This window comes from Undibacterium umbellatum, assembly GCF_014284125.1.
GTDB classification, from domain to species: domain Bacteria; phylum Pseudomonadota; class Gammaproteobacteria; order Burkholderiales; family Burkholderiaceae_D; genus Undibacterium; species Undibacterium umbellatum.
On record NZ_JACOFX010000012.1, the window covers coordinates 1 to 57,671 of the forward strand.

A 57,671-nucleotide genomic window follows, 5' to 3' on the forward strand; every position below is an offset into this window, starting at 1 on the left:
TTTATAACCGCCAGCGACGTCACTCGCGTCTTGGCAATATATCGCCAGCCTTGTTTGCTGAAAATTTTAATCGGCAGTCACAGGCAGCTTAGAACATGAGTGTCCGCTATTGACAGTACACCTCAAAGTGATGTAGAAAAGATCAAAATTGTTTAACCAAAAACTAAAAAAGCCCTTGAATAATCAAGAGCTTAATCAGTGTTTGGTGCCGAGAGCCGGAATCGAACCGGCACGCCTTGCGGCGCGGGATTTTGAGTCCCGTGCGTCTACCTATTCCGCCATCTCGGCAACGCAGAACAAAATTATGACAGAGCCGTCAGGATTTTGCAAGTGGCTTGCTGCTTTTGCCGTTTGCTGTGTTTATGGATTTCTGCCTGGCTGGTCAAAATTTACGTTCCTGCGCCACATGGCGGGGGTGGGGAAGCGTTTTTGGACGATGCGCAGGTAGTACCACAGGCTGAAGGCGACGATGGCGAGGCTGGCGCTGTTGGCCATCCAGAAGCCTGCTGCGCCGTGCAGGAAAGCCGGGCTGATGTTGTAGGGGTCCAGGCCCAGGATGACACCTCCACCGAGGCCGCAGCCCCATAGCGCAAAGGCGTACAGGATGGTGGGGACGATAGCGATTTTATAGGCGCGCAGGATGAAGGCGGTGGTGACTTGTATCGCATCAAAAATCTGGTACACCGAAATGAAAGTGAACAGCGGGAAGGCGGCTGCGATGATGACGGAGTTGGAGGTGTAGGCGTGCAAGATCAGGTCGCGGCTGAACCAGATGGTGACACCGATGGGCACAGCCAGCATGGCAGCCAGGATGATGCCTGCATTGCCAGTGACGCGGGCGGCCTGCATTTGTTTGGCGCCTATGGCTTGCGCGACCAGGGTGCCGGTGGCGCTGGCGATCGCCAGGGGAAGCATGTACAGGATGGTGCCAAAGTTGGCGGTGAGCTGGTGCCCGGATACTGCGACTTCACCCAGTCGCGCGATGAACAGGGCCATGAAGGCGAATGCGGTGACTTCAATCAGGTAGCTCAGGCCCATGGGGATGCCGAGATGCAGCAGGCTGCGCAGGGCTTTCCAGTTGGGTTTGACGAAGCCGCTGCCAAATAGTGCAAACAATTCATAATATTTGACATGCTTGAGCATGAGCCAGGCAGTGATGAGCATGAGCCAGGCGTTGACGGCAGTGGCGGCAGCGCAGCCGGGGCCGCCCATGGCGGGTATGCCAAGGCCGCCAAATATAAACAGGGTGTTGAGCGGGATTTTTATCGCCAGTGCGGCGAGCTGGATGGCCATGACCATCTTGGGGCGGCCAACTGCATTATTGAGTGCGCCGTAGATCCTGAAGCCCAGGGTGGCGGGCAGGGCGATGGCGAGTATTTGCAGATATTGCGCTGCCTTGTCATTCAAGGTCGGTGAAGCTTGCGCGATGGAGAGCAGACTATTTGGGAATAGCAGGATGAGGCAGCCTATACAGGCAAGGAAAGCGCCCAGCCATACGCCTTGCTTGATTTCTGCGCCTATCTTTTTAAATTTGCGCGCGCCGAACAATTGACCAACGACAGGGGAGATGGCTTGCAAGATGCCATTGAGGCCAACGAAGATGCTGACATAAATTGAGATGCCGATGGAGAGTGCTGCCAGGTCAGTCGCCGAGAAGCGCGAGGTCATGGCCGTGTCTATCACCCCATTGCCCACCACGGCCATCTGGCCCACCATCATGGGCCATGATAGTGAGGCGATGCGTTTGATGTTGCCGCGCAGTGTGCTGGGGTGTTCGGTCTTCATTGCTGCTTGCGCTGGTACAGGGTAAACAATTCGTCATTGTCGGCAGCGCGGTGGCCAGACCAGATGACTGACCAGTGCTCTGGTTTGTATTCTGGTGGCAGCACGCTCTCATGCGCGGATTTCTTGCTGTTTTGTACCAGTAACAGCTGGCAGTCATGGTCAGAGAATCCGGCAAAGTGCAGCTTGCCAAAATACGCAAATGAAGCGCGTTGTGATGGGCCAATGTGGGCTTGTATGCAGCCCATATTGGGTGGCACTTTTTGCGCGAGTTCTTTGGACAGTGGCGCATAGCTGACTTTTTGGTCCAGCCACTGCAAGCCCAGGCTTTGCACCAATAGCCAGCATAAGATAACGCCACCACTGGACAATACTACTGCGCGCCACAATACGGCAGGCTGTCTGGAGATGCGCCAGTAGACAAGGCGGAACCAGGCTACTGTTGCACTCAGAGCGATGATGAAGACAAAAATATTGAAGCTGGACTGGTAGCCTGGCACCAGGTTGCCAGCTCTTTTCGCCATGCCGGGTGGCCAGCCTGTCTGGTCAGCCAGCCAGTACAGCCAGATAAAGGCGGCGACGGCGGTGAAGACGATGACAGAGAACCAGTCAACGGCATTGATGGCGCTGCGCTTCATGGTTGGCAAGCCAAAGGCGGCGAGTATTGCCAGCGGTGGCAGTATCGGCAAGAGTATCGCTTCTTCTGACTGGTGATTGAGTATGGCCAGCACGCCGAAGCAAATTAAAAAGCTGACAGGTAGGGAGATGTGGAGGGCTTTCTCTTGCTTGCGCCAGGCAAAGATGGCCCAGGCTGCAAATGGCCATGCAGGCCAGCTATACCAGATGCCATAGCGCAACAGATAACTGATGCTTTCAAACCTGGGGAAGTTGAACTGACGATAATTCCACAGCATCCAGCCCTGATAAGGCGAGCTGTCATAGGGGTGTACCAGGCTGATAGTGAATAGCCAGAGACCTGCAACGGCGATGGCCAGCGGCAGGGTGATGTTGAGCAAATATTTCAGGGGTTGGCGTTGCTGGCGGTAGGTGCACACTGCCAGCAGGCTGATCCATAAACCCAGGGGCAATACCCAGCCACGGGTCAGTACCAGCAAGCCTAGTGTGCCGCCAATTTTGGCGGCGGTGCGCTTGCCTGGTTCATCCAGCAGGCGCACACATAAATACAGGGTGCAGGCGATCAGGGATATTTGCAGTGCTTCGGTGCTGGTTTCGTGGCTGCGCAATAGCAGGCCCAGGCAGCCAAGATAAATCAGCAATGCACCGTCAGCCAGGGTGCGGCCAAAGTCGCGTGCTTCTGGCTGGCCGCCAAAGGCCAGTTTCAGGGGTTGTGCTTCTGGCCTGCGTCCTAGCAGGTAGGTGGCATACCAGACCGAGAGTGAGCCGAGCAGGAAGAATATGCCGGTACTCAGGCGGGCGGCCATGGGTTCACCCACCAGCCAGCCAAATAATTTAATGCAGATGGCACCAAGCCAAAACGCCAGCGGGCCTTCTTCTGGCATGGGCAGGCCGACGATGTGCGGCCACAGCCAGTCAGACAGGTTGCCATGTGCCATGGTCCACATGATGCCGAAACCGGCGGCATCGTCACCCTTCCACGGATCGCGGCCTATCAGGCCGGGCAGGATATACAGGAGACAGAGGGCGATGATTCCCCAGCGCGGTAGCGCAACAGTTGCGGCGGCAGGAAGTCGGACTGGCTTCATATCTGGGTGGTGGAGGGAAAGGATGTTTATTGTAGGGTAAAGCTTTAGTAAAAAAGGCAGCCTGAGCTGCCTTTTTTACTAAAAATTCTTGGGAACCACAGACTGTCTTGCGTACTCCGCGATTTTGTATTAGCAAGGCTGGCCCTGCTAACGCATGAGACTGTGCTACTTGAGATTCGTCTGTGTTTCCCTGGCCAATTAGTTGGCGACAGAAGTCTTGGAACCGACTTTGCCGAATTTTTGGCGGAATTTTTCAACGCGACCGGCTGTATCCACGATTTTGTGTTTGCCAGTGTAGAAAGGATGAGATTCTGCAGAAACCTCGATCTTTACCAGTGGGTATTCTTTACCTTCAAACTCACCTTTGTCTTTGGTGTTGATAGTTGAACGTGTGATGAATTTGAAATCGCAAGAAACGTCGTGGAACAGAACTTCGCGATAATTTGGGTGGATGCCATCTCTCATGCTTGCCTCGAAAATAGTGTAGGTAGCCAATAAGCACTTCGTCGGTCGCCTTGCTTCTTGACCCGATTGCATTATCACTTGCCAAAGGTTTAAATAGTTGTCTGGATTCTGGACGCCCAAAATGCCAAGCCGATGATTATACAACGAAAATTGGGATTTTTGCGATGGGATGTGGTGGATGATAAGGGCTTGTTGCAGATAAATGCTGGTTGGATAATTCGGTTTTGAGAGAGATGGAGTTATTTAATACATATGTTTTCTGTTTTTTGTTGCGGCTTATTCCCGTTTTCTACGAACGGCGCTGGAGCGCCAGTCCGGTGGGTTCCTACCTACGCAGGAACGACGAATTTAAGGAGATGGCTTCTTCTGGTAGCCTTTTGTTTTTTTGCATTTCTCTTTGTCGTTCTCTGTGTCTCCGTGTCTCTGTGGTGAGAGGTTTTGAATTTCACACACACAAACTCTAGACCCAAAACCACCCCTAACTTGATAAACTCCCCATTTTTGCACCAAATCCTGAAGGAGAAACATGACGACGAGCTATCTGGGTATGAGTTCGATGTTGCATACCATTGAAGTCGCCGGGATACTGGCTTTTGCCAGTTCGGGATTTATTGAGGCGCGACGCAAGCGCATGGATGTAGTGGGGGTGTTTACAGTGGCCTTTATCACAGCCTTTGGCGGCGGCACCCTGCGTGACTTGCTGCTGGACCGGCGGCCTCTGTTTTGGGTGGAGAATCAGGAATACCCTATCATCATCTTTGTCATGTCTGTCGTCGCCATCCCGTTTTTACGGCATTTGCGTAATGCAGTGACGGAAAATGCCATCGTGCTGGCAGATGCGCTGGGACTGGGTTTGTTCAGTGTGACCGGGGCGTCGCTGGCGCAAGAGGCGCAGATGCCGATGTTTGTCTGTGTCATGATGGGGGTGATCACCGGCATTTTTGGTGGTGTCTTGCGCGATATTATCTGTAATGAAATACCGCTGGTGTTCCGGCGCAGCCATTTATATGCGACTTGCGCCTTTGCGGGTTGCTGGACTTATCTGATACTGAACCGGCTAGAGGTCAATGAAGGTGTTGCCCTGGCATTTGGGGTGGGTATATGTTTCGTACTGCGCATGATGGCAGTACGGTTTGACTGGAAGTTGCCAGTTTAGTTTTGCCCAGAAGCCTGGCGCATATTGCATCCCTGCTCAGCTGGCTTCGATTTTTTTAATGGCGGGCGGGCTACCAGGCCTGCCATGAATATGTCTACCATGTCTTCCGCATGTTGCATCAGACAATAGGCGGAAGAGTCTTCCAGCCATTCATGGACTATGCCTATGACATAGGCGTGGCTGGCTTGCATGGCGATCCAGGTGTCGGTGTCTGGATGTAATTGCCCCTGATCAACAGCTTGCTGGATCATGGCTTGTACTTTGGCCAGGCATTCATCCCGTTTTTCGCTTTCGGCACTGAAAAAAATCAGTTCGCTGTTTTTCTCACAGCGATGAAAAATGATGTCAAACACATTTTGCTGACGCGGGTTGCCTGTAACCAGGTTAAGAAAGTGGACATTTAACTCTTTGAGGCCAGCCAGCGGGTCTTTGAGCGGTGCAGAAACAATTTCATTAAGCAAGGCTTCCATGGGTAGAAAGGCGCGGTCGCACATGGCCTGAAAGAGGGCATTTTTATCCTTGAAGTGCCAGTAAATGGCGCCGCGTGTCATGCCTGCTGCCGTGGCAACATCATTGAGTGTGGTGCTGGTGACACCTCTTTCGGCGAATACTTTTTCTGCTGCGTCTAGCAGCGTATTATAAGTTTCCTGTGCTTCTTCTTTCGTCTTTCTGACCATGTTGTTTCCTTTGCGCACGCTGCGTTTTATTACTGCGTACAATTTTTTTGCTGTCTCTTCGTTATTGTAAGTAAGCACAGTAGGGCGAGTGCCTGTGAAAGTAAGAAGCTTTCTGCTATTCGCTCTACGTGAGTAAGGCATGTGTTTCGGTTTATACCGTTTTTATGTTTTTAAAGCCTGCACTGTTACGGATTGATACTGCTGCTTATTTTAAAAATCGCGCTGTGCCAGATCAAACTTGTTGCCTGGCAGCAGAAATTTATTGTCTGCTCTATACTTGTTTTCTTGTCTGACTTGCCAGTCTCTATCAACCCTTGGGATCGGGATGTCATGAGGCTTTCATCAGTCTGCTTTATAAAGCATTTAATTGCCGCGCTGGTCATTCATGCTGCTAATGACTGCAAACAATTCTTGTTAATTTGAAACCAACTCACGAAGAGTCTTGCAAACACGGCTTACAAAAAACCACCTCTGTTTCACTGTATTTCAACCATACAACGGTGGTTTTTCGTGGCAGGTAAGTATCCGGATATCACCAAAATTCCCTGTAATTAAGTAGGGCTGTTTAAAAACTTTATTTACAAACATTCGTGAATGTATATAATAGCACACCGCCTTTCCTTTTAGAAGAAAGAATCTCCTATGCGCTCCCCTGCAAAACCAATAACAAATGTATTTAAGCTATCTTCGATAACCAGTCATATGACTCAGGCTTTGCCTGCCTTGCGTATTGCTGCCATCAGCCTGCCTTTGCTGGTATTGGCTGCCTGTGGCGACAAAGGTGGGGCAAACGCTGCCGGACCTGGCAAGATGCCACCGCCGGAAGTGAATGTCGTGACCGTGCAGCCGCGCAACCTGGGCATGGACTTTGAATATGCGGCGCAAACCGCAGGTTCACGTGAGACAGAAGTGCGCGCCCGTGTTGCCGGTATTTTAGAAAATCGCCTGTATGAAGAAGGTTCGCGCGTTAAGGCTGGCACTGTTCTGTTCCAGATTGACCCGGGTGCTTACCGCACGCAACTGGCATCTGCAGAAGCGTCTGCTGGTGTGGCAGAAGCCAAGCTGAACCAGGCCAAGCGCGAATTTGCCCGCCTGACGCCACTGGCAGCAGAGAAAGCCATCAGCCAGAAAGAGTTTGACGATGCCAAGTCTGCGTTGGAAACAGCAGAAGCCAGCTACAAGCAGGTGCAGGCGCAGGTCAATGAAGCCAAACTCAATCTTGGTTATACCCGTGTCGTGGCGCCTATCGATGGTGTGACGGGAGTTGCCGCCAAATCCAACGGCAGCCTGGTGACAGCGGCGGACAGTTTGTTGACGACCATCGTGCAAACTGATCCCGTGTATGTCAACTTTAGCGTACCTGAAGCAGATTACCTGAAGCTGAGCAAGGATGTAGGCGCTGGCAAGATTGCCTTGCCTGGCAAGAAAACCAATAACGGCAGCCTGGCGTTTGATGTGCAGTTGAAGCTGGCTGACGGCAGCATGGCTCCTGTCACAGGCAAGATGAATTTTGTCAGTGAAAAGGTGAACCCGGCAACTGGCGGATTTGATGCCCGTGCCCAGGTGCCAAATCCTGAAGGCACTCTGCGCCCAGGCCAGTTTGTGCGCGTGATACTCAGCGGTGCTACCCGCAGTGCGGCTATTGCGATACCTCAGCGTGCAGTGATTGACAGCCCCATGGGCAAGATTGTGTTCACGGTGTCGCCTGATAACAAGCTGGTGCCAAAACCAGTTGAGCTGGATGGCTGGTCGCATGGTGAATGGATAGTGACCAAGGGTTTGCAAGGTGGCGACCGCGTGCTGGTGGATGGTTTCATCAAGGCACATGATCCTGGCATGACAGTGACACCAATCGCGATTACGGCCAAGGCGGCATCGACACCCGCTGCTCCAGCAGGTGCGCCAGCGGCCAAACCTGATGATAAACCTGCGGCAGCGCCAGCATCGGCCCCGGCTGCAAGTGCTGCGGCCAGTGCAGAGGCAAAACACTAAGCTTCTGACCAGCTGAAAATCCGCTGCATAACTTAGCTAAGGCTACAAGGAATAATTCATGTTCTCAAAATTTTTTATTAACCGGCCGATCTTCGCGACTGTCTTGTCGCTGATCATCGTGCTGGCCGGTCTGGCCGCCTTGCGCGTTCTGCCGATTTCGCGCTACCCGGAGATTTCTCCGCCGGTAGTGAACGTGACTGCTTTTTATCCCGGCGCTTCTGCCGAGGTGATAGAGCGCACAGTGGCAGCACCTATTGAAGAGCAAATCAATGGTGTTGAAAACATGCTGTATATGGATTCTGTCTCGTCCGCTGATGGCCGTGTGTCCATCAGCGTGACATTCGAAGTGGGTACCGATCTGGATATTGCCGCAGTTAACGTCAATAACCGGGTGCGCCAGGCAGATGCCAAGCTGCCACAGGAAGTACGTCGCCAGGGTGTGACGGTCTCGAAGAGCTCGTCTAATTTCCTGGTAGTGGCGGCGCTGTTCTCGCCAGATAATCGTTACGATGCCTTGTTCCTGTCCAACTATGCAACCCAGAATGTGCTGGACGCATTGAAGCGCGTGCCGGGTACCACCAATATCCAGATTTTCGGTGCCAAGGATTATGCGATGCGTATCTGGATGCGTCCTGACCGCATGGCACAGCTGGGCGTGACGGTAGGCGATATCTCGAATGCGATTACTGAGCAAAATGCACAGTATGCTGCTGGTAAGGTTGGTGCGCCACCAAACAACACTGAAGAATTGACGATGACAGTCACGGCCAAGGGCCGCTTGCTGGAACCATCTGAATTTGCCAATATCATCGTCAAATCAGCCAAGGGTGGTGCCGCTATCCGTGTCAGTGACGTGGCACGGGTTGAATTGGGTTCCAAGGATTACAATCTGTATGGTCGCGTCAATGGTCACCCATCAGCCAACATCGGTGTGTTCTTGCAAACCGGCGCAAATGCTCTGGAAACCCGCAAGGCGGTGGAAAAAACGCTGCAGGACCTGAAGGCGAAATTCCCTGAAGGCATGGAGTATGCCACTCCATATGACACCACGCCGTTTGTGACTGAGTCGATTGCTGAGGTGTTGAAAACCTTGGCCGAAGCGATGGTGCTGGTGTTCATCGTTGTCTATCTGTTCTTGCAAAGCTGGCGTGCCACCATCATCCCTACACTGGCAGTACCAGTATCGCTGATTGGTACCATGGCTGGTTTGCATTTGCTTGGCTATAGCATCAACACACTGACATTGTTCGGTATGGTGCTGGCGATTGGTATTGTGGTGGACGATGCGATTGTGGTGCTGGAAAACGTTGAACGCCTGATGAACGAAGAGGGGATGTCGCCGAAAGATGCGGCAATTGAAGCCATGCATGAAGTGACTGGCCCGGTGATCGCGATTGTGCTGGTACTGGTTGCCGCCTTTGGTCCTATCGCTTTCCTCGGTGGTCTGGCGGGTGAATTGTATCGTCAGTTCTCGGTCACGATTTCCATTGCTGTGGTCTTGTCCGGTATCGTTGCATTGACATTGACACCGGCACTGTGCGCGATCTTGCTCAAGCCTGGTTCTGAAAATCACAACCGTTTCTTTACGTGGTTCAATGCAGCTTTCTTGCGTTTGACCAAGCGTTACACTGATGGCGTTACCTTCTTCATGAAGCGTGCTGTGCTGGGTATCGCACTGGTGCTGGGTATGGTTGCCCTGACTGGTGTGTTGTGGAAAAATGTACCAGGTGGTCTGGTGCCGGATGAAGATCAGGGTTATTTCATCGGTGCTGCCATCATGCCTGAAGGTGCTTCGCTGGACCGTACTGATGCAATGGTGCGTGACGTTGAATCCATCATGAAAACCAACAAGAATATCGACACGACTTTTGCCCTGGTTGGTCTGGATTTCCTGGGCGGTGGCGGTTTGAAATCATCTGCTGCAACCATGTTCTTCCCCTTGAAGCCTTGGGAAGAGCGTACTCAATCCGCTCATCAGATGGTGGGTGAAAGCTATATGAAGACCGGCCGCATCAAGGAAGGTTTGCCGTTATTCTTTGCTCCGCCTGCCATCCAGGGCCTGGGTCAGACTGGTGGTTTTGAGTTCTACCTGCAAAACGCTGGTGAAGGTGGCGTCAAGCGTTTGGCTCAGATCTTGCCTTTGTTGATTGCGGAAGCCAACAAGCAGCCCGAGCTGGCTGGCGTGAAAACTCTGTGGCAAGCCAATTCGCCACAACTGTATGTTGATGTGGACAATGAAAAAGCTCGCTCCATGGGTGTGGCCCTGGCTGATGTGTATAACACTCTGGCTGCGACCATGGGTAGTTACTACGTCAATGACTTCAACAAGAACGGCCGTATCTACACCGTGCAGTTGCAGGCAGAAGGCCAGTACCGTGCCAAGCCGGATGATATAGGCAGTATGTACGTACGTTCCAATACCGGGCAGATGATACCGGTGCGCGCATTCACGACCATCAAGTTCATCACTGGTCCTGATTCTGTGCAACGTTTTAATGCCTTGCCGTCCATTAAATTGCTGGGTGATGCCAAGCCAGGTTTTAGTTCTGGCCAGGCGATTGCAGCGATGGAAAGAGCCGCGAAAAACGTCTTGCCAGCCGATGTTGTCTACGACTGGGGCGGCGCTTCCTTCCAGGAAAAACGCAGCAGCAATGCAGCCGGTCTGGCGTTGGGTGCTGGTGTCTTGATGATTTTCCTGATTTTGGCTGCACAGTATGAAAAATGGTCTCTGCCATTCTCGGTCTTGCTGGCTATGCCTTTTGGTATCTTTGGTGCCTTGCTGGCGGTGTACCTCCGTCACTTCAATAATGACGTGTACTTCCAGATCGGTCTGGTGACGTTATTAGGTTTGTCAGCGAAGAATGCGATTCTGATTGTGGAATTTGCGGTCATGAAAGTGAATGAGGGGTATGCACCTGTGGCTGCAGCGCTGGAGGCAGCACGCTTGCGCTTCCGTCCTATTCTGATGACTTCGCTGGCCTTTATTTTGGGTGTGGTGCCACTTGCTTTCTCAAGCGGTGCAGGCGCGGCTGCTCGTCAGTCCCTGGGTACTGGTGTCTTGGGCGGCATGCTGGCAGCAACTTTCCTGGCGATCTTCTTTGTGCCTTTGTTCTTCAAGCTGATCAATGACAGACGCTTGAAAACCACAGAGCAGGATTTTGAGCATCCTGTCCATATTTTGCACAATGCGCCTCAAGCAGATGTGAAGGAATAATGATGTCTGGTACAAAATTCATATTAACTACGCTGGTTGCCAGCATGGTGCTGGCAGGCTGTGCCTCGGTAGGGCCAAATTACCAGCGTCCGGCGCTGGAAACCCCGGCCAGCCTGGGTGTCGTGGCGACAAAAAACCAGCAAGCGGCGGTTGACTATGCCGCCTGGTGGAAAAGCTTTCAAGACCCGGTGCTGGATAGCTTGCTGGAAGAAGCCAGCAAAAATAACCAGGATCTGGCCCTGGCTGCTGCACGCATAGAAGAGGCTCGCGCTGTTGCGGTGGGTGCCAATTCGAACCGCTACCCCAGTGTAGACGGCAACCTTGGTGCCACACGTACCCGTACCAGTGAAAATGCCGGCAAGCTGGGGGCTGGTGCCAGTCCGTATGGCAAAGACTTTCAACTAAGCCTGACAGCTTCCTATGAAGTTGATTTTTGGGGCAAGCTGGCACGTGCAGATGAAGCAGCCCGTGCACGTTTGCTGGCGCAGGAAGCCAATCGTGGCCTGGTGCAAAGCAGTCTGTACGCGAATGTTGCGCAAAGCTATTTCGCCATGCGTGCCGCCGATGCCCAACTGGCCCTGGCTGATTCGACCTTGAAAACCCGTCAGGAAAACCTGCGTCTGCAAAAGCGTCGTTTTACAGCTGGCTCGACCAGTGAACTTGATTTGCATGTCGCAGAGTCTGAAGCTGCTGCATCTGAAATCAGTTATTCCCAGGCCAAACAGGCTTTGTCGAATATAGAGTCGACACTGGCGGTCTTGCTGGGGCGTTCTGCCAGCGCCATTGCACAACCTGTGATTGCACGAGGCAATGCGATTGATAGCTTGCATCAGCAATTGATCATGCCTGCGGACTTGCCATCTGATTTGCTGAACCGTCGTCCGGACATCCTGTCGGCAGAGCAGGCGCTGGTAGCTGCCAATGCAGATATCGGTCAGGCCAAGTCGCAATACTTTCCTAGTCTAAAGCTGACGACGACTGCTGGTTATGAATCCAAGGTGTTTGAGGATTTGATTAATCCTGCTTCGCTGCTGTGGAGCCTGGGTAGTAGCCTCGCGCAACCTATTTTCCGTGCAGGTGCAATTGGTGCGGTAGTGCAAGGTGCTGAAGCCCGCAAGAACCAGGCACTGGCGCAATATGTGCAGGCAGTGCAGGGCGCTTTCCGTGATGTGCATGACGCGCTCAACAATACGGCGGCCAATGAGCAGGTGAATGTGGCTTCCGAGCGCAGGGTGACTGCCTTGAAAGATTCATTGCGCCTGGCTGACCTGCGCTATAAGAATGGCTATAGCAGCTATCTGGAAGTCTTGAATGCACAACGTGATTTGTTCCAGGCACAAGCGAGCCTGATTGACAGCAAGCGTGCGCAATTGTCTGCCGTGGTCAGCATCTACAAAGCGGTGGGTGGTGGCTGGAGCAAGCCTGAGATTTTGGCTGGTAAATAAAGCTGTAGCAGGATGAAGTAGAAAACTGGGCTCCTGATCTTCTGATTGGAGCCCTTTTTTATGGGAAGAAAATTGAACTTGTTAATCCTGCTGTCTTTTCTTGCGAGGATAAACTTGTACTTTTCTGGTACTATTTTTTGCCACCAAATCTGCCAGCGTGACTGCATCAAGAACAGACAGGTATGCTGCTGTCGCATTACTCAACACTCCTTTTAAATTGCAAGAACTAGAGTAAGAGCAGGTATTGTTGTTGCTGTCAAAGCACTCGGCCATATCAAAGTCAGTTTCTGTATTGCGGACAATTTCTCCGATATTGATCTTTTCTGGCGGCAGATTCAGTTTCAAACCTCCGTGACGACCGCGTACGGTCTCCACTTTATTTGACATTCCCAGTTGATGGACAACCTTGGTCAGATGGCTCTTTGAAATACTGTGCAGCTCAGCAATTTCCTGGATGGTAACCAATTTATCTTCATGTTGTGCCAGATAAATCAGCGTGCGCAAAGTGTAGTCGGTGAATGCGGTTAATCTCATATTGGTTCCAAAAGCCTGTCTTTGCGAATGAGAGTGAGACTGCGTAGTCAAAGCATATCGCTGTTTCTCAATAGCCTATTAGATACATATAGTATAGATGTTTATAAGCATTACCTGATTATGTCAAAAAATTGATCTTTATCAAGGGATTTTCATTAAACATTCATTTGGTTTGTATCTTTAAATACATGCATATAAAATGAATCTTTAATGGGTCAAGCTTGTTTCGCAGACAAAATTCAGTCAGATGAAACACGCTCTTGAGTCCGCTAATTTTCTCAATTCACCAATAAGGAAACACGCCATGCATGCCACGCGTAAACTCTGGACTTGGCTCGCCGTCATCTGTGCCTTGTCTTTTGCCGTCTTGGGCTGGGTAGGCACAGAAATTTATCTGACTGCGCCGCCGATTCCCAAACAAGTCGTCAGTGACGAGGGTACAGTCGTATTTTCAGACGGGCAGGTACCGCTCGGTCAGGAAGCCTGGTTATCTGCTGGTGGACAGCAATTAGGCTCTGTGTGGGGGCATGGCAGTTACGTTGCACCAGACTGGTCTGCCGATTGGCTGCACCGTGAATCATTGGCGTTGCTGGATGTGTGGGCGCAAAAGGAAGGACAAACATCATTTGAACAGCTCAAGCCAGGGCATCAGGCAGAGTTGAAAGCGCGCCTGAAGCTGGAAATGCGACGCAATACTTACGAGGCATCTACGAATGTGATCACGCTCAGCGCAGACCGTGCCAAGGCAGTCCAGCAAGTTGCGCAACATTATATTGCCTTGTTTGGTAATGATCCTTCACTGGAAAAATTGCGTGAGCAATATGCGATGAACAGGGGTACTTTGCCAGAATTCAAGGATTTGCACGCACTGCCAGCTTTTTTCTTTTGGTCTGCATGGTCTGCGGCGACGGACAGGCCAGGTGCCGTTGACCTTAGCTATACCAGCAATTGGCCACATGAACCGATGGTGGACAATACGCCGACTGCCGGTGCTGGCATCTGGTCTGTCGCCAGTATCATACTGATGATTGCTGCCATTGCCGGTATGATTTTCTATCATTCCATCAGCAAGGAAGAGGGTGATCCTGTACCACCCAAAACAGATCCTTTGTTTGACCTGAAGCCCACGCCTTCGATGCGGGCAACCAGGAAGTATTTCTATGTCGTCATTGGATTGATACTGGCGCAAGTCGGCATGGGTGTAATTACAGCCCACTATGCTGTCGAAGGGCATAGTTTTTTTGGTTTTCCTTTGGCAGACATACTGCCATTCACTGTCAGCCGCACGATACACACACAATTTGCGGTCTTGTGGATAGCTACCGCATGGCTGGCGACAGGTCTGTATATAGCGCCAGCAATTTCTGGCCATGAACCTAAGTTTCAAAAACTTGGCGTGAATCTTTTGTTCTATGCCTTGCTTTGTATCGTGGTCGGTTCTACCGCATTTGGCTGGCTGGGTAGCCTGCAACACAAAGGCAATGAATTCAGTTTCTGGATAGGTAATCAAGGGCTGGAATTCACCAGCATGGGCCGGGTCTGGCAAATACTTTTATTTGTCGGTCTGCTGTTCTGGGTGACCTTGCTGGGACGTGGCTTATTGCCCGCACTGAAAAAACCATCAGAGAGCCGTGGCTTGATTGCGATGGTGTTCCTGGCCGCGATGTGTATCGGTGGTTTCTATGCCACCTCACTGACCTGGGGGCCGCACACGCATTACTCCATGATTGAATATTGGCGCTGGTGGCTGGTGCATCTGTGGGTAGAAGGCTTCTTTGAAGTGTTCGCCACCGCAGTCATCGCCTTGCTGTTCACCCGTCTGGGCTTGATACATGCAGCAACTGCCAATAGCGCAATTATTCTGGAAACCATCGTCTTCCTGTTTGGCGGCATCCTGGGTACTTTGCATCACCTGTATTTCACCGGGACACCGACTTTTGTCATCGCGATTGGTGCCATGTTCTCAGCCCTTGAAGTTGTACCACTGACACTGATAGGTGTTGAGGCTTTCCGCAACTACCAGCGCTCAAAAGCTGCGCCCTGGGTGCAGGCTTACAAGTGGTCGATATTGTGCTTTATTGCCGTTGGGTTCTGGAACACCGTTGGTGCTGGCTTGCTAGGATTTTCCATCAATACACCGATAGCGCTGTACTACATGCAAGGTTTGAACATGACTGCTGCACATGGTCATGCCGCATTGTTTGGTGTCTACGGCATGCTGGGCATAGGCTTGCTGTTGTTCTGCCTGCGAGGCTTGTCTGATCGTGCTCTCTGGTCCGATAAATTGTTGCAGGCGATGTTCTGGCTGCTCAATGCTGGACTGGCAATGATGGTGTTCATGTCACTTGTGCCAGCGGGTATTTATCAGGCCGTAGCCAGCATTACCAAAGGCATGTGGTTTGCACGTTCACCAGAGGTCATACACTCACAATTCATGGAAACCCTGGTTTGGCTACGGGTTCCTGGTGACATCGTGTTCTCGATGGGTGTTGTTTGCCTGGCTGTATTTGCCCTGCGTTTGCTCATTGGCAAAAAGCGTGTGCAAACCAGCGCGACTGATATGAGCTATGCCAAAGTTCCCAACAAGGCTTAGCCATTGCTTAGTTATTTATTTAAGGGAGAGCAGAAATGGCTCTCCCTGTGATTTTTGCTTATTTCATCTATATTAAAAGGAGTTTCATCATGGCTCACGATTGTTCCATTCCCGTATTGGCTGAAGGTGTGTATGAATTTGATGCACGTGGCGTTGCCAAGCGCTTTCGCCATGCAGCGATTTTTGGTGCCTTGTCGGCATTAGAACCAGGGGAAACCATGCGTTTTTGCAATGACCATAATCCCTTGCCATTGCTGGCACAAATCGCACAACACTTTGGCACTGGCGTGAAGGTGGCCTATGTTTCACAAGAACCAGGCGAAATCATTATTGATTTTCATGTGGCAACTTAATCCATCACTGCTCATGTTACCGTGCCTGATTGCAATACGAGGAGAATAAAATGGCCACACCACATTTACACTCAGGAGAAGTGAGCAACTTGCTGGTGCCTGAAGGGCAATTACTGGCTGTACCGGCGCACGCCTTGTTTAAAGACGAGCATCTTGAAGTCATACGCATGAACTTGGCACAGGGAAAGAGTCTGCCTTCGCATCACGTCCATGGCCCCCTCACCATACAGTGCCTGTCTGGTGAAGTGCAAGTCGAATTGCAGGCGGGGACAAAGACCATGCGTGCTGGTGACTTGTTGTATCTTGCCGCCGGTTTGCCGCACGCAGTTCTGGCGATCAGCAATACTTCTTTTCTGGTGACGATAGTTTTATTGAAAGCTGTAGCTTAGTAAGCCATTCTAGTAAGCCATTCAGCTCGAGTAGGCATAAAAAAAGCCGTCACAAACGTGACGGCTTTTTTAGCCTGAAAACAGGGCCGGAAACTTATCCGCCTCTGCGCATCATTTCAAAAAACTCTGCGTTGTTTTTCGTGGCTTTCATCTTGTCGAGGATGAACTCCATCGCTTCGATTTCGTCCATGCTATACAGCAATTTGCGCAAGATCCAGATCTTCTGCAACTGATCCGGCTTGATCAGTAATTCTTCACGACGGGTGCCGGATTTGTTGAGGTTGATAGCTGGGTAGACGCGTTTTTCAGCAAGGCGGCGTTCCAGATGAACTTCCATATTGCCTGTGCCCTTGAATTCTTCATAGATCACATCATCCATACGGCTGCCGGTTTCGATCAGGGCTGTCGCGATGATGGTCAGTGAGCCGCCTTCTTCTACATTACGTGCCGCACCGAAGAATCGTTTTGGACGTTGCAGCGCGTTTGCATCCACACCACCAGTCAATACCTTGCCAGAAGCAGGTATGACGGTATTGTAAGCGCGTGCCAGACGGGTGATGGAATCCAGCAGGATGACCACGTCTTTTTTCATTTCTACCAGGCGCTTGGCTTTTTCCAGCACCATTTCAGCAACTTGTACGTGACGGGTAGCTGGTTCATCGAAAGTCGATGCAACCACTTCACCGCGTACCGAACGCTGCATCTCGGTTACCTCTTCCGGACGTTCATCAATCAGCAACACGATGAGGGTAACGTCTGGGTGATTGGTGGTAATCGCGTGTGCTACGTGTTGCAGCATGACGGACTTACCGGATTTTGGTGACGCTACCAGCAAACCGCGCTGGCCACGGCCGATAGGGGCGATCATGTCGATGATACGGCCTGTAGTATTTTCTTCGCCGCGCATTTCGCGTTCGAGTGTCAATACCTTGTTCGGGTGCAGCGGCGTCAGGTTTTCAAACAGGATGCGGTGCTTGGAGGCTTCTGGCGATTCGCCGTTGACCTTGTCCACCTTCACCAATGCAAAATATCGTTCACCGTCTTTTGGTGTGCGCACTTCACCTTCGATGGAATCGCCAGTATGCAGATTGAAACGGCGGATTTGCGAAGGAGAAATATAAATATCGTCAGTCGAGGCCATGTAGCTAGCATCTGGTGAGCGCAGGAAGCCAAAGCCGTCAGGCAATACTTCAAGGGCACCATCGCCAAAAATTTGTTCGCCTGATTTTGCACGTTTTTTGAGGATCGCGAACATCAATTCCTGCTTGCGCATACGCGCAGCGTTATCGATATCGAGTCCTATGGCCATTTCCAATAAAGCGGATACGTGTAAGGCCTTTAGTTCAGATAGATGCATGGTGAGTGTCCCGGGATGGGATTATGGGGTGGGGGAGTGAGCAGAGGAACTACAGATTAAACAGGATAGAAAGAATTTCTGTCTTGGTTTCGTTTTATTTAATATTATGTAATTCAGGTCTGAATTTGCATGCAGCAGTTGAGGGTTGTCAACCGGGGCAGCTGTCTCTTCATTTTCTTCACTTTAAAGCCGTAAACAATCTTGTTGTTTTCAGCTTTAAAGCTTCAGACCACAATAATACCTTAAATATTACTGTCAATGAAAGAGGTTAATTGGCCTTTTGCCAATGCACCAACTTTTTGCGCTGCAGCAGCACCATCTTTGAACAGGATCAGGGTAGGGATGCCACGGATGCCAAACTTGGCAGGAATTGCCTGGTTTGCATCTACGTCCATCTTGGCTACGATGATTTTGCCGTTATATTCTTTGGCAACTTCTTCCAGTATAGGGGCGATCATTTTACAAGGACCACACCATTCAGCCCAGAAATCGACCAATACAGGTACGTTAGATTTTAATACGTCTGCTTCGAATGAAGCATCGCTTACATATTTGATGTTTTCGCTCATGGAATCCTCAACGAGAGGGAAAAATTAAGGGGTAACAGCGCCACTGAATGTCGGTATTTTGGGACAGCGCCGCATTCTGGTTTGAATCTGGGGGTGATAGTCACAAATTCAATGGTGTTGAATAGTGCTGCACCGTGACTAAAACAAAATGAGTCAGGCGTGGTTAGCTATGCGATAGATAATAACCTATTTTTTAGAAAAGTGTCATGCTTGAGCCTAAAATGCCAGGGCCGTCGCATAGTATACTTGCTCTACCAGCAAAACCACCACTTTCTCGATGCTACATACTCCCCAATTGATACCCGCTGGACCTCTATTCTGGCAACAGGCTGCCCAGGCGTTTTTGCGCGCAGCCAGGGAGCAGGGCTGGGGACGTCAGCAAGAGCGGGATTTTTCTGCGGTGCGGGTCATCGTGCCTACCTATCAGCATGCCCACCTATTGCTGAGGGCGCTAGGGACAGTATTGCAGGGCAATTTCATCCCGCCACGCATACAGACCCTGTTTGCCCTGCTGGAAATGCAGGCGCCTGATGCTGCACCGCAAGGTAATAACGGTGGTGATGCCAGTGAGAGGCTCATGGGTTTGTATGCTGAATTGAGGCAACATCCATGGTTAAAGAAATTATTTGGTGCGCGCCGCAATACTGACTTGTTGCCACTGGCGCAAACACTGCTGACCTTGTCTGATGAATTGACCGCTGTCTTATTACCCACCATAGGCAAGGATAAAAGCAAGCTGGAAAAAGACTGGCAGGCAGCACTGGCGCAATTGCCTGCGCCTGCACAAGCCTTATTATCCGAAGAAACGCAACTGGTATGGTCGGTCTGGCAGAGCCAGCTCGATGGCAATGACCCGCAGGTAAAGCGTTATGCACAGTTATTGCAAATTGCTGCTCAGGCCAGTGAGCCTTTGCTGTGGATAGCGCCGACTTTGCCTAACCCCATGGAAAAAGCTTTTTTGCAGGCTTGGGCCAAAAAGCAAAGTGTATTACAAATCAGTCTGGACTGGCGCGCACATACGTTGCCGCAGCCGTATTATCATGCCTGGCCGGGTTTGCAGGATACGGGCAGCCAGCATCAGCAAGCACTGACCGAATATGTAGACACCTCCCATATCCGCCTGTGCCGCGCCACGTCGCTGGAAGATGAGGCGGTGCAGGGGGCACAAACCATCATCAACTGGCTGCAGGCCGGCAAGCAAAGTGTGGCCGTCGTGGCGCAAGACCGTGTCGTCTCCCGCCGCATACGCGCCTTGCTGGAACGCGCACAGATCATGGTGGCCGATGAAACCGGCTGGAAACTGTCTACTACCCGCGCTGCGGCGGCTATTGCCGCCTGGCTGGAAGTGGTGACGACGCGGGCCGATACCATGGCCTTGCTGGATTTCTTGAAGTCACCTTACCTGCTGTGGAAAGACCCGGACAATACTGAGCATGAGCAAGATGCCATCGCTGCCAAGGCCGATATGGTCATGCGTATAGAGTTGGTCTTGCGTCGTGCGAATGTGCTTGGTGGCTGGGAATCGGTATTGGCCGCGCTGGATGCGGGCAAGGATACCGGGCTAGCGAGCCGCTGGATCAGGTCCATGGCCAGGCAGGCTGGCAACTTCACAGGCAGGCGCAGTCTGTCTGAATGGAGTGCACTGAGTTTGCAGGTATTCTTTGACCTCTCCATGTTCAATGCCTTTCAGGCAGACCCGGCTGGTGCGCAAATCATACAACTGCTACAGAAGCTGCAGCTCGCCTGTCAGGATTTGAAAACCCCATTCACCTTTGCTGAATGGCGTGCCCTGATGAATCTGCAACTGGAGAGCACGGCATTTGTGTTCGCACATACCGACAAGCGCGTGGTGATGTTGCCGCTGAATGGCGCACGCCTGCGTCCTTTTGATGCGGTGTTGTTGGTTGGGGCGGATGCTTCACACCTGCCATCGCAGGCCAGCGAGATATTATTTTTCGCGAATGCAGTCAGGCGTGAATGTGGACTGGAAACACGCGAGTCGCGCCAGCAACAGCAATTGCGTGACTTTGCTGAGCTATTGCTGAGTAATACCGACATTGTTTTATCATGGCAGGGCAGCCTGAATGGCGAACATAATCCCGTCAGCCCCTGGCTGGAACAATTGGGCCTGACGCTGGAGCGTACCCAGCAAGGTGTGCTGGATAGTCATCCCCTTGATTTGCCGACCAGGACCATGCAAACCAACACTCAGCATATGCCCACGCCCTCTGCCGCTGCGTTGTTGCCTTCAACTTTATCTGCCAGTGCTTATACCAGCCTGGTGGTATGTCCCTACCAGTTTTTTGCCGGGCGCATGCTGGGTTTGAGTGCGCTGGATGAACTGTCAGACATGCCGGAAAAGCGTGACTATGGTGACTGGTTGCATGCCATCCTCAAGCGTTACCATGAAGAGTTGAAAGCCACTCAAGTCAATCAGCCAGGCGTGGACAAAGAAGCCTTGCTGCGTAACATATCCGCTGATTTTTTTGCCGATGTATTGCAAAAAAGCCCGGCGGCACTAGCTTATAGCGTACGCTGGGATAAAGTTATCCCCGCCTATGTCGCCTGGATGCAGGCACATGAAGAGGCTGGCTGGCAGTTTGACATGGGTGAAATCAAGAATGAAAAAACGCTGGAATGGCAGGGTGGCCAGATCATGTTGAAGGGTCGCATAGACCGCGTAGACAGAAACATGAATGGTGAAGTGGCGGTACTCGATTACAAGACCAAAAACCTGATCGACTTGCGCCGTAGACTCAAGGAAGGTGAAGATCACCAACTGCCGTTTTATGGCTTGTTGACGGATTTGCCTGTCAGTTCAGGCAGTTATGTGGCGCTGGAACTGAGCCAGGGTAAGGCTGGCGATGTAGCTGCCGACGATTTTGAACGCTGGGTTTCAGAATTGGCACTGGCGATTAAAACCAGTATGGCCGCGATACAGAAAGGTTCAAGTTTGCCAGCCCATGGTGTAGAAGCAAATTGCCAGTACTGCGAAATGCGTGGCCTTTGTCGTAAGGGGGCATGGTGATGAGCGAACCCCTGCAATACTCTCAGGCTTATGAAGTCAATGGTCAGGCAGTCAGTCATGCCTACTTTACAGCGACTGCCTGCGACCCGCGCCACAGCGTTGTCGTCGAAGCTTGTGCTGGCAGTGGAAAAACGTGGTTGCTTGTCTCGCGCATGTTACGCCTTTTGCTGGCGGGCGCTGAACCGGCAGAACTATTGGCGATTACCTTTACCCGCAAGGCTGCACAGGAAATGCGTGAGCGCCTCATGGATTTGCTGCATGAACTGGCGCTGGCAGATATCGCCCATGTGCGGCAATTGCTGACTGAGCGCGGTATTGCCGAGGCTGACTTGCAAAGTGTCATACCACTGGCACGTGGCTTGTATGAAAAAGTCTTATCCAGTCCGCAGTCACTATCACTGGACACCTTCCATAGCTGGTTCGGTCGCCTGATACAATTGGCACCGCTGGCATCTGGCGTGCCGCATGGCTTCACTTTGGTGGAAGCCAGTGGTGATATTCAGCGCGAAGCCTATGGTCAGCTCATGCAGATGCTGGCGCAGGAAGAGCATTCAGACATCAAGGAGGCGCTGCTATTCCTTTATCAGGAAATTGGGGATTTCAATGCACGCGAAATGCTGGAAGCCTTCCTCGACAAGCGGGCAGAATGGTGGGCCAGCAACCAGCAAATTGAGCTGGGTGGCCCGCTGGACTGGTTGCGTGATTTATGCGGTGCAGACCTGTATCAGGATGCGCGGCTCAGCATCTGGGAAGATGCTCAGTTATATCAACGCATTGCCCACATGGCCCTGGTATTGGGTCAGGGTTCAAAGAACAACCAGACCAATGCCAGCAAGATAGAGCAAGGCTTGACGGACGGCCCTAGCCTGGAAGCGTTTGCCATGATTTGCGATGGTTTCATCAATGGGCAGGGCAATATCCGCTCACACAATGTCAAGGTCAAGGCACTGATTGCCTCCATAGAAAAACATCTGGGCCTGGACCAGATAAATGCCTTTGAAGATGAATGCGAAGCGATAGTGCAGACGTTGAATCAACTGCAAAAACGCAGTGCAGAGAAAATGGTGATGCAAGTCAATGAAGCCTTGTTTTCTGTCGGCACCGCCTATCTTGAATGCTACCAAAGCCTGAAAGCTGACCAGCGGGTATTTGACTTTGCTGACCTTGAATGGCAGGCATATCGCCTGCTAAACAACGAAGAATATGCAGCCTATTTGCATAGCCGTCTTGATGCACGTTACAAACATATCTTGCTTGATGAATTCCAGGATACCAATCCCCTGCAATGGGGCATAGTGCAAGCCTGGTTGGAAGCTTATGGTGATGATGGTGCCAAGCCCAGTGTGTTTGTGGTGGGCGACCCCAAACAGTCTATCTATCGTTTCCGTCGCGCCGAACCGAGAGTGTTTACTGCCGCGCAAAATATGCTGGCGGCACAGGGTGCAAGGGTTTTGCGCACTAATCAAACACGTAGGAATGCACCAGCCATTGTTGACGTGCTCAATGTCAGTATGCGTGGCAACCCGCTGTTTCATGCGCAAACAACAGCTTCTGATGCAGATGGTGCAGTCTGGCGTTTGCCATTGATAGGTGCGGTCGTGTCTGATGTAATTGATGAAGTTGTTGAGGAAGAAGCTGCACCCACCCGCTTTCCCTTGCGCAATTCGTTGACGATACCACTGGAAGAGGTAGAAAACCAGCAACGCTATGAAGAAGGTAAACAAGTCGCGCAAGCCTTGCTGGGCATACGTGCCGGGCAGGGCGCAGAAGGTTTTCAATGGAGCGAGGTGATGTTGCTGGTCAAGCGCCGCACGCATTTGTCTGCCTATGAAAAAGCCTTGCGTGAAGCAGGTATTCCCTTTGTGTCCAGCCGTCGAGGCGGTTTGCTGGATGCGCTGGAAGTGCTGGACTTGATCGCGTTATTAAATTTCCTGATGACGCCAGGTGATAACCGTGCGCTGGCGCATGTCTTAAAGTCACCCATTATGGCAGCCAGTGATGATGATCTGATTGCGCTGGCATTGCGTGATGAAGCGACATGGTGGAAGCGCTTGCAATCTTTGGCTTTGCAGCAAGATGATTCTTATCCAGTTCTGCAACGTGCTGCAAAACTGTTACAGCAATGGATGGAAGCGTCGTATTATTTGCCCGTACATGATTTGCTGGATCGCATCTTGCATCAGGGTGAGGTGCTACAACGTTATGCGCAAGTATCTTTAGCTGCACAGCGCAGCCAGGTCATGGGGAATATCCATAGCTTTACCGAACTTGCTCTGAATCTGGATGCCGGGCGTTACCCCAGCCTGCCAAAATTTATCGCTGCCTTGGGTGCCTTGCGCCGAGGTGGCGACAGTGATGCACCGGACGAATCTGCGGTCGATAGTGCGGCTGACGCTGTACGTATCCTTACCATTCATAGCGCCAAGGGGCTGGAAGCAAAGATTGTCGTCATGCTGGACACCAATCACAGTGAGTCGATGAAGGACAGGATAGGTGTCCTGTGCCAATGGCCTTTGCAAGCTGGCGAGGAAAGGCATTTTTCTGTCTTTGGGAAGAAAGATCAGCGCGGTGCGGCACGTGACCGTTTTTTTGCGCAGGAAGAGGCCCAGGCCACGCAAGAAAACTGGAACCTCTTATATGTTGCCATCACCCGTGCCAAGCAGGTACTGATAGTTAGTGGGGTGCAGAATGGGAAAAAGCAGCCTGCCCCAAGTTGGTATGCTTACCTGGATCACGCAGAAGAAAAATTGCCGGGTGCAGCCAAAATAGAGAATGAAATACAGCAGAGCCAGTCATTTAGTCTTGCGGTATTTGAACCTCCTGCCATGCCTGCTGAAGAGTTAATCATGGAAGCAATCAGTGATGAACAACTGGAGGGCATAGCTCTGCACACCTTGATGGAGCGTTTGAGCAACAACGCAAAGACCTGGCCTATTGCCGTCCCAGATGCCGAAACCATCGCCGCTTGGCTGCCCTGTTCCAGCACTGTGGCAGCAGCAATACGCAAACAGGCTGAGTGTATATTCAGTAATTCTGCATTGCAGAAATTTTATGATCCTGCTGGATATGTATATGCACGCAATGAAATGGATGTGCTGGTTGAGCAAAAATTATTGCGGCTGGACCGGGTTGTGGTTTTTTCGCATGAAGTCTGGGTTCTGGATTACAAGCGCCAACTTTTGCCTGGACAGGACGCAGGCTATCGCCAGCAGTTGCTGGGCTATGTTGATGCCTTAAATCAGGTATTTTCTGATAAAACTGTCCATGCTGCACTTATTTTGAGTGATGGCAGCTTGATAGATCTGCTCTGAGAGAAAATTTACTCGTATAATTAATCAACTGAGTTAAATGCTGAGTTGCATACCCCTTTAAACACTGAGACATGATGATTTCCGAATTTGAATTGCTAGCTGAAAAAGTAACGCAGCTTTCCGTGCTGGCACATACCCTGCGCAGCGAAAATGCCAGGTTGCGTAACGATGTAACGTCCATGATGACGAAAAATGCAGACTTGCAACAACGCATGCAGCAGGCCCACGACCGCGTCTCCACCTTGCTGGCACAATTGCCGGCAGAAGTATTGAATGACAAGGAAGCGGCATGAGCGAAGTAAAAGTAATACAGGTCGATGTCAATATCATGGGCCAGAGCTACAAGCTCAGTTGCAAGGAAGGCGAGGACCGTGCCCTGCGCGAAGCTGCTGCCTATCTGGATGGCAAAATGTCTGCCATACGTGATGCTGCCAAAGTCAAGGGCACCGACAGGATAGCCGTAATGGCAGCACTGAGCATGACAACCGAGTTACTGGCCACCAAATCACCAGAAGGACCCTTGTCCGGCTTGTCTCTGGCAGAGGTGAAGCAAAAGATCCAGGATATGCATGAAATCATGGACCAGGCTTTGACTCCGCAAGAAAAACTATTTTGATCTGCCATCTTATTATTTAATTTAATCAAAATAACTAGCGACGCGCAGGCATTTCAATGTACACTTTAGTTCCCTGCCGTGTTCGCCAATGCCATATATTCCTTGAACCATTTTAGTGCATAGGCCGTGGAACATTATTCGATAGGTGTGAGCGTCGCTAGTCCGATGAACCCGAAATTGAATTGACCGTGGCCAACTTGAACCGCTCAGGTTCAGGATGCCGGCATAGCGGCATCGGTGGGGACTTATTCTGAACGGCTGTCATTTTCATGACAGCCGTTTTTTTATGTAAGATCAATCCGTGTTGTTGATGGTGAATATGTCCTTGATACCTAAATGTGCGACAATTTCCTTTTGTTTTTGCAGGTGCTTAACATGGCATATTGGTTGATGAAGTCTGAACCGGATGAGATCAGTATTGATGACGTCCTTGCTTTACCCAGTATCCCCTGGTTTGGCGTACGTAATTACCAGGCGCGGAATTTCATGCGTGACGGGATGCGCATTGGCGACGGCGTTCTGTTTTATCATTCCAGTTGTGCCGAACCTGGCATTGCCGGTTTGGCCGAGGTAGCCAGTACCGCGTATCCCGACCATACACAGTTTGAAAAAGACAGCAAATATTTTGATCCCAAGGCGACCCAGGAAACACCACGCTGGATGATGGTTGACGTCAAGGCCAAGCGCAAAACCCGCTTGCTGAGCCTGGCAGAACTCAGGACTTATCCAGAACTGGCTGATATGACGGTGCTGCAAAAAGGCAGTCGCCTGTCAATTACCCCGGTCAAGCCAGATGAGTGGCGATTTATCCAGAAACTGTTGAAGGAAAAGGTTTGAAATTTCCCCCATTTATCGCAAATCCTGTTGCAGAAATGACCGGGCCTTTGGCGGCCGCCAAATTCATCAAGGAAATCGGGCGCGGCAAGGATGGCGCACGCAGCATGACGCAGGAAGACGCTGCGACTTTATATACCGCCATGCTGGCAGGTCAGGTTTCTGACCTGGAGCTCGGCGGCATCTTGCTTTCCATGCGCATCAAGGGCGAATCAATAGACGAAATTGCAGGCTTTTTGCAAGCGGCGCACCCTTTTATCTTGCCGCTGCAAGCACCTGCAGATAGCCCTTATGCTCCAGTAGTGATACCTACCTATAACGGCGCCCGCAAGAAAGCTAATCTGACACCTTTGCTGGCCTTGTTGCTGGCACGGCTTGGTGTACCTGTACTGGTGCATGGTGTGCGCACAGATGCTGGTCGTGTCGCTACGGCTGAGATATTCCAGGCCCTGGGTTTGCCTCTGGCAACAACTCCAGAGCAGGTCCTGGAGCAGATGCATCAAAAGCAGCCAGCCTTTATGCCCATCGATGCCTTGTCGCCTGCAATGGCACATTTGCTGAGTCTGCGCCGTATTCTGGGGGTGCGCAATTCTACTCACACCCTGGTCAAGCTCTTGCAGCCTTTCATCGTGCCTGCCTTGCGTCTGAGTTCTTATACCCACCCTGAATATCTGCTGATGCTGCAAGACTATTTTACTCGCTGCGCACCTTTTGATGCCGGGGATGTGTTCCTCATGCGTGGTACTGAAGGTGAGGCTGTCGCCAGTACCGGTCGTGCCCAGCAGATAGACTGGTTTCACGCAGGGCAGAGTACTACCCTGGTGCCTGCGCAGCAAGAACCATTGGCCGAAGTGCCTGCAGTGCCTGACAGCATAGACGCTACAATCACAGCGGCCTGGATCAGGTCCGTGCTGGCTGGTGATATTGCCGTACCAGAAAATATTGCCGCACAAGTGGAGCATTGCGCCAGCATTGCACGGCGTTTGCGGCAACAAAATTAGGAGCTATATTTGCCATGGAAGCCGATGTAGTAGAAATGAATCCCAGTGTTCGTGACGATCCACGTTTGGATAAGGTATTGCGTTTTCTTGACAGTATAGGCATCACGGTTATTGAACGCGAATTGGAGCATGCTACATTCTTGCCTGGTCTTGATTTGGGGCCAGCTTGCATTTATGTCGATTATGGCAAACTCAAATATCCTGGTGATATGGTGCATGAAGCCGGACATCTTGCGGTAACACCATCTGCCAGCCGTGCCTTGATTGGCAGTGAGCAGCAGGAGAAAGACTGGCCGCCACAGGGCGAAGAAATCGCGGCTATTCTGTGGTCTCTGGCTGTGGCCAGGGAGCTTGATTTGCCGCTGGATTTTGTTTTTCACCCGAATGGGTATAAGGATGATTCCAGCTGGTTGATAGAGATGTTTGAGTCGGGTAATTTTATTGGCTTGCCGTTTCTGGAGTGGGCAGGATTGAGTCTGGGGGCGGTGCGGGCGGAGAAAGAGGGTAAACCTGCTTTTCCCAAAATGTTGAGGTGGATGCGGGAATAGCTTGGGGTTGTTTTGTTATGCTCTATGAAGGTGAGCGTCAATGCCGTAGTCCGTGATCTTACGTTGGGGTGCATCACAGAAATGGACGGTTAGTCAATTTGAAGCAATCCTATTAACAGCACTCCAGCGTGTTTTTAGCTGGAATCCAGAGGCGTTCGTAATATGCCGAGAGGCTTGCTAACTATAGTTTCGTATTATTTCGACTCTGTTTTTTCAAATACCTTCGCACGCAATTTTCGATCGCAGGCCAAAACCAAAACCGTCACGACAATCGTCCATATTGCGACACACTCTTTAGTACTCCGAAACACGTCACCCATAAAAAACGCCGGATCACTCCGGCGTTTTTTATGGGCTTAACAAATGATCAGAAGTTAGCCTTGAACTGCACGCCATAGCTGCGTGGTTCGTTCAGGATACCTGTCAGGTTGTTGAAGTCGATGGCGGCGATGACTTGTTGCTTGTTGGTGATGTTGCGACCATAGGCAGCCAGTTCATATTTGCCGTCAGCCCACATATAGCCTACACGTACGCCACCTTCCAGCATGGATTTGGCTTTGTATTCCTTGGCTTCGTACAAGAACATATTGTATGAGTCTTTGTAAGACCAGTCGGTGTTGGCGTACAGTGTGCCATCGCCGATTTGCGTGGAATAACGCAGCGAGAAGTTACCTACCCATTTAGGCGCGCGTGGTAGTGGGTTACCGCCGATCAGCACTGTACCGGCGATAGGGCCGGCAGGGTTGGTGACTGTACAGCCGTTACCGCAAGGTGCAACGAACAGCTTGGCATCTCTGATCTCTGTGTCGTTGTAACTGATACCCACTGTGGTTTTCCAGTTGCGACTCAGGTTGGCTTGCAAATCCATTTCAACACCCTGACCAACGGCTTTGTCTGCATTCACCAGTTTGTTCTGGTTCACACTGCCGCTACCTGCGGTCAACTGCAAGTCTTTGGCAGTGTACTGGAATACAGTAGCGCTGATACGCGCTGTGTTATCCAGGATGTCTTTCTTGATACCAGCTTCGAATGACAGGGTCTTTTCTGAATTAGCGACGGAGATGCTGTCGCCAAACAGGACGCGACCCTGGATACTCGGCGCACGATAACCGGTTGCAATTCGGGCAAACACTGAAGTTGCCTTGTCCAGTGTGTAGTTGGCGCCCAAATCCCAACTGATGTTGGTGGAAGATGGATTGGCTCTGAGTACAGGTGTGCCTGGTGTGCCCAATGCTGAGCCTGGTGTCCAGGTGCGTTGTGCGTCAAATTCTTTTTTATCGCTGGTGTAACGAAGGCCACCACGCAGTTTGAACTGATCGTTGACGGCATAGTTCAAGGTACCAAAGGCAGCCCAGGACTTGGCATTCTGGTGTTGTACCGCGTAGCCATTTTGTGGATTGCCAGGTGCAAAAGAATCATAGTTGAAGCTGTCAACTTGCAAGTCTTCGCTGAAATAATACAAGCCACCTATCCATTGCAATGGGTCTTTGGTATTGGATTCAACACGGAACTCTTGGGTAATCTGCTTCAGGTTAGGCAAGCCATCGGCTGTTTCAGCAGGGAAGGGAATGAAGCCTGGGCCCATGGTAGGCATGAAAGACGCGCCATAGCCACCGTCAACGTCAGCACGGCTATAGAACTTTGCCTTGTCATACGCAGTAATGGAATGCAGGCTCATGCCCGGCATATCCCAGCGCAAGCGCAAGCTGCCACCAGACGATTCCAGGTTTTGCGAATTCAAGCCATCGGTAGGATAGTTGGAATAGTTAAAACCTGGCACCAATTCATTCGTGCCTTTTTGGATGATGTTGGCGCGGAACAGGGTGGCGTTGCCAGACATGTCACGGCCATGCAAATTCACCAAAGCGCTGAAATCACCGCTCTTATACGAGAATTGCAGGCGTGCTGCGTTGTCGCGATAACCTTCGAGATTTTTCTCGCCAGTAGAACGCGGATTGGTAACACGGTCATCGCGGCTCTGGGATTGGCCAGAGAAGCGCATCGCCCATTCCTGGCTCAAAGGAACGTTGATGGCGCCTTCCAGGTTGATGGCCTTGTCATTACCAAAACCGAGGTTGGCATAACCTTCCAGGCGGCGGGTAGGCTTGGCCGAGTCAAACTTTAAAACACCGGCTGGAGAGTTGCGACCAAACAGAGTACCTTGTGGGCCACGCAGGATTTCGACCTGGTCTACGTCAAATACCGGGAAGCCTTTCAGCATTGGGCTTTCTTGTACGACTTCGTCATACACCAGACCAACGGGTTGAGATGCATTCAAATCGAAATCGGTATTGCCCAAGCCGCGGATATAGAAACGTGGGAAAGAACGACCAAAATCGGATTCCACGTTCAAACTAGGTACGCGTGCCGCCAGGAAGCGAATATCCTGGCCGCTGGCATTATAGGTATCGAGCGCTTCGCCTTTGATGGCAGAAATCGACATCGGTACTTCTTTGATGTTTTCTGCGCGGCGGTTAGCGGTAACGATGACAGTTTCCAGTTGTGTACCGTCATTTTTGGCGGCAGGCTTGGCATCCTGAGCCCAGGCAGATTGCAGGGGGAAGGCAGCCGCGACCGCCAAGGCGATAACGCTCAAGCTGACACTCTTGTGCAGTTGCTGAGAAATGGTTTTGCGCATGGTAAGTTCCCAAGTTGAGTTAAACAATGGTGTTCTGAAATGGTGCATATGCACCATCCCTGAATTGGGGCGTGTCGAAATCGGGGATTTCGCTACGAGTGCCACGCAAACGTTTGCGTAATCGTTTGCGTGACGGCGAATCTGTTATCTCTCTAGCCAGCAAACAAGTCAAGAATTACTTAAATTCAAAGAAGCAAATATCTTTTTTGCTGTAAAAATGTTGCGGATTTCAAACAAAAATATTGCTATTTGGAATTATATTTAACTGTGAACCTGTTTCAATTAATGCTCAAAAATGGGGCAATAAAAAGTCTGATGCTCCCAAGTGGTCTTGCTGCCGACCAAGCTTGTCATGAAAATTTTCATGGCAAGGCAGAATATTGAAAAAAACACTGGTATGAAGGACCTTGATTGCATGACCGGAATTGTTGAAAATGCCTGTGTCTCCTATACTACTTTTTCTTGTGTTCACTAACGCCATAGCATTATACATTTTCCGCTGCAAAGTCGGCATTCTCTGTTGAGTTTTACTCCGGTTTCGGACTTGCTACATGTTCACCAGCAGGTCGCCAGCAGCCTAGCCAGTGCTCCCATACTTGACCTTGTTTGCCACTCCCTTTTATCCTTGCTGACCTGTGTAGATCATCGAGGAATTCCACAGACATTTTCCTGTTACTCAGTTGTGTCAGGTATTTTTTAGCCGTATTTTCGCTGCTGATATTGATCTCGTTCAGCGTCTTCATGCGCACCAGTTCAAACAGGCAGGATTCATCAGTGCAACAGTCTGCCTGTTTGTCATTACCCATCAGTTCATTGTAGACATCCTGAGTGGCTTTTTTTACGTCGGCCTGGGTTTCATGCTTGATCAGGTATTTGATGACAGGCAGCATATTACGGTCTTTTACCTGCCTTAATGCATAGGCCGAATAAGAACTGTGGGTTTTCATTTGCAGATAGCCCCGCATGAAATCTCTTTCATTTTCAGCGTGCATCAAATCTGCCATCCATACTGGCCAGTGCGTATCTTCGGGAATGCGACCCTGGGCCCAGAGTGCAAACAAGGCTTTGTTTGAGCGGGCTTTGCGGATGTCTTTGATGTAGGGATATTTTAGGCGATAACGCAGATTGGGCATCCAGATTGCGTCATACGGACCAAATGATTGCTCGCCCGTAATCAGGCTGGAATACAGGGAAAAAAATTCGACTTGTACTGCGCCATTTTTCTCTTTTTCAAAAAGTGTCAGAGCATCCTTGTGGAAGCGGTCTGGATATTGCATGGCCATGGAACGCAGAATAAAAGACCGGCGGTGAGCATCGTTATCACTCTTGGCCATTTCTAGCCAGTGCTCGTATGGAACCTTGAAGCGATATGCCAAGGCTGCATAGCCATACATGTACTTGCGCCACAAAGCATTATCGGCGGTCTTGTAGAGATTCATCAAGAAGTCTTTTTCTGCAGCCAGTTGGGCTGGGTTGCTGTCTTCCCCTACAAAGGTCAGTAAAAAAGTGGGCAGGATAGATGCAGTGCCAGCCGTCTTTGCCTGGGCCAGCAAGTTCTCGCGAAAGCGCCGGGTGACCGGGACTTCAGTCGCGTACATTCTGGGTTCACTCAGATTGGGAACTACCATGCCTAGCGCATCACGCGCCATCACGCTGTCTGCACTATCGTTAATGCGACTTTTGATCAGTTCGCGGGCCTTCGCAGTACCTATGCTTCGCAAAGCCATGATGACAAAATGGCGGGTAAAATCATTTTTACTGCCCAGGTATTTTTCCAGCAATTGCACTGTTGCCTCTGCCTGGTCTGACATGACCAGCGCATAAATATGCAGCATCGCCAGGTCATCGGCACGCATGCCTGCGGGCATATCCTTGGGCAGATCTTGTATCGCAAACGGCCCAGTAGTGCCACTCAAGAATTCTTCCAGGCGGGCACGGCTATTAATCAAGCCACCGTCAGGTATACGCAAGGCTTGTCTGGCAGCCGCGGCAATGCTAAAGCCTGCATAAGACAGATTCTTGGGCAGCTTGGCGAAGTACAAGCCTTCACTTGCCATGCCAAATGGGCGGCCTATCAAGGTTGAATAAAACAGGCGTGCTTCTATCGACAAATGTTGATTGTTTTGTCTGTCATCAGGGTAGTCCAAAGTATCCAGTTTTGCCGTACTGCTTTGTACGCCCACATTTGTCGCCTGCGCAAGTGTGGAATAGTTTGCGCCCAATGCCAGCAAGAAGGTCGCAACTGCAAGAGAAAATTTTTTCATTCGGCGGACTTCTTTACGCTAACATCCGCGTCGGTTGCAGTGCTACGCGCTACAGTAACACCGATAGTCAGGCGCAGGTTTATAGATTGAGAGCCTAAAGATTCTATGGCATCCGTGTTCAGTTGCGTGCCATTTTCAATGATGGAAATATGCTGCGCATTTTTATAGCCATCACGGTTGCTGAAGGGCTCGGTCTGTATCGATGCAGACTGCGCATTGACTTTGCCTTTGCAGATGGCTTTGTTATCTTGCGGACAGATTTTTTGCACTTCCTTTTGTATGTAGCGCAACACCAGATCGTTCAGCATCGCATCCTGTTTGGTGATACGGTAAAAACTCAGGTTTTTATATTCCCTTCTACTGTAGGCGTCTATGCCCGCATCCTTACCATATCTGTCCATGCCGAGTTTGAGTAATTTTTCTATGGCATCATCCGCATTGGCTGCGAGCGGGAACTCTGCTTCTATGCGTTGCACCTGTATAAAAGGAAATTTTGTCTGCGCATCATTGGCCTTTTCCGGATTACGTGTTGCCCTCAATCTTTCTTTTTCCAGCAAGTTGCCACCCTTGCTTTCGACGTAGGCACGTATGGCAGCCATCTGCTCGTCCAGCTGATCACTGCCATCCTTGGGGCGTATGCTTTCTGCACTATCGCCGCCGCTAATGACCAGGCGATTTGGCAATAACTGATCGCCGCATGTCAGGCTGTGGAAATCATATGCCGGGATATTTGGGGTGGCGGGAATAGCAAGTATTTTTTCTGCAAAACTGCTAAATGAGTTTGCTACCAGAAAGCAGAAAATGAGGCATTTTGCAATGGCTAATGGGTGCATGACGGATTTTTTGAATATTGAAGGTGAAAAGTAAATGCTTTCAATTTTGACGCCAATTTTTAGTTTATTGTAATTGTCTTTCTGCCTAACGTCATGGTTGAGGCGCAATTGCGCTTGAATTTATTAAATATCACTTACGCAACAATGCCCATGCAAGGCCGTCGCTTTAGGAATCCATCCTTGCAAGAGTGGTTCTTTACGTCGGCAAACAATATATTGTCTGAAGCCCCAACTACACCGTAGCGACGAAGACAGCTCTTTAGTATCGCTAGGTCGTACCTACGCGCCCAGGCAGAGATTAAATCCGATACAGATGCAATGGCTGATATGTTCTGCATACCATTAAAGATTTGCAGCAAAGTTGGTTGGTAGAGAGGTTTTTGCTTGCAGTTATGGCGAGTTTCGCCTGTCTAGGCGGGAACCTTGCTCACTTGCTCATTGGACATCGCAAGTTTGAATTTTTCTCTGCTCATACTGGCCGACTATCCACGGGCGAAGCTTGCTTTTAACCGCGTGTGAATTCAAATCCGCTTGCTGTAAGCTACAATCTCGCCTGAATTTTTGAAAGTAGCGAAAGTAAATACCATGAGTAATCAATTTGATCTTGCCGTGATAGGCGCAGGCGCTGCTGGTATGATGTGTGCGGCAGTCGCAAGCCAGCGTGGTAAGCGCGTGGTATTGATTGATCATGCTACCCGTCTGGCAGAAAAAATCCGTATCTCGGGCGGTGGGCGATGTAATTTCACCAACCTGCATGCAGGCCCGAACAATTTTCTTTCTGAGAACCCGCATTTTTGTAAAAGTGCCTTGTCGCGTTATACACCGCAAGATTTCTTGTCTTTGATGAAGCGATATCAAATTGCCTGGCATGAGAAACATAAAGGTCAATTGTTTTGCGACGACAGTGCTGAAGACATTATCCATATGTTGAAAGCGGAATGCGATGTTGGCAAGGTGAACTGGCGCATGGGATGCAAAGTTGAAGATGTGCAAAGAAGTGAAGACGGTGCTTTTCGCTTGCAAACCAGTGCCGGGGAAATTCATGCTGCACAAGTGGTGATTGCTTGCGGTGGTTTATCTATACCCAAGATCGGCGCGACTGATTTTGCCCATAAGGTGGCCCGCCAGTTTGGCTTGAAAATCATAGAGCCACGCCCGGCTCTCGTGCCCTTGACTTTCGATGCCAAAGCCTGGGAGCCTTTCGTGCCTTTGTCAGGCATTTCACTGGAAGTGGATATAGAGACGGGCGAGAAAAAATCCCGAACAGTGTTTCGTGAAGATTTGCTGTTCACGCATCGTGGCCTGTCTGGTCCGGCGGTCTTGCAGATATCCAGCTTTTGGGAACCGGGCAAAGCCATACGCATCAATCTCTTGCCAGAAGTCGATGTGGCAGAGGACCTGGTTGGCAATAAATCGACCATCAAAAAGAATCTGGCAAATCATTTGTCGCAATACCTGCCAGCGCGCCTGGTTGATGGTTTGCTGACTGCGCATGGCTTTGCCGGTGATGCTAGAGTGGCGGATATGCAAGACAAGCGCTTGCGCCTGCTGGGTGATACACTGAATCGCTGGGAGCTGATACCCAATGGCTCTGAAGGTTATCGCAAGGCTGAGGTGACGCGTGGTGGTGTTGATACCCGTGAATTGTCCCAGCAAAGCATGATGGCCAATAAAGTGCCTGGCCTGTATTTCATCGGTGAAGCGGTGGATGTGACTGGCTGGCTGGGTGGCTATAATTTCCAGTGGGCCTGGGCATCGGGCACAGCAGCGGGTCTGGCAATATAAAAATCGCGTTGTATTTTTGCATGAATATGTACTGGGTGGTAGTATACGAGGCTTATGACGTATTTTCCTGCGTGATATTGACCCTTTCCAGGGATACCCCAGTAAATGCCGGGATTTTCAGGTAAAGAGCGAAGTGAATTTGATGAAAGTTTGTTGTCTGCCACAAGTTTTTGCGCAAGATTTAATCATCTTCCTTCCATTAATTTAATTTTCCTGTTAATATCTCGGTCTTCCTATAAATCTTTCCATGGTTTGAACTTACATGACCACAATTCGCCTTAAAGAAAACGAGCCGTTCGAAGTTGCCATGCGCCGCTTCAAGCGCACTATCGAAAAGACCGGTCTGTTGACCGAATTGCGCGCTCGCGAGTTCTACGAGAAGCCAACAGCAGAACGCAAACGTAAGTTGGCTGCCGCTGTTAAGCGTCACTACAAACGTATTCGTAGTCAGCAATTGCCTAAGAAGATGTACTAATCCTGCTGTTGTGTCCGGCAATTTGTCGGGTGCATCGCGGTTAGCGCATTAAACTTAGGTTTGCATGCCCGCTCCGGTCAGCCGCAGCGGGCTTTGTTGTCTTTGTCGCCGGCATTGCATGTGCCAAGTTGCATATGCCCGGATTAATATATGATTCATATACGATCCCTGTGCAGATTTGCACGGAATCCATTTGAATAATTTCAGGAGCAGCGTATGAGTTTGAAAGAACAGATCACCGATGACATGAAGGCTGCCATGCGCGCCAAAGAAACAGTCAAGCTGGGTACTATCCGCTTGCTGACGGCAGCCATGAAGCAAAAAGAAGTCGATGAACGCGTAGAGCTGGATGATGGCATGGTATTGGCCATCATAGAAAAAATGCTCAAGCAGCGTAAAGATTCCATCACCCAGTTTGAAGCGGGTGGCCGTCAAGATCTTGCTGATATAGAAAAAGCTGAACTGGCAGTCTTGTCAGTCTACATGCCAGCTGCAATGTCGGATGAAGAAGTGCAGGCGGCTGTAGCTGCTGCCGTGGCGGAAACTGGCGCTGCTGGCCCGCAAGACATGCGTAAAGTCATTGATGTATTGAAGGCAAAGCTGGCTGGCCGTGCCGATATGGGCAAGGTCTCTGGTCTGGTTAAAGCAGCATTGTCCAAGTAATCTGGCCTAGTCTTTTGTTTTATCCTTTAGCTGGCGTCCTGCTTTGATACCACAAAGTTTTATACAGGATTTACTGGCCCGCGTTGATATTGTCGACGTGGTGGGTAAATACGTGCAGCTAAAAAAAGGTGGCGCAAACTACATGGGTTTGTGCCCCTTCCATAATGAAAAATCCCCAAGTTTTACCGTCAGCCCTACCAAGCAGTTTTATCACTGCTTTGGCTGTGGTGCGCATGGTAGTTCCATTGGCTTTCTGATGGAATATTCTGGCCTCAGCTATGTTGATGCCATTCGTGACCTGGCGCAAAACAATGGCATGATCGTGCCGGAAGAAGATCGGCTCTTGCCAGCGCAGCGCGCAGAAGTCACTGCAAAAAGCCTGGCCTTGTCAGAAGTCATGACCAAGGCGGGTGAGTACTATAAGCAGCAATTGCGTACCGCGCCACAAGCCATCGCCTATCTGAAAAAGCGGGGTTTGACTGGTGAAATAGCCGCACGTTTTGGTCTCGGTTTTTCGCCGGATGCCTGGGATGGTTTGCGCAGTGTTTTCACAGACTACAATATTCCAGCCCTGGTCGAGGCGGGTCTGGTCATTGATAAGAGTGAAGAAGAGGGCGGCGGACGCAAACGTTATGACCGCTTCCGCGACCGCGTCATGTTCCCGATACGCAATACCAAAGGCCAGGTCATCGGTTTTGGTGGTCGCATCATGGAGCAGGGTGAGCCCAAATACCTGAACTCGCCAGAAACCCCCTTGTTCCAAAAAGGCCTGGAACTATATGGCCTGTTTGAGGCGCGCCAGGCTATTCGTGAAGCTGGTTATGTGCTGGTCACAGAGGGCTATATGGACGTAGTGGCATTGGCGCAAATGGGTTTCCCGCAAGCGGTGGCAACCCTGGGTACGGCTTGTACGCCCACTCATGTGCAAAAACTCTTGCGCCAGACTGATCATGTGATTTTCAGTTTTGATGGCGACAGCGCCGGGCGTCGTGCGGCCAGGCGTGCACTCGACGCCTGTCTGCCGCATGCCAACGATGACAAGGTCATCAAATTCCTGTTTTTGCCGAAAGAGCATGATCCCGATAGTTATATCCGTGAATTTGGTACGGATGCCTTTGAGCAGGAAGTGCGCGATGCCATGCCGCTGTCGCAATTCTTCATGCGTGAGATGATAGGCGACAATGACTTGAATACGGCTGAAGGGCGCGCCCGGACACAGTTCGATGCCAAGCCATTGTTGCAGGCCATGCAATCATCAGGCATGCGTTTGCAATTGGTGCGTAATCTGGCGCAGGTCACGCAAACCAGTCCTTCCGAGATTGAAATCATGTTTGAGCTTAGTCAGCCTGTGGCGCGCATCAAACAGGCGCCGCCCAAGAGCAAGCGTAATGCGCCGGTTGGATTGGAGCGTCAGATCATGCGCATTCTCGTCGCCCACCCTTCGCTGGCCATGATGCTCGACGAAAGTGTATTGGCTGATGCAGCCGTGCTGGCACCGGATGGCGCTGACATGTTGCGCAATCTGGTGTTTACAGCGCAAAGCATGGGTGAAAACGCCCAGTTCGCTGCGCTGGCTGAGCAATTGCGCTCTACAGGATCTGATTTTGATGCCTTGATCGCCGAACTGGCTGAGCAAGCCGAAACGGACATTGATATTGTCAGGATGGAATTGGCTGGTGCATTGCGGCAAATGCGCCATCAGGTGTTGCGGTCTGAGATGGAGGGTCTGGCAGCGCGTGGCTTGCGCGCACCTGAAGACATCGCTCGCTACCGCGAAATAACTCAATTACAAGACCAGCTCAGGAAGCAGGCAGCGGCTGAAGCTGCCGCGCGTTAATTTATTTGCAGCCCTCTTGTTTGGAGCTTTTTGCAGAGGCAAGCTGTCATGACAACTTTAGTCCAGGCCTTGTTATTTTCAGTTTTGGCGCCATTTCAGCTTGTAAAGGCAGCTTGATAGACGGATTATTTAATTATTTGTTAAATGATTTGACAAGTTTATATGTGGTGAGGTTGGGTTTTTGCCTCTTTCCTCCTTGGTTTTTGCCTAAAATTTGTTCACTAAGTTGATATAAGCACAGTCTCTGGCTGGAGTAAAGTATGCTCGCGTGGTATAATTAAAGGCTTTCGATTCAAGGTCTTAGGTTGTTTCATTCTGGGCGAAGCTTTTGTGTTTGCGCAGAATGTGTTGTTTAGGTGAGCGAAATGCTCCTCCGAGTAACCCAAAACACTGGCGCTGAGACTCGGGAAGTCTGCAACAAACCAGATTTTGCTCTGCGATGCCGATCAAAAGATCTGCTGGCAGCGCATTTTCTTTTTGTGATATGCCAACAGGCGACTTCCTCAGTACCGGATGGTTTGATTCAATGGCTAGCGCAATGAAGAAACCCGCGAAAACCCTGAAGTCCACTACGGTAACAAAAGCCGTGGCAAGTGCGCCCAAAAAAGCGCCTGCCACTGCAACAAGCATGGCGGTAAAAACCGCTGCAAGTGCTGGCACCAAGGCAAAGACAGTTGCAGCGTCTGTTGCACGGAGTACGAGTAGTAAGGCTGTCAATGTCAGTAAGACAGGCAAAGCAGCGGAGCAAAAAGGGGTTGCGAAAGACGTTAAAGCGCCTAAAGTGATAAAGACATCACTGGAAGCCGAGACTGTCGAGGTGACGCAGGCAACAAAACAGGCAACAAGTAAAGCAGTATTGAAGGCGGCAACAAAAGCCAAAGGCGCGGATGCAGAATCCGCGCCTGCGACAAAAACGGCTGGTAAGGAAGTGAGCGGCAAGAATGCGCCACCACCGGCAAGAAATGGGGCTCAGCCAGCAGAAGCGGCCGAATCCCAGCTCAGTGGAAAAACCAGGAGTGCATCTGCAGCCCGGCCAGAACCAGTATCCGTATCATCGAAAGCTTCTGTGACAATTAACAAAACCGATTCAAAGACAGTGACTAAGCCAACCAAGAATTCAGCGAAAGCTGCACCAGAGGTGCAGGAAATTAAATCCGGTTCTGCGCCTACCGTAAGCCAGACGACCGATGCTGCGGTGCTTGCCGCAATTGACACTTCCGGCTATGTATTGCCTGGGGTGAAGGTGCCCGGTCGCCGTGGCCGTAAGCCAAAAGAATACCAGCCTGAGAATGAAGAAATCGCCGCACTCAATGCAGTAGAGCGCGCCGAGATGAAAGCCATCGACAAGGCCAAGGCCAAAGACCGCAAGGCCAAAGAAAAGGCTTTGCTGAAAGATGCTTTCTCTTCTGATCCTGAAGCAACTGAAGAAGAACTCGAACGCCGTCGCCAGAAACTGAAAACCCTGATCAAACTGGGTAAGGACCGTGGCTACCTGACGTTCGCTGAAATCAACGATCACTTGCCAGAAAACGTTGTTGACCCCGAAGCCATCGAAGGCATCATCGGTACTTTCAACGACATGGGTGTGGCAGTCTACGAGCAGGCACCTGACGCTGAAACCCTGTTGTTGTCGGATAACGTCGTCACTGTCACCACCGATGATGATGAAGTCGAAGCCGCTGCTGAAGCTGCACTGTCTACAGTTGACTCCGATTTTGGTCGCACCACGGATCCCGTGCGCATGTATATGCGTGAAATGGGTTCGGTTGAGTTGCTGACGCGCGAAGGCGAAATCGTCATCGCAAAGAAAATCGAAGAAGGCCTGAAAGACATGATACAGGCGATCTCTGCCTGTCCGACCACGATTGCAGAAATCCTGGCTGCGGCTGAGCGTATCTCCGCCGATGAAATCAAGATTGATGAAATCGTTGATGGCCTGGTTGATCCAAATGCCGACGAGCAAGCAGCACCGGTAGTTGTTGCAGTGGTTGCCGAAGAGGCGTCTGAAGAAGACGAAGAAGAAGAGGAAGAAGAAGAGGAAGAAGAAGACGATGATGGTGGTGCCGCAGGCGCGGCCGCAATCTCTGCTGAACAACTCGAACAATTGAAACGCGATGCACTGGCAAAATTCGAAATCATTTCGACGAATTTTGACAAAATGCGCAAGTCCTACGAAAAAGAGGGTTACAACTCCAAGACTTATGTCAAGGCACAAGAAGCCATTTCTGGCGAATTGCTGGGCATACGCTTTACTGCAAAAGTGGTTGAAAAACTTTGCGACACCCTGCGTGGTCAGGTTGACGAAGTGCGCCATGTAGAAAAGCAGATACTGGAAGTAGTAGTCAATCGTTGTGGCATGCCACGCTCCCACTTCATCAAGGTTTTCCCTGGCAATGAAACCAATCTGAGCTGGGTTGAGGGTGAAGTAAATTCTGGTCACTCCTACAGTGCTGTGCTGGGACGTAATATCCCTTCAGTGCAACAACTACAGCAAAAACTGATCGACCTGCAATCTCGTGTTGTCCTGCCTTTGCCTGATCTGCGTAACATCAATAAAAAGATGTCTGCCGGTGAAATGAAGGCGCGCAAGGCCAAGCGTGAAATGACCGAGGCCAACTTGCGTCTTGTGATTTCCATCGCCAAGAAATACACCAACCGTGGCTTGCAATTCCTGGATCTGATCCAGGAAGGTAATATCGGTTTGATGAAGGCAGTGGACAAGTTTGAATATCGTCGCGGTTATAAATTCTCTACCTATGCAACGTGGTGGATACGTCAGGCCATTACACGTTCTATCGCCGACCAGGCACGCACTATCCGTATTCCTGTGCATATGATAGAAACGATTAATAAAATGAATCGTATCTCCCGTCAGATTTTGCAGGAAACAGGTGTAGAGCCCGATCCAGCAACGCTGGCGATCAAGATGGAAATGCCGGAAGATAAAATTCGCAAGATCATGAAGATTGCGAAAGAGCCGATTTCCATGGAAACGCCGATAGGTGACGATGATGATTCCCATCTGGGCGACTTCATCGAAGACAATCACACACTGGCACCGGCTGACGCTGCTCTGCACGCCTCCATGCGCAATGTGGTCAAGGATGTACTCGATTCCCTGACACCACGTGAAGCAAAAGTATTACGCATGCGCTTTGGTGTAGAGATGTCGACCGACCATACTTTGGAAGAAGTCGGCAAGCAATTCGACGTGACCAGGGAGCGTATTCGTCAAATAGAAGCCAAGGCTTTGAGAAAACTACGTCATCCATCACGTTCTGATAAGCTGAAAAGCTTCCTAGAAGGTAATTAATGTTATATAATGGGCGTCGGTTTTTTCGGTGCCCATTCAATTGATATTGTGCTGAGTTTTTTTGTTGGCACAGTATTTTGCAGGTGGCAGCATCGGGCTTTTCCTGCAAACCTGAAGTATTTGTCCAATCTTGGATTATCCTCAGATTAAAGCAGGCAGAGCTTGCAGAAAGAATTGGGCCTCTAGCTCATGTTGGTTAGAGCAGCGGACTCATAATCCGTTGGTACCGTGTTCGACTCACGGGAGGCCCACCAATTACTATGACTGATATCAAGTCCCCAGCTATACCTACTCCTGAGCAAACTACACCTGACGTGAAGTTTGCCGATTTCGGCCTGGCGCCGGAAATCTTGCGTGCCCTGACAGATCAGGGTTACGTTCATCCCACCCCAATTCAAGAGCAGGCAATCCCGGTAGTTTTGCAAGGCCGTGATGTCATGGGCGCAGCCCAGACTGGCACAGGCAAGACCGCAGGTTTTTCCTTGCCTATCATCCAGTTATTGCTGGCCCATGCAAGCACCAGTGCTTCACCGGCCCGCCATCCTGTACGCGCCCTGATTTTGACGCCTACACGTGAACTGGCCGACCAGGTTGCTGAAAACGTCAAAGCCTATTCCCGTCATACGCCGTTGCGATCCACTGTGGTATTTGGTGGCATGGACATGGCACCGCAGACGGCAATCTTGCGTAGTGGTGTAGAGATCGTGATTGCCACACCTGGTCGTTTGCTCGACCACGTACAGCAAAAAACCGTCAACCTGTCGCAGGTCCAGATCCTGGTCATGGACGAGGCTGACCGCATGCTGGACATGGGCTTCTTGCCTGACCTGCAGCGTATCATTAATCTGCTGCCTAAAACGCGCCAGAACCTGATGTTCTCAGCGACTTTCTCGCAAGAGATCAAAAAACTCGCTGCCAGCTTCCTGACCAATCCGCAAACCATAGAAGTAGCGCGCAGTAATGCCACTGCTGACAATGTCACGCAGATTTTGTACAAGGTAGCGACGGAAGAAAAACGTGATGCCGTGTCCTTCATCATCCGTGAACGCGGCCTGAAGCAAGTCATCGTGTTTTCCAACACCAAGATAGGTGCCTCGCGCCTGGCGGTGCATCTGGTCAAGCAAGGTGTCAAGGCATCAGCCATCCATGGTGATAAGTCACAGCAAGAACGCATGGCTGCACTCGAAGCCTTCAAGCAAGGCGAAGTTGAAGTGCTGGTCGCAACTGACGTTGCTGCTCGCGGTCTCGACATTGCCGAACTGCCTTGCGTCATCAATTTTGATTTGCCGTATAACGCCGAAGACTATGTCCATCGCATAGGCCGTACTGGTCGTGCTGGTGCCAAGGGTGATGCTATCTCCCTGCATACAGACCAGGATGAACGTTTGCTGATCGACATAGAAAAAATGATCAAGCAAAAAATCGTGCGCTTGCATCTGGCCGGTTTTGTAGCGACATCCGTGCATCAATCAGAAAACCGTGCACCGCGTGAACGTAGTGAATCTGGCGATCGTCCTGCACGTGATCGCGCTGACCGTGGTGAAAGAAGCGAACGCCCGGCACGTAGCTATCAACCGCCAAAAGAAAAAGTTGATCCATGGTTCCTCAAGCCTTACGAACCTAGTTCAGGCGCAAGTTCTACAAATAATAATGCGACGGCTTCCATGGCATCGCCATCAAATGCCAGCACACCAGCTAAACCACACAAACGTGCGGCTTTGTTGGGTGGTTTTCCCAAGAACTGATTTGGATGTGGCAAGGTCGATGACTTTGCCGAGCTTCTAATCTGTGGGGTGGGCAGGGTCTTATATGCCCAGCACTCGGCATTTAAATGACGTATGCGTTTCTTGAGGCAAAGTGTTGGGCTGGTGAAGCGTAGCCTGGCGAGGCCCGGCCTAGCGAGGCCCGACCCAGCCTACGATGCATGGCTAATCCAAGCTGCAATCACCGACCCGACCACACCAGATTCGCCGCACACAAATCCTCCAGCGCCGTTCCCACCGACTTAAACACAGTGATCTCTGCATCATCCTTGCGCCCAGCATGTTTGCCAGAACACAGCTCCGCCAGTTCAGCAACAATTGCCGACCTCAATAAACTGCCATTCGACAGCGTCTGCGTAATATCCCCGGCTTCGGCCAAAGCCCCCGTGTAAGTATCGACAAACACGGTCGCCCGGCTGATCAGTGCATCATCCACTTCGCGCATGTCCGGCTTAAAACCACCAACCAGATCCAGATGTGTACCTACTCTGACATAGTCACTTAATACTATTGGCGTCTTACTGGTCGTCGCGCAGCAAATGATGTCAGCTGCATGGCAGGCGGCCGCCAGGTCTTCAACAATATGCAACCTGATATGCGCTGGAAATTCTGCATGTGTGCGTATCACCTCTGCTGCTGCGGCTGACTTATCTGCTGATCTGCCCCAGATGCTGATATCAGTGATGGCCCTGGTCTGGCAATGCGCAATCGCAATATGCGGCGCCAGGCTGCCATTCCCCACCATCAGCAAATGCTGGGCATCGCGACGAGATGCATATGATGAGGCTAATGCTGATGCAGCGGCGGTGCGCCGCAAAGTCAATTCCTCGCCGTCCATCAGTGCGAGTGGAGCGCCAGTTTTGGTATCAAACAAGACAAAGATCGCATGCACAGTCGGCATAGCCGTATTATGTGGCGCTACCGTCACCAGCTTCACACCCAGATGTCCTTGCGGCTGCCACACCGGCATCAATAACAGGCTCGAACTATCGGCTTCCGACAAAGTGTGTGCATGCCGCTTTGGCACGACCATGTTTTCAGTAAAAGCCCGTCGCAATGCTGGTATCAGTGTGGCATATGGCAGGGTGCTGCTGACTTGTTCTTTGTTGAAATAAGGGATCATTTTTGTGTGAGAGATATTGCGGCTGATGTCGTGGCAAAGTAATTGATATCAACGATAGCACGGTTCATGTCTTGCTATGCAAATGGGCGGAATTTCCCGCAATCTTCTTTTTTTCCGGCATTGCTGCAAACTGCACAATCTTCGCTAAAAACTAATGGGTTTAAATGATGCAATTGCCAGTCAGAATATCCGTGAAAGTCATGAAGCGCGACGAGTGCTTTGGCCGCTCCACTAACAGCTTGAAAACAACTATCGCCAGCGGGATAAACAGGGTGCAGTAAAAAGCCATGCAATCTCCAGGGAAAATTACGTACATGTTTTAGTGATTCGCGCAGTGCATCACTATGCGCTTATTCCGTTATTCGCATGGGTGGGGAGAAATTTACAGGCGCACAAAATTTTCTAGTATGAATTTGACTGCGGTAGCCAGGATGGATGTCAGCCAGGCGTTGGTTGTTAGTGACGATTGCCTAGCAGATATATCAAGACATGTAAATGCGTTGCCTTGTGGAAATTAACTAATTTCCACTAATTTGACAAAACTTTGCATTTATTGTGCGCAAAAGATACAATGCGATACATAGTGTAGGTCTACTCCTACGGCAGAAATCCTCTTCTCTATTCATCTTTCTTCATGACCTCTCATTCTCTAGACCGCAATGCCTGGTTCTGGGCATTGCAAGGGCTTTGTGCGCTCCATCGCAAGCCCTTTTCGCTCGAACTGGCTACCCAGCAATTTGCCGCCCCCTACACCAGTGATGGTTTGCTGACAGCCGCCCATGCTTACGGCTTCACCGCCGACACCCGCAAATGCAAGGCAGGCAAGCTACACCAGGAATCATTCCCCCTCATCGTCTGGCTAAGTCCCTTGCCAGAAGCGGCAAGCGATATCACCGAAGTTGCGTTCAAGACGGAAGAGCGAAGTCCGCCTGAAGAAGAACGGCGACCGGAAACGCCTGTGCCCACATCTGCCCCCACGCTAGCCCCCGCCCTCATCCTGCAAGCCGATACCAGCCAAGTCCTCATCGTAGAATCCTCAGACGCCAGCCCCCGCAGCATCCTCCTGACAGAACTCTCTGCGCGTTATCAAGGCCAGATCACCCGCATCACCCCACAAGCCGATCCTGCCGCCGACCCCGATAGTGACCAGGCCGCCAGCCAGCAACGCAAATTTGGCTTTCGCTGGTTTATTCCAGAACTGCTCAAGCATAAAAAGCTTTGGCAAGAAATCCTGCTCGCCTCTTTGGTGATACAACTCATCGCCCTGGCGACCCCCTTGTTCACCCAGGCCATCATCGACAAAGTCGTCGTCCACCACACCCAAAGCACTTTGATTGTCATCGCCATCGGCATGGCTATCTTCATGCTGTTCTCTGCGGGTTTGTCCTGGCTACGCCAATACCTCATCCTGCACACCGGCAACCGCGTTGATGCCGTACTCGGCTCCGCCGTGTTCGAGCGCCTGTTCAAATTGCCCCCCATGTACTTCCAGCACCGGCCCACCGGCGTCATCGCCGCCCGCCTGCATGGCGTAGAAACCATCCGCGAATTCATCGCCAGTGCCGGTGTCACCCTCGTGCTGGATCTGCCTTTTTTGCTCATCTTCGTCGGCATCATGTTCTACTACAGCGTCACCCTGACCCTGATCAGCCTGGCCATACTCACCACCATCGTCATCCTCAGCGCGGTCGTTGCCCCCTTGTTCCAGCAAAGACTGCAAGAACAATTCCAGCAAGGTGCCCGCAACCAGGCTTTTTTGACTGAATACATCGTCGGTCTTGAAACCGTCAAATCACTCCAGCTCGAACCCCAGCTCAACAGCAAATACAGCGGCTACCTCGCCAGCTATTTGCAAGCAGGCTTCGCCACCAAACAACTGGCCAACACCTACAACACCTTCGCCAACCTGCTCGAACAGATCATGAGTCTGTTGATACTCGCGATCGGTGCCTACACTGTCATGCATGACACCGCCTTCACCATCGGTATGCTGGTCGCCTTCCAGATGTTCTCAGGCCGCCTGTCACAACCCATGCTGCGCCTCGTCGGCCTGTGGCAACAGTTCCAGCAAGCCAGCCTCTCCATAGACCGCCTTGGCGACCTCATGAATGCCCCCGTAGAACCTTACTCCGTCATCCCCGCCCGTGACAGCAAAAAGGCAGGCAGCATACAAATCCACAATCTCGCCTTCAAATATGGCGAACACCTGCCCACCGTCTACCAAAACCTTGATCTCCACATACCACAAGGCCAGACCATCGCCATCATGGGCCCCTCAGGTTGCGGTAAAAGCACCCTCGCCAAACTCATGCAAGGCTTCTACCAACCCAGCCAGGGCCGCATCCTCATCGACAACGTCGACATACGCTACCTCTCTGCCAATGAACTGCGTAGCCACTTTGGCGTCGTCCCACAAGAAACCACCTTATTCTCCGGCACCATCTACGATAACCTGCAAATGGCCAGCCCCAATGCCGGGTTCGAACAAATCGTCGCCGCCTGCAAAATGGCAGAAATCCACAGCGTTATCGAAGGCCTGCCCAAAGGCTACCAGACCGAGATCGGCGAACGCGGTGCCGGTCTCTCAGGCGGCCAAAAACAACGCATCGCCATCGCCCGCGCTTTGCTCAAACGCCCCAGCATCCTCATCTTTGATGAAGCCACCAGCGCCCTCGACACCACTACTGCAGAACACTTCGCCCAAACGATTAACGCCCTCAAAGGCAAAGTCACCATGCTCTTCATCACCCATGGCTTGCCCAAAGGTCTCAAGGTTGATGCGATCTATCGTTTGACGGAGAACGGTGCCCAGCAAATGCACCCGGCCCCGGTGGCTGTGCCAGCCAGTACAGCCGCATGACCATGGCGATAGCAAGCCGTCATTCCCGCGCAGGCGGGAATCCAGTGCCCGATCAACAGACAAAGCATAAATTGCTAATAAAAAATCAGTAAACAAACATCATGCAAGCCGCCATCTACATCCTCGCCAGCCAGCGCAGCGGTACTTTGTACATCGGTGTCACCAGCAACCTGGTGCAACGCATTTGGCAGCATAAAAATGATCAAGTGGCAGGTTTCACAGAAAAATATGGTGTGCATATCCTCGTGTATTACGAATTGTTTGACGACATCGTGAATGCCATTACAAGAGAAAAGCAACTGAAGAAATGGAACAGGGCCTGGAAGATCGCTCTCATAGAAAAACAAAATCCTGAATGGCAAGACCTATGGCCCACGATTATCTGATGAATAAAAATGGGACGGCAGATACGCAGTCCACGGCTCCGGCACTGGATACCCGCCTGCGCGGGTATGACGACACTGAAAGCAGGTGGTGCAAATACGGCAAGCCCCAAACCCGTCATTCCCGCGCAGGCGGGAATCCATCGTATTACCAGCCATGCAGCCAATAAACCCGGCACCAGCAAGACAACAAAGAACAAAGCAACAAAGACGGACCCAGATAAAACATGCAACAAGCCCCAGTACGACAAACGGACAAAGGACACAATATGAAAACCCCCAACCCTAAATCCCGTCATTCCCGCGCATGCGGGAATCCATCGTATTACCAGCCATGCAGCTAATAAACCCGGCATCAGCAAGACAAAAAAGAACAAAGCAACAAACGCAGACCCAGATAAAACACGCAACAAGCCCCAATACGACAAACGGACAAAGGACACAATATGAAAACCCCCAACCCTAAATCCCGTCATTCCCGTGCAGGCGGGAATCCATCGTATTAGCAGCCGCGCAGCCAATAAACGCAGCACCAGCAAGACAACAAAGAACAACGCAACAGTACCAACAACCCAAAACAGAAACCATGCAGCAAGCACAACCACCTCAGCCCGACCAGGCAACACCAGCAGCAACACCAACGGCCCCCAGCACCGCCAAAGTCATCCCCCTGCGCCCACCCAATCGCTGGCATGACCCTTTACAACTCATACAAACCCAGCAACCCAGCCACATAGGCCGCATCGTCCTGTGGGCAGTATGCTTACTCGTCTTCATCCTGCTGCTCTGGGCTGCCCTGGGCCAGCTCGACATCATCGCCACGGCTGAAGGCAAACTCACGCCACAAACGCTGGTCAAGATCGTGCAACCCGCAGAAGCAGGCGTACTCAAAGAAATCCTGGTACAAGAAGGCGACAGCGTCAAAGCCGGGCAAGTCCTGGCCAGGCTGGACACCACTCTCGCCAGTGCCGACAAAACCAGCATCAGCAGCGACCTCACCAGCCAGCAACTGCAAGTACGCCGCATCGAAGCAGAACTCGCCAGCCAGCCCATGCTCATCAAGGCAGGCGATGACGCCACCCGCTTTGCGCAAGTACAAAGCCAGTACCACGCCCACCGCAAAGCCTATCTCGACAGCCTTGACCAAGAAAGATCCATGCTCAGCAGGGCCGAGCATGAACGCAAAAGCGCCACAGAAATCCTGAGCAAGTTTGAACAAACCCTGCCCACCTATAAAAAGACCGCAGACGCCTACAGCAAGCTAGAGAAAGAAGGCTATGTCGGCAACCTCGCCAGCGCCGACAAACAGCGCGAAGCACTGGAAAAGTCCAAAGACCTCGATGCCCAGCACGCCAGCGTTGCCGCACTCAATGCCACCATTGATGCCCAACAAAAAAAACTCAGCCAGATACAAAGCAACTACCAGTCTGAACTGCAAAAAGAACTGGCCGACATCCGCGCACGCATCGCCCAGCTCCAGCCCACGCTGGACAAAAGCAATTACAAAGAAGGCCTGATGGAACTCAAGGCCCCGCAAGACGGCATCATCAAAGACCTGGCCACGACAACTCCCGGTGCAGTCGTGCAACCCGGTACCGTGGTACTCACCCTCGTCCCCAAAGGTGAACAACTGTATGCCGATGTGCAAATCAAGAACGAAGATGTCGGTTTTGTACAAGTAGGCCAGTCAGTACAAATCAAACTCGCCGCTTACCCCTTCCAGCGTTATGGCATGCTCAAGGGCAAAGTGATACATGTCAGTGCGGATGCGACGGAAACCAGCAGGCAGAACGGCAACCAAAGCGCAGACAGTAACGGCAGTAACAGCAGCAACATCGCCACTTATAAAGCCAGAGTGCAACTGAGCCAGCAAACGCTGATAGATGGGCAGGGGAACAAACTCAACACCACGCCGGGTATGCAAGTGGTGGCGGAGATTAATCAGGGTAAGCGCAGTGTGCTGGAGTACTTGTTGTCGCCGGTGAAGAAGGCGGTTAGCGAGGCGGGGCGGGAGAGATAATTGTTAATTAAAATGCAAATACATAATATGATGGATAGAACGAACAAGGATCTTGGTAACAAAGTTATTTTGCAAAGAATGAGACGCCGTAATTTTTCGCTTAACCAAGCAAATAATTCAAGCAGAAAGAAAATATGAAAACCTCGATACAAAAAACAGAACGTGTAGCTGCGTTGAAGTTAAATAAGACAGTCTATGGTGCAAGCCTGATGGTTGCATTAAGCCTGCTGTCGGCCTGCCAAAGCGCACCAAGGGCAAGCAGCATACGTGCAGCGACGCCAGCAGAAATGGCAATAGTCCAGCAGGAGTGGATAGATAAAAAGTGCAATGTGGGATTGGGTGAAGTCAAGTTTATAGCCTGCGCAACAGTTGCGGCCAACCAGATGCCTGCATTTGATATCAACAAGCGCGAGCAATTTGGTGATCGTTATAACCCCAAAGAATGGCTGGAATGCATGAAGCGCTCAGCAGAAAGAGGCGGGCGTGGTGATGGAGTATGTGATCCCTATAAGTTGCGTAGACAAACTGATCCCGAGTACTGGCCTAACCCGGAAATTTTGCCAGTCAAATGGCCGAAAGCTACGGAAGTTCCCAAAAAACCGGATGGACTCAGTGATCTCGAATATTTTCATTGGCTTTGTAAGCATGAAGCAGGAGAAGTCATTTACAAAACTGTGGACAAGGTAGAGGGAGTTTATGAAATAAGGCCGATTCATGAACCTAGTGATCAAGAGTATGAGGATAAGTATGTGTTGGAAGATCCATATAGTACAACCAGGGGTATGTCAACCGTGCTTTGGAAAGTATACGTTCAACCAAAACTAGGAAAGTACCAATTTCTAGAAATGGTGACACCAAGTATCAGTCAAAGCATATTTGTTAGTGGAATAAATAAGAATTTGGATTTCCGCAACTTAAAAAGTAAGTATGTTCGCTTCTTCAGAGACGAAAATTCACATCCAGAGGATAGAGGGGCAATGGAACCTAACATCGTTAATGCGGAGCCTGCAGAGCAATTACAAGCTCGCTATGGATTTACATGGAGAGGCGTTGGCGGCAGCAAGTTGCGAGAACACGGGATATCTGGTGGTGAGCAGATCGTGCTTGATCTTCAAACTGGTGAAGTGTTGGCATGGCGTCGGAGTTTTGTACGTAGCACAAAAATCTGGTGGATGACAGCGATGCATTGCTCACAAGAGATGACGAATCCGACAGACATGTTCGTGAAGCGCGTACTTAAACCTATACATGCACCAAAATAATTTTAAGGAAGAAAATGGAAAAGAAAGAAAGTCAAATCCGTATCTGGTACAAATTTGCATTGCAACAGATGGCTGCTGAATCATATTCAGAGCAGAAAGATCATTTTGATATTGATAAAATTCTGAAGGCTGGAAATAACAACCTGGACGTCGTAAAAAATGAAGATGATATGCGTGGCCGCACACGCATGACAGATATCCAGGTAAAGCAATTCCTTGATCAATATGAGGTTGTCGATGCATTGGGTAATACGTCCAGTGGTTTTTCTGCCGCAGTGATCAGAGATAAAAAAACGGGAGAATATACACTTTCATTCCGCTCTACGGAATACCAGATGGAACCGTTTGGAGACTTTACGCGTGATGCGATGGGAGCGGATTCTGAATTGAGTTATCGCGGCTTCACCTATGGTCAGATTGTTGACATGGAAGCGTATTATGCAAAGTTGTCACAAGCTGACGGTATACTTTTCGGTAAAAAAATTAATGTCACAGGCTACTCTTTAGGAGGGCATCTTGCTACGGTGTTTACTGAATTGCATTCAGATGTGATTCTTGATGACGAAAAAAAACATGCCACCTATTTGTTTAATAGCCCTGGTCGTGGAAAATTCGAAAGCGGTAATGTTAAATCCATTATTGAAAAATTTAAAGAGGTGCTAGCGAATCCTCAAAAATTTGGCCCAGGAGAGCCACCAGATGTAGAGCTAATGAAATTATATGTTCAACTGTCTAACGGGCGCACGCCCATGAAGTTGGAGGCCAAAGCTTCGCCGGATAGTATTTATGAGGACGCCAGTTATAGATATGCAGCACTTTGGGTAAAGAAAAATTTTCTGATTGGTTTCCCTGGAAGTCGGGCTAACCTCCCTTTAGATGAGCGTTTACCTGGGCCAGTTGATGGTCTTATACAGCAAATTTTTGGGCATGCTACGAGTGGTGACGTGGAAAAAGTGGCAAATTCTGGTATCCACGGAACGAATATGTTCAGTTTGTTTATTGAAGGCCAGCCTCAAGTGGAGGGCTTACTAGGGCGATTACCCATATTGCCTGATCTCACCGGAATGTTGATAGGGGATTTCGGTAATACGCATTCCATTATCTTGATAGTCGATAGCTTAGCGATAATGGATGCGCTGGATCAATTGCAGCCAGAAAGTGGTAGTTTGATTGATTACAAAGGTTTTGGAAATATCTTCTCTTCAGCATCGAATCAAAGAGCCAAGGGATGGGCAGGTCTGAATAAGGAGCACGCAATTGAGGCCGATACTTTAGAGCAAGTCCTTGACAGCATGCGCAAGCTTTTCCTGGGATTGACAGACAAGACCGAGCCAAACAGCAAGGCCGGTGGTTACGGTGACTATCAGAAGCGTCAGGAGTTTTATAACAAACTGGATGCGGTGTTAAATAGCAAAAAATACACAGCACTGCAAGGCAAAGCCAAGCTGATCAGTCTTGCCGCTTCCGACGGCAGTGGAATGCAAAGCAAGGCCAGTCAAAAAAATGACGAGGGTCTGGCTTATCGTTACGCTCTACGTGAAGGTAATCCTTTTGTCATCGTTGGCGATGCAGAAACGTATGCTCTCCATAATAAAAATGGTGAGCTGGATTTGTACGATGAAGAGACTGGCAAGGGCGGCATTACAAAGGAATATTTGCAGGCCAGGGCAGCGTTTCTGGAGCGCAAGATCTACTTCAATAAAGAAGACGCACGTTATGACAGCAGCATAGGTTATGGCGACGGCGATGATACGGCGACGGCATATAACAGCCAGGATATTATTTTTGAAGACAAGCAGAGCAAGATAAAAATCAAGCGTGGCCCTGACGCTGGCATGTATGCCCGTTATGTGACTTTCGGTACGGGTGAGGATGATGCAGATATAGTCGGTGCCGACCAGGCTGATAGCTTGTTTGGTGGCGGTGGCAATGACAGTATCAAGGGTGCAAAGGGTAATGACTATATCGAAGGCAATGAGGGTGGAGATACGCTGGTAGGCGGCCAAGGGTATGACACTTTGGTTGGTGGTGCTGGTAGTGATACCTATGTTTTTAAAGATGGTGACGGCGTTGACCTTATCATAGATAAAGATGGCACGATCAAATGGGGGGATGATGTTCTTGTCGGTGGCCGTCAGATATCAGAAAATGCCTTTATCTCAGAGAACAAGAAATACGAATTTTCTAAAGATGGTAATGCTCTGGTGATTTCAAAAATAAGCCCTGGCTCTAGTGAGTCGGATCGTATTTTTATTAAAAACTGGAAAAACGGGGACCTTGGTTTGACCATGGGTAGTCAGCTTGCGGTAAATGTTGCGTATATGTATGTTAATGAAGCAACTCAGGCAGACCGCGACGTATTTAAAAAGTTGACATCTGAGGATTGGGTTAAGTTTGTTGCTACTGGCGATATCGCAAAAACTGTGCTCGTACCCCATACAAAGCTATGGGTAGATGCAACGAGTGCGTTACCGTCAGATGAATATTTGGGATATGCCCTTCTTTACGGAACTAGCAATGATTCACTAGTAATGGGAAGCGCTGGTAAAGACTTCTTTACTACACATACTGGTAATGACACTGTTTTTGCAGGTGATGGTGATGATTTTGTATCAAAAACTACCGTTGGAATTTACAGAGTAAAGGGATTTCAGCCACACCTCGATGTTGCTCATGGTTACGCTTATCAATTTGCCACTATGTCTGACGGCTCTTTCAATTTTTTTGATGGTGGTCGTGGTAAAGACACGTTGGTTGGTGGAGCTAGCGTCGATGAACTGCACGGAGGTGAGGGCGATGATGTTTTGGTTGCGGGGGGGGATAACGATATCCTATTTGGTGGCGAAGGTGAAGATGAGTTGAGTGGTGATTGGATGTCTTTTGAAGATCCATTTTACCCTGGACATGGAATTCAATATAACACTGATCAAGGTTACCCACCTATTTTGCTTGATGGAGTTCGCAACTATCGACATGTATTTTCCCATGGTAGTGACTACATGGATGGTGGAGATGGTAATGATGGGTTGTTTGGTTACGGTGGTGCAGATGTCATGCTTGGTGGTAAAGGTAATGACAAAATGTTTGGAGACGTCAAGCTGGTATTTAATTGGAGGGATGTTAATTTCCTTAAGGAAGATTTTGATCTTTCCGATGAAATAAAACGGTTTAAGTATGTAGACGGTCTATTGTATGTAACCAAAAATGAAAATGGTGAATTTTCTCCCAACTATGATGGCCGCGAACATGGCAATGACAAAATGGATGGCGGTGATGGCGACGACTACATGGAAGGTGACGGCGGTGACGACACCCTGACTGGTGGCGGTGGCGACGACAGAATGAAAGGTGATGCCTCATTCAAGACTGTCGAAGGTAAATACCATGGCAAGGACTTGCTGGATGGTGGTGACGGGAATGATTTCATTGAAGGTAACGGCGGTGACGATAGTCTGATTGGCGGTGACGGGAATGACACCGTGATCGGTGACGGTAAGGATATCGGCGATGCCAAGGCCGGTAATGACACGCTGGATGGCGGCGCTGGCGATGACAATCTGCTGGGCGGCAGCGAGAATGATTTGCTGATGGGCGGCAGTGGTGATGACAGGCTGTACGGTGACGATGAGTATGATGGCGTCATTGGTCAAAGTCAGGGGGCCGACAACTTGCAGGGCGGTGATGGTAACGATGAGTTATTTGGCCAGGGTGGTAATGATACTTTGGACGGCGGCTCTGGCGCTGACTTGCTGGAGGGCGGCGATGGCGAGGATACCTATCGTTTTGAGTTGGGTGACTCAGTGCAAGAGGGCGGTCATAGCGATACGATAGAGGATAGTGCTACAGGCAACACCATCATCTTTGGTGGCAGTATCAACGAAAATGACATACGCATCGTCAAGACCGATAATGGCGATATGGCGATTGGATATTCAGACAGTGACGTCTTGCTCATTAAAAATGGTTTTTCTGGCAGTGTGAACAAATTCATTTTTGCCGATGGTCACACGGTTGAATTGAAAAAATTGTTGCTTGATCATTTAGAGTCGCCTACTAACATTACATCTCACAATTCTGGAGATACTGTCAACGGTGGCCTCAGTGGCGATGCTATTGTCGTCGATGGTGGCAATACCACAGTTACTGCAGGGCTATCTAATGACAAGATCACAGGCAGCAACGGCAATAATACTTACATCTTCAGGGCAGGCGACGGCAACGACGACATCAATGATGCAGGCTTGAGCGCCAGCGGCCAGGTCGCAATCGGCGGTAATCGTATCGTCTTGGGCGAGGGTATCACCGCCAAGGATGTCAGCCTGACGACTGTTGGTGGTTCATTGCAGTTGAAACTGGCGTCGGGCGACTCCATCAAATTGTCGGCGACGGATATCCAGGATTTGCAGTCCAGCCGCGCGCTGGACAAGGTGGTGTTTGCGGACAATAGCAGCCTGAGTTATACCGAGTTGCTGGCAAAAGGTGTGGACGTGAAGCAGGCAACGGCGGTGAACGGCAACAATGTCTTGCAGGGCAGCTCGGTGGATGACCGCATCTATGGCACAAGCGGCAATGACAGCATGCTGGGTGCTGCGGGTAATGACAGCCTGTATGGCGGCGAATCAGACACCATGGATGGTGGCGCTGGTGATGATAGCTATTACATCAGCAAGCAGGGCAACAGCCCTGTCGATGTCTTGATCAAGGATGCCAGTGGCGACACGGTGCTGAAGCTAGGTGCAGGCTTTAGCACTACCGACTTTAGTCTGATCAGCGCGGTTAATCCGCAAGACCTGGTATTCAAGAGCGGCACTAACACCATCACAATACAAAACGGTAAAAATAATCTCGACAAGATCAGCAGTATCAGTTTTAGCGATGGTAGTGTCCTGAACAAGGAAGCCATTGCCAAACTGGGGCCTGCCGTTGTGGTTGCCGTGGATGGCACGCCTGGCAATGACCAGATCACGGCTGTTGACGGCGGCGCACGCATACATGGTCTGGCTGGTGATGACAGCATCACCGGTGGCCAGGGTGACGACTTGTTCTTTGGTGACGAAGGTAATGACACGTTGACAGGCGGTGCAGGCAACGACAGGTTGTTTGGCGGTGAAGATGACGATGTGCTGCAAGGCGGCCAGGGTAATAATGTGCTCAATGCTGGTTATGGTAACGACAGCCTGGTGGATGGTGCAGGCAATGGCATCCTGCTGGGCGGGTACGGTGACGATACTTACCAGGGCGGTGCTGGTGACGACCGGATGATCGACGATTATGGCGACGATACCTATGTGTTCAATCTCGGCGACGGCAAAGATACGGTAGTTGATGGCGGCAATAAGGATAGCGCCAGCAGCTCTCTCGATATCTTGCGTTTTGGTGCGGGCATCAGGGCGGATCAATTGCGCGTCAGTGTGAGCGAAGATGGTGCGGACTTGATCATTGCCTATGGCGATACTGACCAGGTAACAATACTTGCCGGGGCCAACGGTATCATCGGGACATATGAATTTGCTGACGGCAGCAAGCTTGGCCACGACGACATCCTGGCGCTAAAGGGTGGTGCGCAAACACTGAACGGCACTGGCAATGGCGATCGTTTGACTGGTGGCAAAGGCAACGATGTCATCGAGGCCCTTGGGGGGCATGACACGCTGTCTGGTGGTGCTGGTAATGATACCTTGCTAGGTGGTGCTGGGGACGATACCTATCTGTCCAAGAAAGGCGATGGAGTTGATACCATCGTTGATGCTGAGGGCAAGAGCACAATCAGGTTTGCAGCTGGCATACAGATGTCTGATTTGCAAGCACATGTGTTGACAAAATCAGACGGCACTTACTTGCAAGTTCAAATCGGTAATGCGGGTGACCAGATACTACTGAAAGATGGTGTGAGTCTGGCAAATACTTCGTATCAGTTTGCGGATGGCAGCTTGCTCAAACATAACCAGTTCATGGATATGGTTTTTGCTGATGCACTCGCCCTGAATGGCTCTGTCGCCAGCGACAAGATTTATGGCGGCAAGGGCAGTGATGTTATTGATGGCGGTGCCGGCAATGATCTGCTGTCTGGCGGCCATGGCATGGACACCTATTTGTTTGGCCGGGGTGATGGCCAGGATGTGGTTCTGGAAGTGGAAGTTGAAAGCAACCTGATCAGCCTGAAAGCAGGTGTCACATTGAGCGACCTGACGGTGCAACGGCAGGGTGACAACTTATATGTGAGCATCAATGGTAGTGACGATGGCTTGACAGTGAATAATTATTTTGCCAGTGGTGCGCAGTGGAATATCAGGACGGCGACGGGCAGCCTTGCTTCTGTCGCCAGTGTAATGGCCGCATCGTCGCCAGTCACACCGGGCAGTAGCAGTGCGCAAAAAATTGAGCAATATCGCACTAAGTTCCTGGCGGCCCATCAAAAGTATCTCGCTGTCGGAAATAGCGCTGGGGTAACCAATGTCAGCAACTACTCTGATGGCGGCGTTTGGGTAAGTGAGAGCAATAGAGTTATCACACTCACGCCGACGATCAGCAAAACCATTTCAGACGAGGCAGAAATTACTGCGTTGAACCCGTTTCGTGACATAGCGACGACAGTGCTGGGTGATGTGACGACCAGTACAACTGTCCAAATGTCGTATGGCAAATATGTAAGTAAAGATCCGGTCCTGGTGCGCAAGATAGAATTGGATGAATTACGAAAGACTAGTGTCGGTTTTGATAACCCGTCAGGTAGTATGCCAATTTATGTCGATAAGATCGATCCTGTTACTGGCGAAGTCAAGAAAGAGATTGGGTATTTTAATCAATATCAACACTTGCCATCTACCTATGTGGCCAATGCTGGTTCAGTCGCGACCACGGTGT

37 protein-coding genes, 2 tRNA genes and 1 other RNA gene (1 of these 40 running past the window's edge) are annotated in these 57,671 nt (G+C 50.5%); 28 read left to right on the plus strand and 12 right to left on the minus strand.

Going from position 1 to position 57,671, the window contains the following annotated elements; genetic code table 11:
- Positions 1 to 203: 203 nt before the first annotated feature.
- From H8L47_RS19470 to H8L47_RS19485, 4 genes are all read right to left on the minus strand, one after another.
- A tRNA-Leu gene (locus tag H8L47_RS19470) sits at positions 204 to 288 on the minus strand.
- A gap of 72 nt (positions 289 to 360) precedes the next feature.
- Entirely contained in the window at positions 361 to 1,785 is a 1,425-nt protein-coding gene (locus H8L47_RS19475) for an MATE family efflux transporter (RefSeq protein WP_186955277.1), read from the minus strand.
- Complete coding sequence (locus H8L47_RS19480; protein WP_186955278.1) at positions 1,782 to 3,506, minus strand: ArnT family glycosyltransferase; 1,725 nt, start codon at positions 3,504 to 3,506, stop codon at positions 1,782 to 1,784. The genes H8L47_RS19475 and H8L47_RS19480 overlap by 4 nt, the downstream gene beginning before the upstream one ends.
- Before the next feature lie 198 nt (positions 3,507 to 3,704).
- Positions 3,705 to 3,971, minus strand: coding sequence for a type B 50S ribosomal protein L31 (locus H8L47_RS19485; protein WP_186955279.1), 267 nt, complete (start codon positions 3,969 to 3,971; stop codon positions 3,705 to 3,707).
- 526 nt (positions 3,972 to 4,497) lie between these two features.
- On the opposite strand from H8L47_RS19485, the gene H8L47_RS19490 reads away from it, so the two are divergent.
- Complete coding sequence (locus H8L47_RS19490; protein WP_230413825.1) at positions 4,498 to 5,127, plus strand: trimeric intracellular cation channel family protein; 630 nt, start codon at positions 4,498 to 4,500, stop codon at positions 5,125 to 5,127.
- On the opposite strand, the gene H8L47_RS19495 is transcribed toward H8L47_RS19490, so the two are convergent.
- Positions 5,124 to 5,804 (minus strand): TetR family transcriptional regulator, encoded by a 681-nt coding sequence (locus H8L47_RS19495; protein ID WP_186955280.1) that lies wholly within the window; start codon positions 5,802 to 5,804, stop codon positions 5,124 to 5,126. The two genes, H8L47_RS19490 and H8L47_RS19495, sit on opposite strands and share 4 nt — an antisense overlap.
- Before the next feature lie 702 nt (positions 5,805 to 6,506).
- Here H8L47_RS19495 and H8L47_RS19500 point away from each other — a divergent pair.
- The 3 genes from H8L47_RS19500 to H8L47_RS19510 are packed head-to-tail and all read left to right on the plus strand — an operon-like array spanning position 6,507 to position 12,455.
- Complete coding sequence (locus H8L47_RS19500) at positions 6,507 to 7,796, plus strand: efflux RND transporter periplasmic adaptor subunit (RefSeq protein WP_186955281.1); 1,290 nt, start codon at positions 6,507 to 6,509, stop codon at positions 7,794 to 7,796.
- 58 nt (positions 7,797 to 7,854) lie between these two features.
- Positions 7,855 to 11,010, plus strand: coding sequence for an efflux RND transporter permease subunit (locus tag H8L47_RS19505; protein WP_186955282.1), 3,156 nt, complete (start codon positions 7,855 to 7,857; stop codon positions 11,008 to 11,010).
- 2 nt (positions 11,011 to 11,012) lie between these two features.
- Positions 11,013 to 12,455 (plus strand): efflux transporter outer membrane subunit, encoded by a 1,443-nt coding sequence (locus H8L47_RS19510; RefSeq protein ID WP_186955283.1) that lies wholly within the window; start codon positions 11,013 to 11,015, stop codon positions 12,453 to 12,455.
- 81 nt (positions 12,456 to 12,536) lie between these two features.
- Here H8L47_RS19510 and H8L47_RS19515 read toward each other — a convergent pair whose 3' ends face one another.
- Positions 12,537 to 12,989: an RrF2 family transcriptional regulator gene (locus tag H8L47_RS19515; protein WP_186955284.1), complete on the minus strand. Its 453-nt coding sequence runs from the start codon at positions 12,987 to 12,989 to the stop codon at positions 12,537 to 12,539.
- Between the two features lie 304 nt (positions 12,990 to 13,293).
- On the opposite strand from H8L47_RS19515, the gene H8L47_RS19520 reads away from it, so the two are divergent.
- The 3 genes from H8L47_RS19520 (at position 13,294) to H8L47_RS19530 (ending at position 16,324) form a co-directional block, all read left to right on the plus strand.
- Positions 13,294 to 15,582: a nitric-oxide reductase large subunit gene (locus H8L47_RS19520; protein WP_186955285.1), complete on the plus strand. Its 2,289-nt coding sequence runs from the start codon at positions 13,294 to 13,296 to the stop codon at positions 15,580 to 15,582.
- Between the two features lie 89 nt (positions 15,583 to 15,671).
- Positions 15,672 to 15,935 (plus strand): DUF2249 domain-containing protein, encoded by a 264-nt coding sequence (locus H8L47_RS19525; RefSeq protein ID WP_186955286.1) that lies wholly within the window; start codon positions 15,672 to 15,674, stop codon positions 15,933 to 15,935.
- A gap of 50 nt (positions 15,936 to 15,985) precedes the next feature.
- Positions 15,986 to 16,324: a cupin domain-containing protein gene (locus H8L47_RS19530; RefSeq protein ID WP_186955287.1), complete on the plus strand. Its 339-nt coding sequence runs from the start codon at positions 15,986 to 15,988 to the stop codon at positions 16,322 to 16,324.
- A gap of 94 nt (positions 16,325 to 16,418) precedes the next feature.
- On the opposite strand, the gene rho is transcribed toward H8L47_RS19530, so the two are convergent.
- Both rho and trxA read right to left on the minus strand, forming a co-directional pair.
- Positions 16,419 to 17,681: a transcription termination factor Rho gene (gene rho / locus H8L47_RS19535; protein ID WP_110257254.1), complete on the minus strand. Its 1,263-nt coding sequence runs from the start codon at positions 17,679 to 17,681 to the stop codon at positions 16,419 to 16,421.
- Positions 17,682 to 17,923: 242 nt separating this feature from the next.
- A complete protein-coding gene (trxA, locus tag H8L47_RS19540; protein ID WP_186955288.1) occupies positions 17,924 to 18,250 on the minus strand; it encodes a thioredoxin TrxA in 327 nt (108 codons plus the stop codon).
- Between the two features lie 277 nt (positions 18,251 to 18,527).
- On the opposite strand from trxA, the gene H8L47_RS19545 reads away from it, so the two are divergent.
- The 8 genes from H8L47_RS19545 to H8L47_RS19580 all read left to right on the plus strand — a co-directional run bounded on the left by H8L47_RS19545 (position 18,528) and on the right by H8L47_RS19580 (position 27,588).
- On the plus strand, positions 18,528 to 21,278 hold the full coding sequence (locus tag H8L47_RS19545) for a PD-(D/E)XK nuclease family protein (RefSeq protein WP_186955289.1): 2,751 nt from the start codon (positions 18,528 to 18,530) through the stop codon (positions 21,276 to 21,278).
- The gene (locus H8L47_RS19550; RefSeq protein WP_329605473.1) at positions 21,278 to 24,589 is read left to right on the plus strand and encodes a UvrD-helicase domain-containing protein; all 3,312 of its coding nucleotides are present in this window, start codon (positions 21,278 to 21,280) and stop codon (positions 24,587 to 24,589) included. The genes H8L47_RS19545 and H8L47_RS19550 overlap by 1 nt, the downstream gene beginning before the upstream one ends.
- A 74-nt stretch (positions 24,590 to 24,663) precedes the next feature.
- Positions 24,664 to 24,882: a DUF904 domain-containing protein gene (locus H8L47_RS19555; RefSeq protein WP_186955291.1), complete on the plus strand. Its 219-nt coding sequence runs from the start codon at positions 24,664 to 24,666 to the stop codon at positions 24,880 to 24,882.
- On the plus strand, positions 24,879 to 25,205 hold the full coding sequence (locus H8L47_RS19560) for a cell division protein ZapA (RefSeq protein ID WP_186955292.1): 327 nt from the start codon (positions 24,879 to 24,881) through the stop codon (positions 25,203 to 25,205). The genes H8L47_RS19555 and H8L47_RS19560 overlap by 4 nt, the downstream gene beginning before the upstream one ends.
- A 67-nt stretch (positions 25,206 to 25,272) precedes the next feature.
- Positions 25,273 to 25,453, plus strand: a non-coding RNA gene (gene ssrS, locus H8L47_RS19565) — 6S RNA.
- A 127-nt stretch (positions 25,454 to 25,580) separates the two neighbouring features.
- Positions 25,581 to 26,042 carry an EVE domain-containing protein gene (locus H8L47_RS19570; RefSeq protein WP_186955293.1) on the plus strand — a complete coding sequence of 154 codons (462 nt, stop codon included), beginning with the start codon at positions 25,581 to 25,583 and terminating at the stop codon, positions 26,040 to 26,042.
- Between the two features lie 35 nt (positions 26,043 to 26,077).
- Positions 26,078 to 27,040: a DNA-binding protein YbiB gene (gene ybiB / locus H8L47_RS19575; RefSeq protein ID WP_186955408.1), complete on the plus strand. Its 963-nt coding sequence runs from the start codon at positions 26,078 to 26,080 to the stop codon at positions 27,038 to 27,040.
- Positions 27,041 to 27,054: 14 nt separating this feature from the next.
- Complete coding sequence (locus tag H8L47_RS19580) at positions 27,055 to 27,588, plus strand: hypothetical protein (protein ID WP_222616611.1); 534 nt, start codon at positions 27,055 to 27,057, stop codon at positions 27,586 to 27,588.
- A gap of 367 nt (positions 27,589 to 27,955) precedes the next feature.
- Here the strand turns inward: H8L47_RS19580 and H8L47_RS19585 are convergent, their stop codons facing one another.
- The 3 genes from H8L47_RS19585 to H8L47_RS19595 all read right to left on the minus strand — a co-directional run bounded on the left by H8L47_RS19585 (position 27,956) and on the right by H8L47_RS19595 (position 33,323).
- Entirely contained in the window at positions 27,956 to 30,226 is a 2,271-nt protein-coding gene (locus H8L47_RS19585) for a TonB-dependent receptor (protein WP_186955294.1), read from the minus strand.
- 527 nt (positions 30,227 to 30,753) lie between these two features.
- The gene (locus H8L47_RS19590) at positions 30,754 to 32,490 is read right to left on the minus strand and encodes a HEAT repeat domain-containing protein (RefSeq protein ID WP_186955295.1); all 1,737 of its coding nucleotides are present in this window, start codon (positions 32,488 to 32,490) and stop codon (positions 30,754 to 30,756) included.
- A complete protein-coding gene (locus H8L47_RS19595; RefSeq protein WP_186955296.1) occupies positions 32,487 to 33,323 on the minus strand; it encodes a hypothetical protein in 837 nt (278 codons plus the stop codon). Before H8L47_RS19595 ends, H8L47_RS19590 begins: the two co-directional genes overlap by 4 nt.
- A gap of 585 nt (positions 33,324 to 33,908) precedes the next feature.
- Here H8L47_RS19595 and H8L47_RS19600 point away from each other — a divergent pair.
- The 7 genes from H8L47_RS19600 (at position 33,909) to H8L47_RS19630 (ending at position 43,141) form a co-directional block, all read left to right on the plus strand.
- A complete protein-coding gene (locus tag H8L47_RS19600) occupies positions 33,909 to 35,108 on the plus strand; it encodes a BaiN/RdsA family NAD(P)/FAD-dependent oxidoreductase (protein WP_186955297.1) in 1,200 nt (399 codons plus the stop codon).
- Between the two features lie 262 nt (positions 35,109 to 35,370).
- Entirely contained in the window at positions 35,371 to 35,583 is a 213-nt protein-coding gene (gene rpsU, locus H8L47_RS19605; RefSeq protein ID WP_005877634.1) for a 30S ribosomal protein S21, read from the plus strand.
- Positions 35,584 to 35,799: 216 nt separating this feature from the next.
- Complete coding sequence (locus tag H8L47_RS19610) at positions 35,800 to 36,246, plus strand: GatB/YqeY domain-containing protein (RefSeq protein ID WP_110257242.1); 447 nt, start codon at positions 35,800 to 35,802, stop codon at positions 36,244 to 36,246.
- Between the two features lie 43 nt (positions 36,247 to 36,289).
- Entirely contained in the window at positions 36,290 to 38,083 is a 1,794-nt protein-coding gene (dnaG, locus tag H8L47_RS19615) for a DNA primase (protein WP_186955298.1), read from the plus strand.
- A 538-nt stretch (positions 38,084 to 38,621) separates the two neighbouring features.
- Positions 38,622 to 41,396, plus strand: coding sequence for an RNA polymerase sigma factor RpoD (gene rpoD / locus H8L47_RS19620; RefSeq protein ID WP_222616612.1), 2,775 nt, complete (start codon positions 38,622 to 38,624; stop codon positions 41,394 to 41,396).
- Positions 41,397 to 41,572: 176 nt separating this feature from the next.
- Positions 41,573 to 41,650 (plus strand) — tRNA-Ile (locus H8L47_RS19625).
- A 6-nt stretch (positions 41,651 to 41,656) separates the two neighbouring features.
- Positions 41,657 to 43,141, plus strand: a complete 1,485-nt coding sequence (locus H8L47_RS19630; protein ID WP_186955299.1) for a DEAD/DEAH box helicase — start codon at positions 41,657 to 41,659, stop codon at positions 43,139 to 43,141.
- A 199-nt stretch (positions 43,142 to 43,340) separates the two neighbouring features.
- Here the strand turns inward: H8L47_RS19630 and lhpI are convergent, their stop codons facing one another.
- The gene (gene lhpI, locus H8L47_RS19635; protein ID WP_186955300.1) at positions 43,341 to 44,282 is read right to left on the minus strand and encodes a bifunctional Delta(1)-pyrroline-2-carboxylate/Delta(1)-piperideine-2-carboxylate reductase; all 942 of its coding nucleotides are present in this window, start codon (positions 44,280 to 44,282) and stop codon (positions 43,341 to 43,343) included.
- Positions 44,283 to 44,916: 634 nt separating this feature from the next.
- Between lhpI and H8L47_RS19640 the strand changes: the two genes are divergently transcribed.
- The 6 genes from H8L47_RS19640 to H8L47_RS30105 form a co-directional block, all read left to right on the plus strand.
- Complete coding sequence (locus tag H8L47_RS19640; RefSeq protein WP_186955301.1) at positions 44,917 to 47,142, plus strand: peptidase domain-containing ABC transporter; 2,226 nt, start codon at positions 44,917 to 44,919, stop codon at positions 47,140 to 47,142.
- 101 nt (positions 47,143 to 47,243) lie between these two features.
- Positions 47,244 to 47,528 (plus strand): GIY-YIG nuclease family protein, encoded by a 285-nt coding sequence (locus H8L47_RS19645; protein WP_186955302.1) that lies wholly within the window; start codon positions 47,244 to 47,246, stop codon positions 47,526 to 47,528.
- A 66-nt stretch (positions 47,529 to 47,594) separates the two neighbouring features.
- Entirely contained in the window at positions 47,595 to 47,798 is a 204-nt protein-coding gene (locus H8L47_RS19650; protein WP_186955303.1) for a hypothetical protein, read from the plus strand.
- A gap of 313 nt (positions 47,799 to 48,111) precedes the next feature.
- Complete coding sequence (locus H8L47_RS19655) at positions 48,112 to 49,545, plus strand: HlyD family type I secretion periplasmic adaptor subunit (RefSeq protein WP_186955304.1); 1,434 nt, start codon at positions 48,112 to 48,114, stop codon at positions 49,543 to 49,545.
- Between the two features lie 134 nt (positions 49,546 to 49,679).
- Positions 49,680 to 50,807 carry a hypothetical protein gene (locus H8L47_RS19660; protein ID WP_186955305.1) on the plus strand — a complete coding sequence of 376 codons (1,128 nt, stop codon included), beginning with the start codon at positions 49,680 to 49,682 and terminating at the stop codon, positions 50,805 to 50,807.
- Positions 50,808 to 50,821: 14 nt separating this feature from the next.
- On the plus strand, positions 50,822 to 57,671 hold the 5' portion of the coding sequence (locus tag H8L47_RS30105) for a putative Ig domain-containing protein (protein WP_186955306.1). The gene runs 3,737 nt beyond the window's last position; 6,850 of the gene's 10,587 nt are visible here — the first part of the coding sequence; the start codon lies at positions 50,822 to 50,824; the stop codon falls past the right edge of the window.

Excerpts from the sequence above, each read along its gene's own strand:
- H8L47_RS19475 (WP_186955277.1), bottom strand. The coding sequence starts at position 1,785 with ATGAAGACCGAACACCCCAGCACACTGCGCGGCAACATCAAACGCATC.
- H8L47_RS19480 (WP_186955278.1), bottom strand. The coding sequence starts at position 3,506 with ATGAAGCCAGTCCGACTTCCTGCCGCCGCAACTGTTGCGCTACCGCGC.
- H8L47_RS19485 (WP_186955279.1), bottom strand. The coding sequence starts at position 3,971 with ATGAGAGATGGCATCCACCCAAATTATCGCGAAGTTCTGTTCCACGAC.
- H8L47_RS19490 (WP_230413825.1), top strand. The coding sequence starts at position 4,498 with ATGACGACGAGCTATCTGGGTATGAGTTCGATGTTGCATACCATTGAA.
- H8L47_RS19495 (WP_186955280.1), bottom strand. The coding sequence starts at position 5,804 with ATGGTCAGAAAGACGAAAGAAGAAGCACAGGAAACTTATAATACGCTG.
- H8L47_RS19500 (WP_186955281.1), top strand. The coding sequence starts at position 6,507 with ATGACTCAGGCTTTGCCTGCCTTGCGTATTGCTGCCATCAGCCTGCCT.
- H8L47_RS19505 (WP_186955282.1), top strand. The coding sequence starts at position 7,855 with ATGTTCTCAAAATTTTTTATTAACCGGCCGATCTTCGCGACTGTCTTG.
- H8L47_RS19510 (WP_186955283.1), top strand. The coding sequence starts at position 11,013 with ATGTCTGGTACAAAATTCATATTAACTACGCTGGTTGCCAGCATGGTG.
- H8L47_RS19515 (WP_186955284.1), bottom strand. The coding sequence starts at position 12,989 with ATGAGATTAACCGCATTCACCGACTACACTTTGCGCACGCTGATTTAT.
- H8L47_RS19520 (WP_186955285.1), top strand. The coding sequence starts at position 13,294 with ATGCATGCCACGCGTAAACTCTGGACTTGGCTCGCCGTCATCTGTGCC.
- H8L47_RS19525 (WP_186955286.1), top strand. The coding sequence starts at position 15,672 with ATGGCTCACGATTGTTCCATTCCCGTATTGGCTGAAGGTGTGTATGAA.
- H8L47_RS19530 (WP_186955287.1), top strand. The coding sequence starts at position 15,986 with ATGGCCACACCACATTTACACTCAGGAGAAGTGAGCAACTTGCTGGTG.
- rho (WP_110257254.1), bottom strand. The coding sequence starts at position 17,681 with ATGCATCTATCTGAACTAAAGGCCTTACACGTATCCGCTTTATTGGAA.
- trxA (WP_186955288.1), bottom strand. The coding sequence starts at position 18,250 with ATGAGCGAAAACATCAAATATGTAAGCGATGCTTCATTCGAAGCAGAC.
- H8L47_RS19545 (WP_186955289.1), top strand. The coding sequence starts at position 18,528 with ATGCTACATACTCCCCAATTGATACCCGCTGGACCTCTATTCTGGCAA.
- H8L47_RS19550 (WP_329605473.1), top strand. The coding sequence starts at position 21,278 with ATGAGCGAACCCCTGCAATACTCTCAGGCTTATGAAGTCAATGGTCAG.
- H8L47_RS19555 (WP_186955291.1), top strand. The coding sequence starts at position 24,664 with ATGATTTCCGAATTTGAATTGCTAGCTGAAAAAGTAACGCAGCTTTCC.
- H8L47_RS19560 (WP_186955292.1), top strand. The coding sequence starts at position 24,879 with ATGAGCGAAGTAAAAGTAATACAGGTCGATGTCAATATCATGGGCCAG.
- H8L47_RS19570 (WP_186955293.1), top strand. The coding sequence starts at position 25,581 with ATGGCATATTGGTTGATGAAGTCTGAACCGGATGAGATCAGTATTGAT.
- ybiB (WP_186955408.1), top strand. The coding sequence starts at position 26,078 with ATGACCGGGCCTTTGGCGGCCGCCAAATTCATCAAGGAAATCGGGCGC.
- H8L47_RS19580 (WP_222616611.1), top strand. The coding sequence starts at position 27,055 with ATGGAAGCCGATGTAGTAGAAATGAATCCCAGTGTTCGTGACGATCCA.
- H8L47_RS19585 (WP_186955294.1), bottom strand. The coding sequence starts at position 30,226 with ATGCGCAAAACCATTTCTCAGCAACTGCACAAGAGTGTCAGCTTGAGC.
- H8L47_RS19590 (WP_186955295.1), bottom strand. The coding sequence starts at position 32,490 with ATGAAAAAATTTTCTCTTGCAGTTGCGACCTTCTTGCTGGCATTGGGC.
- H8L47_RS19595 (WP_186955296.1), bottom strand. The coding sequence starts at position 33,323 with ATGCACCCATTAGCCATTGCAAAATGCCTCATTTTCTGCTTTCTGGTA.
- H8L47_RS19600 (WP_186955297.1), top strand. The coding sequence starts at position 33,909 with ATGAGTAATCAATTTGATCTTGCCGTGATAGGCGCAGGCGCTGCTGGT.
- rpsU (WP_005877634.1), top strand. The coding sequence starts at position 35,371 with ATGACCACAATTCGCCTTAAAGAAAACGAGCCGTTCGAAGTTGCCATG.
- H8L47_RS19610 (WP_110257242.1), top strand. The coding sequence starts at position 35,800 with ATGAGTTTGAAAGAACAGATCACCGATGACATGAAGGCTGCCATGCGC.
- rpoD (WP_222616612.1), top strand. The coding sequence starts at position 38,622 with ATGAAGAAACCCGCGAAAACCCTGAAGTCCACTACGGTAACAAAAGCC.
- H8L47_RS19630 (WP_186955299.1), top strand. The coding sequence starts at position 41,657 with ATGACTGATATCAAGTCCCCAGCTATACCTACTCCTGAGCAAACTACA.
- lhpI (WP_186955300.1), bottom strand. The coding sequence starts at position 44,282 with ATGATCCCTTATTTCAACAAAGAACAAGTCAGCAGCACCCTGCCATAT.
- H8L47_RS19640 (WP_186955301.1), top strand. The coding sequence starts at position 44,917 with ATGACCTCTCATTCTCTAGACCGCAATGCCTGGTTCTGGGCATTGCAA.
- H8L47_RS19645 (WP_186955302.1), top strand. The coding sequence starts at position 47,244 with ATGCAAGCCGCCATCTACATCCTCGCCAGCCAGCGCAGCGGTACTTTG.
- H8L47_RS19650 (WP_186955303.1), top strand. The coding sequence starts at position 47,595 with ATGACGACACTGAAAGCAGGTGGTGCAAATACGGCAAGCCCCAAACCC.
- H8L47_RS19655 (WP_186955304.1), top strand. The coding sequence starts at position 48,112 with ATGCAGCAAGCACAACCACCTCAGCCCGACCAGGCAACACCAGCAGCA.
- H8L47_RS19660 (WP_186955305.1), top strand. The coding sequence starts at position 49,680 with ATGAAAACCTCGATACAAAAAACAGAACGTGTAGCTGCGTTGAAGTTA.